Origin of the sequence: Methanolobus sp., from assembly GCF_016278385.1 — an archaeon.
GTDB lineage: Archaea > Halobacteriota > Methanosarcinia > Methanosarcinales > Methanosarcinaceae > Methanolobus.
In genome coordinates this window covers 1-57,671 of record NZ_JADQBY010000014.1, presented here as the reverse complement: position 1 = coordinate 57,671, position 57,671 = coordinate 1, and the positions used below count along the sequence as shown (strand labels likewise).

Sequence of the window (57,671 nt, the reverse complement as noted above, 5' to 3'; positions counted from 1 at the left end):
CTGGTTTCTCAGATCGTCTTCTGATCTATAGGTCAGCCCCCGTTCGGTAAGCCATTCTGCAAGAATAGATTCTCCCATTTCACCTTTTTCAGCATGTATTTCATGTGCTTTCGGGGAAAAGAAATAATCGGACTCCATGGCTTCCATAACTTCTTTTTTAAGACGACCGTCAGGTTGCTCATCCAGATTTCTGATGAACCCTTTCTTTGGAATACCCATCTCCTTGAGTAGCATCGAAACCATGAGAGTTGCCGGTATATCATTTCTCCTTGATATCTCAACTATGCTTTTGCCTTTCTTCCATTGCCTTAAGTGCCTCAGGCTTTTATTCTTGATCTTTGAGAAATTTCTCTTGACCTTTGTAACAGTTTTCTGGTTAAGTATGGAATGAATAGTACCAATGGGTTGTGAGAACTGCATTGCCAAACTTTTAACGTCATCAATACTTTCCAGGTTACTATATATCTGGTTATAGGTTTCAATATCCATTCTCACTCAATTCCTTTTAGAATGCATTCATTGCATCGGTTCCTGCCACAATAGGCTTTTGAATACTCAACTATGAGGGCATGGTATTCCTTATAGATACCCACATCTTTGGGAAGTTCTGCTTCAAACATTCTTTGTAATTGCATATAATTGCCCTCAATACCGATACATTTCATCATACGGGTAGTATAAGCATCAATTACAAATTTTGGTTTTTCGGCAGCATATAGCACAATACTATCTGCTGTTTCATTCCCAATACCTTTAAGAGATAACATAGTCTTGCGAAGATCTTCCACTGGCATTGAGAAAACAGTCTCCATACCTTGCTCTGCAAAAAAACCTGCCACTTCTTTCAGGCGGGAAGCTTTCTGCCGGTAGAAACCACAGCATTTTACAAGATTCTCAAGCAACTCAATATCGGCTTCTGCGAGAACCGGGACCTCAATCAAACCGTGTTCTTTCAAGCCATTAATAGCCTTTTCCACATTTGCCCACTTTGTCTGCTGTGTAAGCATAGCCCCGACAATAACTTCAAAAGCCGTTTCTGCAGGCCACCAGCATTGCGGTCCAAGCTCATCAAACAGCAAATCATATACTCTGCAAAGTATTTTGTATTTCATATATCATAAAAGAGAACTATTTCCAGAATTCTTCCTCATATCCCTCAGGAAGATCCAGATCCATCACTTCATCGAGTGACTTTCTTTTCCTGTCCTCTTTACCCTTGTCTCCGTCATTTTGTCTTGACTCGATAACTGTAGTATCCTTATTGCTTACCACGACCTCTTCATGCCGCACAGAAGTTACAGACTCATCTGTGAGCCCCTGTGATGGTGCCTCAACCTTAGCCTCAACGTAAGTTTCAACGACTTCAACATCAGGTACTGCCCTTTTTAGATGCTCTCGTTTGAGTCCCTCACTAACGGCTTTTGGCCATGAGGTCTTTTCAGCCATATTAGTCTCGATCCTTGTGCGAGTCTTTTCAGCATAGGTATCCTCCATTGGTGTGGATTTAGAAAGCTGTTTATGGGTGGAGCTGTACCCGATCACACATTGTTCGTCCTCTGTACGCCATTCAACTACGTAAAGATGACAGGCTTTCTTCTTACAGTGGGAAACTCCGTCCCTGGGACAAACATCGGGTAAAGTCATGATAAAACCTCAATATATTAATGATTATATACTTCTTAAAGCATTGGATATGAGAGGTGCCACACTGACACAACTCTGTGCCTTTTCTATTGTATCGGTGGCAATGATATCTTTTACCCCTGCATTGAACAGGCGTAACACTGCATTTCTTGCCAGTACTGGATGAACACATGCAAGATAAACATCTTTTGCACCCTGTGATTTGAGCAGTTTAATAGATTCTGCCATGGTACCGCCTGTAGCTATCATGTCATCGATGATGATTATATCTCTGTTCATTACATCTACATTCTTTGCCTTAATAGAAACGGTGTCGCCGGAATGACGGGTCTTTTCCAGATAATCAAACTCCAGCCCCACATCAGTTGCAGTGTTTTCTGCAAGAGTTATTGCACCTTTATCAGGAGACACAATTAAAGGATCACTCAGGTTCAAAGATCTTATATGGTATCCAATAAGGCGAGATGCGTCCAGGTCAAAGGCATCTGCGTTAAAATAATTCAGCACACTGGACTCGTGGATATTCACAGTAAATATCCTGTCAGCATTAATCGTCCTTGCAATTGCCCTTGCGCTTATAGGTTCACCTGTTTTGAACTTTTTGTCCTGCCTTGCATATCCCATGTAGGGTATGACTACATTTATGACAGGTGAGTCCTCACAAGCATCTATTAACTGCAGTAGTGCAATAAGATCAGAGTCTGTAGTCGTACTCTGTATAATGGTAACTTCATCCACGTCTTCATCAAGTATGCGCGAGTACATTTCCCCGTCAGGGAATCTTGTAAAGTCACATACAGTAGGCTCGATATTCATCTCTCTTGCAACTCTTGATGAAAGAGCCTGGGATGCTGGTCCTCCTATGATTTTCAAATGATGTACCTCTTTAAGATTTAATTAATGGATAATTTGAATGCTTCCTAATGTATCCCTATAATACATCAGTTTTGGTTCATTTTTACTTTCTCAAGAACCTTGATATTTTGTATACCAGTAGCGGGATAATTGCCGGTTTCATCCTTTTCTGCAGACTTTACCATGTCCCATACCGTAAGCAAGGCAACTGAGACACCAGTAAGTGCTTCCATCTCAACACCGGTTTTTCCGACAGATCGCACCTCTACCTTTGCACAAACGACGTTATCATAAATTGAAAAGTCCACATCCACCGAAGTGATTGGTATCTGATGGCACATAGGAATGAGTTCAGGGGTTTTTTTAACCGCAAGAATTGAAGCTATGCGCGCAGTAGAAAGTACATTGCCTTTCTCAACAGTCCCGGTTCGTATCTTCTCTATGGTTGCGTCACTAAGAACTATCTCTCCAGAAGCTATTGCTTTCCTTACAATGATATCTTTACTGCTGATGTCCACCATGACAGCGCGGTCGTTTTCGATGTGTGTGAATGTAGCTTCCAATTTATCACCGTTTTTCAGTCAATTCTGATGTTCTGTCTTTGAAGGTAATCCTCAATAGTACTATTTAGTTGTTCTTTCAGATTAGTGGCCTCATTGAGACTGAGTTTTAGAATTTCTTCGTCCTTTCCATGGTTTATAATTATACGTACCCACTTTCTTTCTATGTCTACGTTTATTTTTCTATTCTCCTGCCCCATATCAAAACACCTCTGACATAACATCTGCTATCCGTTCAATTATATCTGTCGCAAGCAAACCAAATCCTTTTTCTTCAAATGCAAGATCTCCGGCAACCCCGCCTATAAATGCTGCACATGATGCTGCATCTATTGCATCATTAACTGCAAACAAAGCTCCAATGATGCCAGCTAGTACATCACCTGTACCCCCAACAGTCATTCCGGCATTTCCGGTTCTGTTAAGCCGGGTAATCAATCCATCCGAAATTATATCAACTTCACCTTTCAAAACTACTGTAATACCTTTTTCTCCTGCAAATCTGGCGACAATCGTTTTCTTTTCATCAAGTGCCTGAGAAATTTGCTCCCTGCAGAGTCGTGAGAACTCAGCAGAATGTGGTGTTAAAATGAATTTCGCCTCACTTTTTGCAGGCAAACTTAGATTATAAAGGGCATCTGCATCGATAATTACTTTTTTGCATAAAGGAAGAAGTTGTTCCACTGTTTCAAGGGTAGCTGTGTCCCTGCCAATTCCCGGACCTATGACAGCAACATCATGAGATTCTATCAGACTTTTTAGAACAGGAACATTTGAAAGGTTCAGCCTGTCGCCTTTAAGCGGCATAACTATAAGATTAGAAGAAAAAGAAGCAACCGTATCTGCAACATTCTCAGGTACTGCCACTGTCACAATATCAGCACCTGTGCGAAGCGCTGCCATGGCTGCAAGGGCAGGAGCACCGTAGTAGGCACCACCACCTATCACAAGAACACGTCCGGAGTTGCCTTTATGAGCATCTCGTTTTCTACAGGCGAGATTTATAAGATCGCCACGACCCACATATTCCTCTGCATCCCTGCACACACCGATGGGAACCACTTTTACTGCCCCTGTGTACTTGTCACAACCCGGCAGCTCAAGACCGGTCTTCATCCTGTGGAATGTAATCGTCATATCGGCAAGGACACTTTTTACAACCTCACCACCATCAATATCATATCCAGATGGAGAATCTATTGAAATGATATATGAACCGGAAGAATTGATCATATCTATGGCTGTTGATTCAGGCTCCCTTGGTACTCCTTTCATCCCGGAACCCAGTACACCGTCAACAATAATGTTTGTATTGTGCCATTCGGAATATGCCTCCAACTGCTTAGAGTCAGATATCTCTTTTATTTCCTGGATACCACTATATTTTAGCAGATTAAAATTGTGTTTTGACTCTTCCGTTCTTATACGGGAGGAATGATCCAGAAGTAATACCCTCACATCGTATGAATCGTATAGTGCAAGATGCCTTGCAGCAACAAACGAATCACCACCGTTATTACCTCTGCCTGCAACAAAAAGCACCCTTCCTGAACTGAGCCGGACCATAATTTCCCGGGCTATTGCAGCACCCGCGTTTTCCATTAGCTGAAGAGGACTGAGGCCAAGATATGCACAATTGGTATCGACAGAGCGCATTTTTGAAGACGTTATGGAGAACATAGTTACCTATTTATTCCTTAGTTTGCATTCTATTTAGCAGTTGATGTATTTATTTCTGTTATTTTATTCAAAATCATTTTATGCTAATATAACTCTTATACAAAATGGAGGTCGTTTCTATTAACACCGTTGCAAAGGAGATTAACGCAACTGACAAATCAAAAATCAAGCCCACATATCTCATACTTGGAAGTGGGAGTTTTGGTTTTGCTTTAGCCAAGGAACTAAGAGAACTTGACAAAGAGCTTATTATTGTAGACAAGGACTCTCAGAAAGTGGAAACACTTCGTGAGGAAGCCTATGAAGCCATGGTTGGTGATGTCAGTGATCCCAACCTTTTTGACATGATCAACACCAAGAACCTTGCAGGAATACTTATTCTTAGCTCTGACTCAAAAGCAAATAAGGCTGCTCTTAAGAATGTCAGGAATAAGGTATCCCAAGAGATTTATTGTGTTGTGAGAGCTCCCGATGTTATAACCATGCAGGAAATGGAAACAATGGGTGCAGACCTTGTTATAATGCCACCCAGAATGGTAGCTAAGTCGCTTTCCAGATCACTTGAGCGTGCTGAAGCGATGCGCAGGGGAAATAAACTGACCCAATGGTTCGAGGCCAACCGAGGAAAGAAACTTGCTATTGTGGTTCATGATAACCCGGACCCTGATGCTATATCCAGTGCCCTTGCACTACAAAGGATCGCAACGACTTTCAATGTCATTTCAGACATAATATATCACGGAGAAATAGGACATCAGGAAAACAAGGCTTTTGTTAATCTGCTTGGAATAGATCTTTACAGATCAGAAGATGTAGGTTTCACAGGATATGAAAACTTTGCACTGGTAGATTGTGCGACGCCCGGTGCAAACAATTCCCTACCACCTGAAACACGCGTGAACATAATCGTTGACCATCATCCGCTACCGGATGCCGAGATAGATGCAGACTTTATAGATATCCGACCAAATGTAGGCGCTGCTGCCACCATACTGACAAAATACCTTCAAGAACTAAATGTAGATATTGACAGTGGACTGGCAACTGCACTGTTGTATGGCATCAGGACTGATACACTTGACTTCAAGAGGAATACGGATTCTGCTGATCTTTCTGCAGCTTCATATCTGTACCCTCTCTCAGACCATGACATCCTTGAACAACTGGAACGTCCTTCTATGTCAATAGAAACGCTGGACGTACTTGGTGAGGCTATAAACAGCCGCCAGGTAATTGGAAGTTACCTTCTCTCGAATGTGGGAAGCATACGCAACAGGGATACATTACCACAAGCTGCAGACTATCTCCTTAACCTTGAAGGCATCTCAACTTCTATAGTGTTCGGAGTTACAGATGAAAAGATATACATTTCCGGACGCAGTAGTGATATCAGAGTCAATCTGGGCGACATTATGAAACGTGCATTTGGAGAAGATGCAGGCGGAGGACATGCAACTGCAGCAGCTGCACAGGTACCACTGGGAGTATTTAGCGCTGCAAAGGACCGCCAGACCCTCCTGAGACTTGTTAATGAGGCAGTCGTAAAAAGATTCCTTGGAGCGGTCGGTGTCGAAGATACAGACGAATAAGTCTGTAGAATACTTTTTTTAACACACGTATACTGAAATGCATGTTACTAAATATGCATATGTGATTATAGTTGTTAAAGGATATATACACAAACTATACAAATCCGACTACAATGTAACCCGCAGCCATAGCTTTGCATATGCCAGAAAACGATTAGCGATAGCAACCAATTATAAAACATGCAGCATCCAAAACAAGATAGGCAAATTAATCTCGATAGGGTGTAAACTAACAAATATAGGATTATAATTGTGTTATGAAAAGAGAAGCTGCACAATTGAAAACGAACCGCCACATAAAACAAAGTTCATACATTACATGAAATATAAGCCCATAAATTGTATGTGATATGCACCTCCCTTACACAATCATACAACACCAATCATACATTTACATATAAATATTATATCATACTGCGCATGCAAATAGTGTACCACACCACACACATATGATGCATACCTTGCCACCAACACAAGAAACTAACAGGAAAACAGACTACGAAATCTACTTCCCTATTACCCCTTTAACTAAACTACTACATTACAAAAACTAGCTTTTACCTTATATACAACCCATGCACCTACACTGCTTTAAATCCATAATGTCATGCCAGCATTCTATGACTACGTAATGCAAACATGCAGTTACAAATACATATTAAATAATCGATAAAATATAATGTATATTACCCTACCAGTATTGAACCCATGCACTATCTGAATTTATATATGGTATTACATCAAACAGAAAAAAAACAAATTCAAATCATATCAGAAAAATGAACGCCAAATTCAGAGAAATACTTATCAAGCGAATTGAGGAAGAGCGAGAAGCTGCAAAGCATATCAGTCAGGATGAACTTGCGGAGGAAATATGTAACATCGGGTTTAAGTGCCTTATGTGCGGGAAATGTTGCCGACGTGAATTTGGAGATAACCGGGTTGCTGTTGTTCCCGATGAAATCCGCAGGATACAGAAAGGTAGTGACCTTACGTGGAAAGCTATAGTAGAACCACTGAACATAGAAGCAAATTCTCTGCAGGATGAGTGTTACCTTCAAGGGGAATCCGGCATGATAGACGAAGATGGCAATATCCATACTTTTGGCTGGATGCTTCAAAGGAAAAATAACGGGGACTGCGTATTTATTCCTGAAGAAAAAAAGGACAGCAAATGCAGCATTTATGAGCTGCGGCCACTTTTATGCAGCACATACCCTTTTTACATGGAAGAACTCGAACTTAGGGCGTCCGAATGTGAAGGAATTGGCGGAGAAATAACAAAACAGGACAGCAAGGAAATTGCAGGTATGCTGCTTAAGAGATATCTTGGTGAACTGCAGGACACCATCCTTACATATAAGAACTATGACGGATTCATACCAGCTAAAATAGGGAATATTATCGCAAAATCTAACTTGAAACAAGGCTACTTAAATTACGTCGTCCATAATAGCGAGGGAACTTGTAAAGTTACGAAGAATATTTGAATACTTTCATTTATCAATTGATTTATAATAAATAAACATTATGCAGGAATAAACATGTCCACTAATAAACAACCAATGACAATCTCTGAGAAGATATTTTCAAAGGCTGCCGGTAAGACGGTTAAAGCCGGAGAATTCGTACTGGCAAATATAGACAGGGCAATGACCCATGATATCACCGGACCCCTCGCAGTAGAAGGATTCTACGAGATAATGAGGGACAAGGAAGAGAAGAAAGTATGGGACCCAAGCAAGATAGTAATTCTTTTCGACCATCAGGTTCCTGCAGACTCACTGAACGCTGCAGCCAACCACACCATGCTCAGGAAATTTGCTAAAGAGCAGGGAATTATTAATTATGACGTTTACGAGGGTGTCTGCCATCAGGTAATGCCTGAGAAGGGACACGTAAAGCCAGGAGACCTTGTAGTAGGTTCTGACTCCCATACCTGTGCCTATGGCTCACTTGGCGCATTCTCAACAGGCATCGGCTCAACTGATATGGCAGCAGTATTTGCATCAGGAAAGCTCTGGTTTAAGGTACCTGAGACTATCAGGTTTGAGGTCGAAGGAAAACTTCCAAAGCACGTATATTCAAAGGATGTAATTCTCCACCTCATTGGAGATGTAGGTGCAGAAGGAGCAAGATACATGGCAGCAGAGTATGCAGGCTCAACCATCGATGCAATGTCAATGTCTGAACGCATGACCATCTCTAACATGGCAATCGAGATGGGAGGGAAGGCAGGCATAATTGAAGCTGATAAAGTTACCGAGAACTACCTCAAAGAACGCATACCGGACTATGAGTTTGATCCATACTGGGCATCCGATGAAGACGCAGAATGCGAACTCCACAAGTATGATGTAAGCAATCTTGAACCACAGGTTGCATGTCCACACAACGTAGACAACGTTAAACCGGTAACAGAAGTAGAAGGAATAAAAGTAGATCAGGTGTTTGTAGGTTCCTGTACCAACGGAAGATTTGAGGATATCGAGGTTGTTGCAAAGATGATGGGTGACGAGCCTGTTGCAAAAGGTGTAAGACTTCTTATTATTCCTGCATCCAGAACAGAATACATGAAAGTGCTCAGGGCAGGTTATGTAGAACAGTTCATGGAAGCTGGGGCAATGGTGGAATCACCATGTTGTGGCCCATGTATGGGCGGTTCTTTCGGACTTCTTGGTGACGGAGAAGTAGGACTGGCAACATCCAACCGTAACTTCAAGGGACGTGAAGGAAGTCCACAGTCATTTGTATATCTAAGTTCACCTGCAACCGCAGCAGCTTCCGCACTGACCGGAGAGATAACAGATCCAAGAAAGATCTGATCTCTTTTCCTTTTATATAGCAAGACCACAAAAGATATATTACAGAAATTAATATGATAGTTTCAGACGTTGGTACAACCAACACCATTCCGTCATATTGTGTGTGGATTACAACCAACGTCACTACGACTGCTTTTCTGTTGTTTTGATTGGCTATGACTTAAGGACACCTTTAGTCATAAAAGGGAAATATTATTACCATATAAGTGGGAAGGATAAATCATGACTGATACAGACCTTTCAATATTTGACGAATTATATGCAATTATAAAAGACAGGAAAGATAATCCTGTTGAAGAGTCCTATGTGTGCTCCTTACTCGACCACAGAAAAGGTATTGACAAAATACTGGAAAAAGTAGGAGAAGAATCTATTGAAACAATCCTTGCTGTGAAAAGTGATAATCGAGAAGAGATGATATATGAATCATCTGATCTGCTTTTCCACCTTATGGTAATGTTTGTGGCCAAGGGAATTACCCTTGAAGAGATTGCCACTGAACTTAAGAAAAGAAGAAAATAGTTTTAATAACCTATCAGTTCATGGAAAACATCCTTTTTGGATAGGATCCCTTTTGGTACGCCATCATAAGCAACCAGCAAAAACCCAATGTTGTGTTCGTCAAATACCTTCACAGCATCATAAAGGGATGTTTCTGAATCCACTGTTATGAGGTCACGACTCATTATATCCTTGACCTTAGCAGTCATTTTACCACTTGCAACAGCATCGCCTATATCTGTAAATGTAACAACACCAAGTAACTCATCATTATCAATCACCGGGGCACCATGTATACCATGTTCCACAAGCATACGTGCTGTTTCCTGAATAGAGGCATTTCCACTTATTGATATCATATTTGTGCGGGCATAATTCTTCACAGGTTTCTTTGGCAGAGATATCATCTCATTTATAGAGAAAACAAGAGTGTTCTTAGTATCATCCCTTCCTACTATCTCGCCGCGAACTACCAATTTATTCACAGGAGTGGGACCCATCTGGACAAGATCACCCTGCTCAAAACCCTTAATGTTGCCAAGAACCCGTATCATACCATGACAGAGATCCGGGTGTCTTACCGTAGTGAAACTTATCTCGGCTACTGTTGCGCCATCCACAAGGATGTCATTTCTATATATTGGTACTTTTGCTTCGTGATCCATTGCAGTAATGCTTAAAGCTTCATAAGCATCACCTGTTGCTTTATAGCCACCTTTGGGACCGGGAACACCTTCAACAAGGCCAAGGACTTTCAAGGATTGCATCTGATTCCGAACAGTGCCAGGGTTACGACTAATAAGCTCTGCAATTTCTTCACCTTTGACAGCACGATCTTTTTCTCTCTGTAAATTGATTAGTGCTATGAGAATATCTTTCTGTATGGGAGTCAGTTCCATAAAATCACCGGTCCATCAACTCAAATATAGTTTATACATACTCAAAGGAGCTATATAAAATATAGTATTTCACCCGACGGATATTAGAAACGATTATATTTATAGGAATAGGGACTTATACCTTAAAGTGATTTTGAAGCGCAACAGGAAGAAACATGATTTTTGAAAAAATAAATACAGTCCCTACATCGGAAGAATTACTGAACAAGTCGTTCAGAAGAGCTACCAGGGCAATGTCAGGAAAAACCATTTCCGGAAGAAAAACAGCTCTAGAAGCTAATGAATCCATGGTATTGACAGCTGCCAACATACTTACAGATAATCTTAAGAACATAGTCAGAAGATTCCCTACTTTTGAGAATCTACCACCTTTCTATTATGAACTGGCAGACGTCATGGTAGGCGTTGACGAAATGAGAAAATCCCTTAGCAGGCTTGACTGGGCCAGTGCAAAGATACATGAAGTTGCAAGAGATCATGTGGGAAAAATGAGAAAAAGCAGGGACCCCATGCCTGTGAGAAAACAGTGTTTTGGGCGTCTTTCATCTATAGTAGACTCCATCAGCAAAGATTTGCTTTTCCTTAACGAAGCCCGTAACAAACTTCGAAAGCTTCCGTCAGTTCATGATGAACCAACCATTGTGGTTGCAGGGTACCCTAACATAGGGAAGTCCAGTTACGTTACAAAGGTAACAGGAGCAACACCTGAAATAGCACCATACCCATTTACCACAAAAGGTGTTTCTATCGGACACTTTTTCGTTGACAATGACAGATATCAAGTAATGGATACCCCGGGACTCCTTGACAGACCGATGTCAGAACGCAATGAAATAGAATTGCAGGCAATAACAGCACTAAAGAACCTGGATGCTGTGGTCCTTTTTATAATCGATGCAACTGAAACATGTGGATATGAGATTGAAGACCAGAAACGTATGCTTGAGGAAGTTCGCAGTGAGTTTAAATTGCCAGTACTTGTTGTTGCAAACAAGGCAGATCTGCCACAGTTCAGGGAACTTGATTTTGTAGATATGAAAATGTCCACTGCAACAGATGAAGGTGTCAGTGAAGTCACTTCAACTCTTATTGATATGGTAAAAATAGCTATTCAGGAAAAAGAGAAAACTGAAGGCGAAAAGATAACGATGGATGACCAGTAAGACCATCATCACAATACTTTTTTCATAATGTCAAGTGCACTTTTCAGATTGTCCATGGATGAAGCATAGGAAAGTCGTATGTGCCCCTCACCACGGTCACCAAAAGCAGTTCCCGGCACAACTATAACACCGTTGGAAACTAATTTTGATGCAATTTCCCCGGAAGTCGTACCTTCCGGTACCTCAGGAAAAGCATAGAATGCACCTTTTGGAGAAGCACAATTCAAGCCAATTGAATTCAGACCTTCTACAAGCATATCCCTGCGGGATTTGAACTCATCACGCATTGCAAATACAGAATCCATTGGACCCGCAACAGCTGCAAATGCAGCCTTCTGCGCAATCGAATTAGCACATGCCTGCACATACTGGTGAACCTTGATCATCTGCTCAGTGTACTCTTTTCTGGCAGCAACATATCCTATTCTCCACCCGGTCATGGAAAAAGTCTTAGATACTGCATTTACCGTTATAACATTATCAGAAAACTGAGCAGGACTTACATGCTCCCCTTCATAAATGAAATGCTCGTACACCTCGTCGGATATGATAGTTATCCCATGATCATCAGCAATCTCCGCAAATGCTTTCATATCATTTCTGCTTTGCACCGCACCTGTGGGATTTGCAGGAGAATTAATAATAATTGCCTTTGTCTTTGGAGATATTTTATCAAGGACACACTCGGGACTTATTGTAAGATCATCTGCAAGTGGAAGTGAAGTCGTGCGACCACCCATAATGTTCACCAGAGAATTATAGGATACAAAACCAGGATTTGCAATCATCACTTCATCCCCAGGATCTACCAAGGAAGCAATTGCAAGTTCGAGTGCTTCTGATGCACCGGAGGTGACAATAATCTCATCCTGTGAAACATCAAAGTTGTTCTCACTTTTAAATTTAAAGCTTAAAGCCTGGCGAAGTTCAGGAATACCCGGACCGGCCGTATAACCAGTGAAACCTTCATTAATAGCATCTATTGCAGCCTGCTTAATATGCTGCGGAGTATCAAAGTCAGGTTGCCCAATACCAAGATTTATGGAATTGGGACCTGCCCCTTCAAACATCTTTCTGATTCCGGAAACATCCATATCCAGAACCCTTTGTGCGAACTTCGAACCAGGCATAGTATCACTTTATTCAATATTTGTGTGTCTTGATTTAAGATCTTCTTCCGAAGCACCTGTAATAAAAATAAGCTCTGCAATTAGAGCATCAAGGAATACGCTCGCAGATGTTTCAAAGGAAGTACCAAGAGGCGTAAGATAAGTATATTCACCACGCATATGACGCTCAACATATCCACCCGCATCATCCTTTGTTCTTCCGGGGAGAACTATCACAGTATCGGATAATTCACCTAATGTTGATTCTTTATTGGAAGTGATCGTGACAAGCTTAGCACCTATCTCCTTGGCAACGCGTCCAAGATTTGAAACTGAACGTGTCTGCCCCGAGCCGGAAATAGCAATAACCACATCGTCCTTACTTACAGCAGGAGTCGTTGTCTCACCTACAACATGGGACGAAAGTCCAAGATGCATCAGCCTCATGGCAAATGCCCTTCCGACAAGTCCGGAGCGACCGGCACCCATCACAAAGATTCTTTTTGCGCCCATTATATCTTCAAGCATCTGCTTGACAGAGTCCTTGTCAAGCTTGGCAGCTACATTTTCAAGATGTTCAGCCATTAATAAAATAGAAGAGGTTAAGTAGTTACATTCTGTTGAGTGGATGTCTTTCATCGGATTTCCTCAATTGGATCAATCAAAATTTATAGAATCACTATGTTTTTCTCTTGCATCATCTTTGTAATTGATGCTTTTTAACTTCCAGCCTTCAATGTTACTCAATTCTTCATACAGACGCATGATATCAGAGTCATCTCCAGTCCAATAGCAGTCTAAGACAGTGTCCTTGTCTTTAAGTTCTTCGGTTATGGAGCCAGCAAGATAGAAAAGAGCTTTTTTGCTTGAAAAAGGAACATTGAAAGTCGTCCTGTATCCCTTTTTTGATTTTGCATAGGATACAAGGACATAACCATGACCCTCATATTCCATTATCTCTTCAAAATCACACATCAGCTCTAGTTCATGGACAGCGGAGTTATCAATATTGGAAATACCCAAGAGTATCCGGCCAACTACAATATCCGGCACCTGCCTTCCAAACCATATGGATATTTTGCCGTACGTACAAACTACATTCACATCATCCCTCCCCATCTCAAAAGAGGATAGAGAGAGATCAGGCGATATGAGATTTTGTCGATTTTCTTTTAGACCCATTTGCTTCACGCAAATTATTTGTTTGTGGAAATTAGAGCACTGATCATATTGCGATCTCTTCTCAGAGTCTTCAGCTGATCAGCTGGCCCAATTACAGTGAGCCTTGATTTTAGAGCATTCTTTTTAAGAATCTTCCCTATAAAAGAAGTGTCCACTTCTGTCGGATAACTCTCCATTTCTATACCTGAGAAGCCATCCGGTTCGATGAGAGTCATTGTCATCTCTATAAGACTTGCTTCCTCTTCAGGACTCAGGCCTTTTTCCAGGACCAGTATTTTCCCGCCCTTGACCTCATCAATAATAAACCTGACTTTTTCCACAGGAGTCATTTCGGACAACCTGTGTTCTGATACAAGATCCATCTGGAAGCCCTGCACAGACATCACCCGAACCTCCTTGCAAGTTCTTCATAGAAGGTATCTATGTTTTTTCCCTCCAGGGCTGAAATAGACACCATTGGATGCTGCGGAAAAGCGTCCCTTATAGTTGAAGGAGAAGACTCGGCAAGATCAACCTTGTTGGCAACTATCAGAAGAGGAAGACTTCGTGCTTCCATATTACCAATTACAGTTACATTGACCTGGGTGAAAGGATCTTCTGTGGCATCCATAACCAAAATAACACCATCGAGGTTCTCAAGCCACTTAACAGCCTCAATTACACCTTCAGTAGCTTCCTTTGCACGCCTCTTAGATTCAGCTTCATCCATTCCCTGCTCCATGAATTCATGGAAATCTATCTTTGTAGCAAGCCCCGGGGTGTCGATAATATCAAGGGTGATGGAATTGCCATTCGTATTGATAGTAACACCCTCTCTACGCCTTGCTCTTCTTGTTTCGTGGGCAATATGTGAAACAGAACCCATTGCATCTCCAGTCCAATCTCTTAATATCCGGTTGGCAAGAGTAGTCTTACCCGCATTTGGCGGTCCATATATCCCTATGCGAGCATTTTGTTTTTTAAACAATTTCTTAAATATTCCTGAAAAATTTCTCTTGAACTTTTTAATTACGCCCATTCATTCCCTCCGTGAAATAGCATTATATTTAATGATGGATAATTTTAGTAGTATAAACACGCATTAGCATATAATTTTTATTATCTGATTACACAAACAACTTCACTTATCCGATTACACAATCCTTGCCATTGCAGAATTTATTGCGATCTCTGCGATATTGGAACCATAATCAGCTGTTCTGTCAATACTGTCTACTACCGTGCCAAGGGCAACGACTGACTCGTAAGAGTTCATTTTCAGGATTGCACCATTGAGCTTGTTGATCATAGGAGACAGCTTGGTAACCCTGTCAATGACCTGATTGGCCAGATCTACATCGAAATTATAAAGAGCATCTATTGAGTCTTCAACTATTTTTCTTGAGATCTCAGATGCCTTGTCTATCATCTCCATGACATCATCAGGAATAGGACCATCCAGATAAGTGGTGATCTTTGCAATCTTGCGTGCATGATCCGCTATGCGCTCAATAGGACCTGCTGCCATTCGCAGGTCATGATACTCATCTATAGATGTTTCAGCTGCATCCGGCAACCTTGCTCCGCGCAATATGGAACGGAACTGCTTTGCAATCAAAAGGAATAAACGATCCACATCATCATCCCTCTGATCAACATCAAGAGCAAGATCTGCATCAAGTGTTTTAATAGCCTTTATTGCATCTATATGCATAGAATTGGAGATGAGATACATCCTCCTTACACTTTTTTTGATCGAAATTTCATCAGGATTCAAAAGATCTTGTATTACCACTTTTTTTGCTGTTTCCTCTATAATCTCAGGGCCAATCAGCTTATAACACATTCCACGGATGACATTCTTCTGCTCGGCAAGTATCCTGTCTGCTTTAACCTCTATAATGTCAGAACCTACAAGGTATGCTGCAATCATATCCCTTATAAGGGCATCACCCATTCTTCCTGAAACATCGATCTGTATCTTCCTCACCGGAGGAGCATCATGAACTGGATCAATCACTAATTTACCATCGGGTTGGGGTTGTAAACTCACCCTACTACCAGTTTTGATTCCAACCTTGTCTGCCCAGGTTTTTGGAAGAGATATTATATAAGTAGAACCACCTGTTTGCTGAACTTTTCTGGTTTCTATTAAAATCCCTCATTTGTGCTTTTAAACTAATTGGATATATAGAACACCACGTAATATATAGATAATTCCCCTCTAATGCAAATATATATATCTGTTGATATATAATACCACTGTATGAAAACGGTGGAGCTGAAACCTGGCGAACTAGATATTATGAAAAAAATAATGCCACTTATATGCCTGATAATACCATGGGAAGTCTATTTCTATTCAAACTATTCGAGCGGATGGGGAATCAAATTATCAGTGTTCTATGTTAACTTTGATGATATATATGGAACCATTTTCGTAAACCTGTTCCAACAGATGTCCTTACTTTCCAACGGAGGTTTCCTGCCATCAGTAAGGACCCTTGGATGGATATTTGCGGCAATTCTATGTATAGCACTGGCAATCTATGAACTTTTAAGAGAGAATATTGAAATTGAGCTGGAAACAAAGACAACAGCTCAGATCATCATAGCGTGTGGAATACTTACAACCCTCAGTTCAATTGCAATCTGGAACAACTCTTTTAAAACACTGCCTATAGCCCCTGTTTTCTTTTTTTCTTTTGGATACCTCCTACTTCATTCAGATAGAAAAACAAACTGAAAATGAACAGATGTAAGTTATCATAATCACGCCATTTTTCAGTTTACAGATTTAATGAGGTTCATCAAATTAGAATGGAGGAAATGATGAACGAATTTAGTAATCTCGAAACCTGAAATTTGAAACGATGACTATAATTATATGTACAGTAATATTAATACATGAATGTGTAAATAATATCAGAGTAAATATATTAATTATACAACGTCGAAGATAATTACAATATAATATGCAGCCACAATAAGCTCTTTTTTGAATAAGTACTTGTGAGCTCGAAATTAGATGTATCTTTGTAATTAGTTCATTAGTATAACAGTATACTAGGAAAATAATATTACATAGTGCGAATCCTTTTAGCATATGAGTTTGAATTGTAACATCAGTCTTCCTAGTCTATTGGTAAAGAAATACGAATACAAATATTACGAGATTAGTAACAGTCTCATTCCGACACTTAACCTGCTAAAGAGTTCTATTCTCGTTTCATTTTCAGGAGCACTAAGAATACACATAGCTTTCCTCCTGATGCACATTCATTCTGTTTTTATCAACTGTCTTGCCGGAGGATTGATCATTTATGCGGTCTACACTCTGGATAGGGCTATGGATGCAGAAGAGGATATGGCTAACCGACCTGAATTAAAAGGAGCATCGAACAAGACTGCATTAATAGTATCTCTTGTTTGTTTTTTAATAGGAGCTTCCATCCTTACGACAAACGGACTAATTATTATAGCGTTTCTACCGCTTATAACCGGTTACCTTTACAGCAAAGGTATTAAAGTAGGAAAATTCAACCTGAAACTCAAAGGCGGACTTGGCATGAAGAATCTTGTAGTAGGAACCACCTGGGGAGCTTTTATTGCAGGAATAGCAGGAATCCATGCTACAACTCTAATTGCTCCAATCATCGTTTTCCTGTATTTTGGAATGAAATTAGTTATCAATACCACAATCTATGATTTCAAAGACATTAAAGGAGACACAATGGCAGGAATAAAGACCTTGCCCGTTGTCCTTGGAGAAAAAAGAGCAAAAATCATGCTATTCAGTATTCACCTGTTGTCCCACTCAATACTCCTGGCGTCCATACTAACAGGATTAATTGCTTTTGAACCAATAATACTGGCTTACAGTTTTATCATTGGACTGCTGTATATCAGAAACTTTGCAGAAGAGGTTGAAATGGAAACAAAAAGCAGGCTGACAAAAAGACTGTTTATGATAGATGGTGAATCAACATCTATTGTAGGACTTAGAACCATTATTAACGGACTAATAGCCTGACAATTTATCAAATTGAAGTGATTTGGCGCGATCTTTCTTTATAATAATCAAACAGATCACTTCCCCACTTTATTGCAGATGGATTATAACCTACCAGATCATCTCTGGGATCATATGCACCCGATGTGAAAAAAAGAGACATTGAAAAGAAAATATCAGTTACTACAAACGCAATTTTGACGTCATCTATGACAAATAACTCAGTATGAGGAGACTCTAAGTAATATTGTAATTTTTCACTATGCTCATCTCTCACTTTAGAAAATACATTTTCAGTCAGAATCAAAGAAGTAGGCACGTTTTTTTCAGCCATCCCTACAACAAAATCCGGATAAGTAGGAATAAATATAGAAGATATTCCTTTGATATAGGAGGATTTGGAAATATTCTCAGTGAATGTTTTATGAGATTCATAAATATTTTCTATACTATCCGACACTACTTCGCAATCTTTCAAGTCCCTGAGTTTGTCCAACATACTTTGAGGAATGTCACCAAGATAGTGCTCCTCCCAAAATGATTCATTGTTCTCTATGCTCTCAATCATTTCCAGAAATGGTCTGAAAGATGTGATGATGGCCCTACCAATTGGAGTTATCTTATAAATTTTGTCGGTTTTCCCGATGAGATTAGAGGATAACATTTCTTTGATTCGGGGAGATATCTCAGGAGAGGATACATTAAAGTAGTCTTTGATATCAGACAACGTACATGGTTTTTCTTCAAGTAAAAATAATATGTCTTTCCGTTTTTCGGAAAAGGTCAATATACTTAAAAGCCCTTTTGATTTCACGATAACCACATCAACTGTTATTGAGTTATGTATCCAACTAACCGAGGAATAAAACCTGATTAATTACATAAAAGTTGATTAATAGCTTATAAGTGTTTTCTAACCAGACGTATTATATTGCAAAAAATATAAATATAGTCTAAAAATTCAACTTGAGTCAACTGCATATTATATAAAAATGTTAAAATAAAATAAGAAGTTGATTCCCAAAATGAAAGCACTTCAATGTAAGAAGTGCCGCATTCCAGTGAACACAAGGGACACACACAACCTGTTGGCTGTGGCAATAACTTCCTGATCCCTAATGGAACCTCCTGGTGACAGAATATATTTAATACCATTTTCAGAAGCATGCACGACGCTATCATCAAATGGGAAGAACGCATCCGATGCCATCACACATTTTGATAATATAGCATTGACATAGTCTTCAAAAGCCATATCAGGATTCTCACGTTCATACATAACCTGAAGGTTCTCACGGGCTTTTGTTACCGCAAGCTTTCTTATGGAATCAACCCTGTTTGGCTGTCCGGCTCCCATTGAAAGCATCATGTAGCAACCATCTTCATACTCATATGCAAGGGTTACTGCATTAGATTTTACACATTTGCATGCATGCATAGAAAATTCAGAGACAGCACGCAGATCATCAGGATATGCAAGATCAGTTACGCATTCCCATTTATCGTAGATACCAACATTCATGGACTGTTTAAGGATTCCACCTATGACATATTTGTAAGTAGTATCTACATTGAAAGGTTCATTCAAGTCCGGAAGCTCAAGCAAACGAAGATTTACACTTTTATTCTTCAGGTATTCAAGCGCATCATGTTCAAAACCAGGAGCAAGAATGATCTCAACAAATTTTCCATTCAAGAATTCTGCTGCCTGAAGGTCAAAAACAGTGTTTGAACAAATAATACTGCCATAAGCAGAGATAGGATCCCCGTCCCATGCCGCCTGAAGTGCTTGTAAAAGCGTGTTGCCTGTTGCAAGACCACATGGATTATTGTGTTTTACAATTGTTACAGCAGGTTTAGAAAAAGACAGTTCTTTAACTGTCTGTAAAGCATTATCTGCATCAATAAAATTATTGTATGAAAGTTCCTTTCCATGAAGTTGCTTAGCATTTGCAAGGGATGGACCAGTAATACCATCCAGTGTATAGAATTTAGCTTCCTGATGCCAGTTTTCTCCATATCTGAGTGTTACACCATCTTTAAAACTCATTCTCAGGACATCCTGTCCAAGAAGTTCCTTACTAAGATATGTGTCAATTGTGGCATCGTAATCAGCAGTGTGCCTGAAGGCTTTCACTGCAAGCAATTCCCTCATTTGCAGGGAAACAACTCCAGTGGAACGTATTTCCTTCAGTATATGGCCATAATCTCCCGAATCACATACTACGCTTACAGAGCGATAGTTCTTTGCTGCAGATCGAAGCATTGCAGGTCCGCCAATGTCAATATTCTCTATAGCTTCTTCTAACAATACGCCTTCTTTTGAAACTGTAATTTCAAATGGATAAAGGTTGACAACTACAAGGTCTATCATTTCTACTTCTGCTTTTTGGGCCTCTCCCATATGATCATGGTCATCCCTTATGCAAAGGATACCTCCATGTATCTTAGGATGAAGAGTTTTAACCCTGCCGCCCATCATTTCCGGGAAACCGGTAACATCCGCTACATCCATGACCTCAATACCTGATTCACGAAGCAAACGGGCAGTTCCGCCAGTAGATAGAATCTGTATATCCAGTTTTTCGAGTCCACGAGCAAAATCTACAATACCAGTCTTATCAGAAACGCTGAGCAGTGCTCTCTTTACCAAAAAATCACCGTACGAAATTGGAGGATATATACTAAAAGGCTTCTGGTCAGAATCATGAATTGAATTTGACAACCGGACACACCTCAATACATTTTCCACAATGAGTACAACCTTCATTGATAATTGCAAGACCTTTCTTCATTTTAATAAGACCCTGAGGGCATTTTCCCACACACACACCACATCCACTGCAAAACAGTGCCCTTCTCACAGAAAGTTCTATTCTTTTCATGAGTTTTCGTGCATCCCTGTCAGAATCACTTCTTGCAGTAACACTGCCGGAAGCAAATATCTGGGCACGGTTTTCCCCACTTATTACCATTGCCACACCTTCCATGTAGGTAGCTTTGCCCACTGCTTCCAACGTGCCGGTCTGCTCGAGTCTTCCAAGGTCTACAGGACTATCGAATCCACCATCTGCAGATATACCTCCCTGCTTACATGGCCGATAACCGGAAGTTACAGTAAAGTTCAGGCTATTTTCATTACTTCCTGTTGGAATGAGATTTATTCCTTTTTTCTTTGCAATTTCCTTCAACTGAGGAGGCAAATCCTTCCATCTCCAGAAACCGTGCTTAACCCATTCCTCTGAAAGGCCCATACGCTGCGCATATGAAAGCAGATAGTCATTGAGTTTCTTCTCCATTTCAGGATGTGTTTCCTTAAGCCTTACAAGATCAGCCAGTGAACAGGAAGGACATAGCCAGCAGCCTATCCTGTCAAAGCCATTCTCATACATCGGATTGAACAGAAGATCATTCTTGAATATATACAGCCAGACATGCATGGCAGTCCAGTTCTGGATAGGAGCAGCAGCCACTTGGTTCCCAACCCACGGGTTCTTCCAGACACTCTCGCTTTTTGCCCTTGTACCGGATTCATACTTTCTCTGACCTATGAAAGTGAGACATCCATTCTCGTAATTATCGTCAATTATCTGTGTTATCGGACCAAGTTTACATACTTTGCAGCACCAACGGACCTCAACACTAGGAGGACCGAAGCTGTCCACAGAATCCCAGAAAGCATCCCCGGAACTTATAATGTTCAGAGGCTTACCATAGAATTTCACAACATCGTGGACATTCTGTACGGTTTCGGGGAATTCTATCCCCGTATCAGCAAAAAGAAGATCATAATCATCAAGACATTCGCTTACAAGATGAAGAACAGCAAGACTATCTTTCCCTCCTGAATATGATACCGTTGCTGGCCTGCTCACTGAAGAGGAAACATTCTTGATGAATTTATGGGAACGTTCAACAAAATCATTCATGTAATTATCATTTGCGTTTACAACATCGTCCCATGTCTGTCCCCCATCAGGAATTGAAAGTTCTGCAGGTTCTTCCTTAGACCTTACCTTGACACCAACACCTTTCCCCCTCTCAAGCATTTTCTCCCCGTTCATACGTGCACGCCCCACACCAAGTACCTTGCCTTCATGGGTCAGGACAACTACCTCATTCATTTCCTTGATAGACGGATCAGCATCCTTTACACCAGGAGCAAGTACGCTTGCACCATCAAGAATGAACTTTTCAGCACCTGCATCTATGCAAACCCAGCTTTTGAGTTTTTTATGATTAGTATTAGCAAATATACGGCGTGCACCGTTTAGCCTCAGAAGAAGGACCCACTTTAGTTGTTCCAGTTCAAAACGGATACTACCTATGACCTCACCGTCAAATATTATCTCATCCATTCGATCATCATAAGGAGATTTATTCAAAACCACCACACGCTCATCAGTTAGCAGTGGCGCATTGAACTGTTCGATCGAAAGTTTATTAATAAGATCGATCTCATACTGAAAAGCAGGACGGATATCTCCCGGAGGAGTGATTGTCACCTGACTGGTAGAAGCACCGCAGGAACATTCTTTCCCAAGAACAGGAACATTACATGAAGGGCACCAGTAAAGGAGCAGTTCACCAAGATAAAGCGGTTTGGACATTCTGTCAACCTAGATATTGAAGTTTTAAATGCTTTTTGGCAAAGCAAATACTAAAAGAATTTAGATATCAGAGATGGTTTAACGTGACACATTTCTGAGTAAATACAAGTGTCACACAGAGCACTCTCTTTTTTATCAGGCATTTTCCCTTCTTTTATCTTCCTAACACGACCTATTGCCTGCAACACATACCTGCGATCAGTTGAACGTATAATTACATTCCTGAAAAGCCCTGACCTTGCATACAGAACATAGCCGGAATTGACCGGACGTCCATTCATATCCTCTGCAAGCATTGCAAAAGATGTAATATGCAACCTGTCATTAAGCCAAACACCATTTTCAGGAGGATTGCCTGTTTTAATAATGACCGGTGAAAGGGAAACTCCGTTCTCTGCTAACCTATAAGGCATACCGATCATATTGAGCTTTTCAGAGCTAAGAAAGGGTTCAGAATCATGAAGGCAGAGTGTCTCGCTTAAACGCAATATTTCCGTATCTTTTGCGTGCGCAGAAAGGCCCTGTTGCATCCCGGGGAAGTATGTCCTTAGATCATCTGCTACCTTGTCAAGAATTTCTGCCGTAACATACTCCATTTCAACAGGATATATCATTTTTATGTTGTCCAGCACTTGTAAAAGCAAATTATCTAAATCCTCAAAGGTGACATCGTCTTTTGACGAAGAATCCTTCAATACATAAGGATATGACATGGCCATTTCCTTTAATATGAGGTGTCCTATGTAAGAAAAGGATGAATGAGATACTGGTTCGTAGCCGCGGCATGAGTAATATAATTTCCTTGCACAGGAAAAGTATAGAGACAATTCAGAAACTTGAATTTGTCCTTTTTCTTTGGTGAGAAACATATTTTAATAGTAGATATATACCATACTATAAATAAATAAAAGTTCCAGATAAAATTGAATCGACAATAAACGAACTTGTATTCGTTAAATATATATGTTAATCTACCCTTAGGAATATAAAGCATGAATGAAGACGAATCGCATGGAATAGTTCGCCAGCGTCTTGCAGAAAAGATGGCAGGCGAGATTACACTGTCTGAAAAGCCTGGTGAGGCATTAAAAAAATGGCGATTGAACTTCGAGATCGCGCAGACTGACCTATCAGGTTATCTGAGCGTTTCTCCTTCTGTTATCAGCGACTATGAAAGTGGTAGGAGGAAATCTCCAGGCACGCTTATTGTGAGCAGAATAGTCGCAGCTCTCCTTGAAATAGATTCACAGAGAGGTGGACAGAAAATTCATGCTTATGAGGGGATACTTTTCGCAGATAAAACGTCAAAGGCCATTTACGCCACATATGAATACACATTTCCCATGCAGGTTGCAAAACTTGCGAATATCATTCAGGCAGATATCGTTAACAAGGGGGTAGAAAAACCACTTTACGGTTTTACCGTTGTTGACAGTAAAAAAGCTATTCTCGAACTTTCATCCCATGAGTTCCAGAAACTCTATGGATGGAGTACCGAGCGCGCAATGATATTTACTAAGGTCACAACAGGTAAATCACCAATGGTTGCTATAAGGGTCACAAACCTGAAACCCGGGGCTGTTGTGATGCATGGACTACGTGGAAGTGAGGTTCATTTAATGGCTAAAAAAATGGCTGAGATTGACAGGATTCCCCTTCTTGCAACGACAATGGACATTGACGAGATGGTAGAAGCGCTGAAGAAATACAGCGAATACCATGTTATCGAGTAAATATCACATTAAATGCACGTTTGAACGGTGTTAAGATGAGTGTAGGGATAGTCTCATATGGTGCCTATGTACCACAATATAGAATTAAGATCGAAGAAATCGCCCGCGTATGGGGAGACGATGCAGAGATACTCAAATCAGGACTGATGGTCTTTGAAAAATCAGTTCCCGATGTTGATGAAGATGCAGCTACTATTGCAGTGGAGGCTGCAAGAGCCGCAGTTTTAAGATCAGGCATAGATGCGCAGAGGATTGGTGCGGTGTACACTGGTTCTGAAAGCCATCCTTATGCTGTCAAACCCACTAGTACTATAGTTGCAGAAGCAACTGGTGCAACTCCAGTGCTTACTGCTGCTGATTTTGAATTCGCATGTAAGGCGGGAACAGCTGCTGTCCAGGCATGTATGGGACTTGTTTCCTCAGGCATGATAGACCTCGGACTTGCTATAGGTGCTGATGTTGCCCAGGGTGCTCCCGGAGATGCCCTTGAATATACTGCCGCAGCAGGCGGTGTTGCCTATATCATCGGTAACAAGGAATCAGAACTGACAGCTATTATCGAAGATACATACTCTTTTACAACCGACACTCCTGACTTCTGGAGACGTGAAGGTATGCCATACCCTGAGCATGGAGGCAGGTTTACAGGAGAACCAGGCTACTTCAAACATGTTACAAACGCTGCAAAAGGACTTATGGCTAAAATGGACACAAAACCAACTGATTATGATTATGCAGTTTTCCACCAGCCAAACGGAAAATTCCCGACCCGTGCAGCTTCAATGCTTGGGTTTACTAAAGAACAGATAAAGCCAGGACTTGTAGTTCCAAGACTTGGAAATACATACTCCGGCTCATGCATGATGGGAATTGCAGCAACACTTGACCAGGCCAAACCCGGTGACCGTATATTCGCAACAGCATTTGGATCAGGAGCTGGCGGAGATGCTTTCAGCATAACTGTAACAGACAAAATAGAAGAGATACGTGACAAAGCACCAAAGGTAGAGGAACTACTTGAAAATCCAATCTACATGGACTATGCCCAGTATGCCAGACATAAGGGTAAGATAAAGATAGCATGAGGTGTGAAAAATGAGAGATGTAGCAATCATAGGTGTTAAGAACACAAAATTTGGCGAATTGTGGGACCGCTCTTTTAGAGACGTGGTAGTTGAAGCCGGTGTGGGTGCTGTCAGTGATGCTGGCGTTGTGGGAGATAAAATCGATGCAATGTTTGTCGGTAACATGAGCGGGGGACAGTTTGTCGAACAGGAACACATCGGTGCACTTATAGCTGATTATTCAGGTCTGGCAAAGGATATTCATGTACCTTCAACACGTGTTGAGGCTGCATGTGCTTCAGGCGGACTGGCACTCAGACAGGGAATATATTCTGTGGCTTCAGGCATGGATGATATTGTGATTGCAGCCGGAGCCGAGAAGATGACAGACGTACCTTCTGCAAAAGCATCATCAGCCCTCGCAGCAGCTGCTGACAGGGAATGGGAAGGTATCATGGGTGCAACTTTCCCGGGACTCTACGCAATGATAGCCAAGATGCACATGCACAAATATGGAACCACAAGTGAACAGCTTGCAGAGGTTGCTGTGAAGAACCACTTCAACGGTCAACATAATCCAATAGCTCAGTATAAGAGTCAAATAACAGTCGAATCGGTTCTTAAATCAATAATGGTTGCAGATCCACTGCACATATTCGATTGTTCCCCCATAACAGATGGTGCATCTGCGGTGGTGCTTGCACCTGCAGATGTGGCCCATGAGTACACTGACACACCTATCTACATAAAAGCAACCGCACAAGCCTCAGATACTATCGCACTGCACGACCGCAGGGACATAACAACCCTGGATGCAAGTGTAGTAGCCGGAAGAAGAGCATATGAAATGGCAAAGATGGGACCAAAGGACATACAGCTTGTAGAGGTCCATGACTGCTTCACGATTGCCGAAATATGTGCTATTGAAGACCTTGGCTTTGCAAAGAAGGGAGAAGGTGGAATCGTAACCCAGAATGGAGAGACAGCAATTGGAGGAAGGATACCTGTAAACACTTCAGGCGGACTCAAATCCTGCGGACACCCTGTGGGAGCAACTGGTGTAAAACAAGCCATTGAGATAGTCGAGCAGCTTCGTGGAGAGGCCGGGAAGCGGCAGGTCGATGGAGCTGAGATTGGAATGACTCACAATGTGGGAGGTTCTGGAGCAACTGCTGTTGTACACATATTATCGAGGAACAGGTGATCATCATGTCAGTACCACGATTTTGGAGAAAACAGGTAGCAAGGTACAACCTTGTAGGCACACACTGTAAGAAATGTGATGAATACTTCTATCCCCCACGTAACATGTGTCCTGCATGCAGGCGTGAAGGCGAGATAGAGGATTACAAGTTCTCCGGAAAAGGAGAAGTTGTGACATACACTGTGATTCACGCTGCTGCTGAAGGTTTTGAGAACCAGACACCCTATGTTCTCGGAATTATAAAACTGGAAGAGGGTCCAAGCCTTACAAGCCAGATAATATGCAAGCCTGAGACTGTGCAGATGGGTATGAAAGTAAAGCCTGTGTTCAGAAAACTGGGACAGGACGGCGAACAGGGTATGATTTACTACGGTACCAAATTTGTCCCTGAATAATGTTAGATGAACAATATGTTAGAAATTGAAGTTAAAGCCCGTGCTGACCATGAGCAGGTAAAAGAACTGCTCACTAACATGGGTGCCGAGGTAATAGGTGTACAGAGGCATTGTGACACCTATTTTAATGCCCCTCATCGGGATTTTGCTAAAACCGACGAAGCATTGAGGATACGCTCTGTTGACGGAAGGTCTGTTATGACCTACAAGGGGAAAAAACTGGACTCGGTATCCAAGACACGTGAAGAGTTTGAGACTGAAGTAGACAGTAGCAATGCTCGAAGTATCCTTTTTGCCCTTGGTTTCTATGAATCAGGAGTGGTCAGGAAGAAAAGAGAGATCTTCAAATATGAGAACATGACGATCTGTCTTGACAAAGTAGGGACCTTCGGGGAATTCATTGAGGTTGAAATTACTGCCGAATCAGATGTTGAAACCCATAGTAAGACTATATTCTCATTTCTTGAGAAGCTGGGAATCAGTGAAAATGATTCCATCAGGACATCATATCTTGAGATAGTGCTTGATCATCCTGAAGAAAAGATGAATAAATGCCAATAAAAGATAAATGATGTGAATTTGCCCATTATTCTATAATATATTTTTTTGGACTGGCCTGATTCAGAATCTTGCATCCATATCTTTATCTATTCAAATGATTCTATCAGGACACCATATCTTGAGATGGCTGCAAAAATAGAGAAATTATCAATTACATTCTGCCATAGTGATTTTATATTTTTTATATTTTCATTTATCGTTGACAGGAATTTCAAAATAGAACGAAGAACCTTTTCCCAATTCACTTTCCACCCAGACTTTCCCCCCGTGCATTTCCACAAACTTCTTTACCAGGGCAAGTCCAAGACCAGTTCCCTCATACTTACGATTCTGGGCAGAATCTATCTGTGTGAATTCGTGAAATAGAAACTCCTGATCATTCTTAGATATTCCTATTCCTGTATCCTTTACTGCAAACCTTATGTTTTCAACATCTAATTCTACCTCGATTGTCACCTTGCCATTTTCCGGCGTGAACTTTATGGCATTGCTCAAAAGGTTTAAAAGAACCTGATTGAGCTTTTTCCTGTCAGCTTTGATTGAAACCAATTGTGGATCAATGTTAGATATCAAAATTATTTCTTTCTTTGATGCAAGTGGAGAAGTAATTCTCACAGCTTCACTCAGCAGACTGGCAGTTCTTATATCTTCAACACATAATTCCATCTTTCCTGCCTCAACTTTTGACAGATCAAGAATATCATTTATAAGAGTCAATAGATGTTTACCACTATTTGACACGTTCCTTACATGTCGTTTCTGCTTTTCGTTCAGTTTCCCAAATGTTTCCAAAAGCAGCATATCTGAAAAACCTATTACAGAGTTAAGAGGAGTACGTAGTTCATGGCTCATATTAGCCAGAAACTCACTCTTTGTACGATTGGCTGCTTCAGCTTCCATCTTTGCATACAACAAAGTTTCTTCTGAACGCTTCTTTTCAGTTATGTCCCTTACAATTGCCTGAACTGTGCCTTCTTCTTTATTAATGACCGAAGAACTGATATCTGCATCAATCACTCTGTCATCGAAAAGCTTTATTTTGATCTCGGACTTGACAGAACCTTTATGGAGTGTTTCCTCAAAAATATCCACTGCAGTAGGAGAATATCCCACGGGCGATAAAGAGGAAACATATAGTTCAAATAACATTGATTTTTCATATCCGAGCAATTCAGAAGTTCGACTATTTGCATCAAGAATTAAGCCATCTGAGTCAAAGACAATAATGGCATCGTTGGATTGCTCAAAAAGAGAATGATATTTTCCTTCTTTTTCCTGAAGTGATACCAACATACCATTTACGTTGTCAGCGATCCAGTTTACCTCATCGTTCCCATCTACCATTATTCTGGAAGAGAGATTACCGCTCTTCTGCAAATGCCTGATTTCATCAATGAGATGTTTGAATCTTGAATATGTAATTTTATTTGTTATGGTTATATGAGTGATGAAACCAACAGCTCCTAAAATCAATAATGCAAAAGCTAACCGGAACATCATCCTCAGCATCTCTGTGCTGTTTTGTCCAATTGTGCTGACCTTAAGCAGTTTTCCAGGATCCCCCATGATATCATATAACTGCACTGAGCCTGCTGGATCCCCATTATCGAAAGAACTAAGAAAAACATTGCCTGCAAACTGACCAGTTACCGGGCTGTCGCTAACATCTGGAGTATTTACATTTTCCAGAAGGACAGAAAATCTGGATCCTTCCAGCATGGTACCCGTTCCTTTTAAATCCAGCATCCTGGAAACAACGATGACAGATATATCCTGTTCAGATTCGTTCCCTGACGCTAAAGAGTTCATGGCAACTACCATGGCTCTGTCAGGAAGAAAGATCAGACCGGAAAGTGAACCGGCCTTCTGACATTTGGATAGAATCTCCGGATGGGAAGCGATGTATGCTTCAAGTTCATCAAATGAGGAACTATCATTTCCCCCCTCAGATACTCCGGCATTGATAAAAAGGAGTTCATTGGACGGGGCATAAATGAGAAGATGGTCAATATCATGATTCTTAAGTAGTGTTTCATTTCGGAGTATTTGGTCGTACCCTACCCTGCTATTTAGGTCTATATTGTCAAGTTGTGCATATAATGTAAGATATAATGCGCTTGAACTGAGAGAACTTATATCATTATGAATTGTATCGGTCAACATGTTTGTGTTGTGAATAGCATACTGCTCTTCAAGATTAGTAAAACTCGATGAAAAGATAATGGAGCCTGAAAATAACATCAAAAGTGTTATCGCGATAAAAGTACTTCCGTGTAGAAGAATACCTTTTTTTTCCATATCCATTTTCGATCACTTAATCCCTTATATTTCCGATATAATGGAGGGAAAAAAGCAGTTTTCATTTGCCCCTCATTTGTTTCTTGTTTACTAAACGGTTAGCCATATTTAAATAAATATATTACGCCTGCTATTTAATAGTTAAAAAATTTACTAATACATACACCGTTTTTATTGATTCATAGCAGCAATTTTTCTGTTGCGATCAGAGGGATTTCAAAATGGAAATTTGAACCTTTCCCCGCTTCACTCTCCACCCAGACATTGCCCCCATGCATTTCCACGAACCTTCTTATCAGGGCAAGTCCCAGCCCAGTTCCTTCATACTCACGATTCTGGGCAGAATAAATCTGAGTGAATTCATGAAATAGAAGAGCCTGATCTTTCTTAGAGATTCCAATTCCTGTGTCTTTTACTTCAAACTGGACAGTTTCAACATGCTTTTTTGCCTCGATTGTCACCTTGCCATGTTCTTGAGTGAACTTTATAGCATTGCTCAAAAGGTTTAAAAGAACCTGCTTGAGCTTTTTTCTATCGGCTTTGATTGAAACCAATTGTAAATCAATGTTGGATATCAGAATTATATTCTTTTTTGATGCAAGTGGAGAAGCTATTTTCATGACATCATTCAGAAGGTCAGCTATTATTATATTTTCAACATAAAATTCCATCTTCCCTGCTTCAACCTTGGACAGGTCAAGAATATCATTTATAAGAGTTAATAGATGTTTACCACTATTTGATACGTTACTGACATGACGTTTCTGCTTTGCGTTCAGTGCTCCAAATGTTTCCAAAAGCAACATGTCTGAAAAACCAATTATAGAGTTAAGAGGTGTACGTAGTTCATGACTCATATTGGTCAGGAACTCACTTTTTGCACGATTGGCAGATTCAGCTTCGAGCTTTGCATTCAACAACATTTCTTCATAACGTTTTTTTTCAGTTATATCACGTATAATCGCCTGAACTATACCTTTTTTTCTATCAATTATCGATGAACTGATATCCGCATGAATTATACTTCCTCCATAAAGTTTAACTTTCACCTCTGCCTGACATGAACCTTTTTCGAGGCTCTCCTGGTAAATATAAGCCATGTTAGAAGAAGAACCATCAGGTGATAAAGAAGTAAGATCCAGCTCAGATAACATACATTGTTCATATCCAAGCAATTCAGAAGTACCTTCGTTAGCTTCAAGTATCAAGCCATTTGAGTCTAGGATCATAATGGCATCATTGGATTGTTCGAAAAGAGAATGGTATTTTCCTTCTTTTTCCTGAAGGGAGTCCAGCATCTTATTTACGTTATCGGTAATCCAGTTTACCTCATCGCTTCCGGCAATCATTATTCTGGAAGATAAGTCACCACTTTTCTGTACATACCCGAGTCCATCTATGAGAGCTCTGAATTTTGTATATGTCGTTTTATTTGCTACGGCCAGATGAGCAGCGAAACTGGTCGCACCCAAAATTAAAAATGCCAGAGTCAGACTGGTTATTACTGTAAGCCTCTCTTGACCTTCAAAGTTAGTAATATTCAATGAAAAGATCAAGTAGCTTGAAAGTACCATCAAAAGTACCATTAAGATATAGATAATGCCATGTAGAATAGTGTCTTTTTTTCGCAGATCCATATTTCACGCACATACCTGATACTTCAGATAAGAAAGAGAACCAAAGAAAACGGCTTCATGTTCACTTTTGTTATCTATACCAATGTTTTTTGTACATCAATAATAGTATTATTAATGAACATATATTATTCTTTTTATTTAAACCATGGCAGTCTACATAAATAGAATACTTGAGCTTCAGCGACCTTAAATATGAAAAATGAAGTAATGCAAGTACTACAAACTCAGCACCTGCATCGCGAAAAAAAATTACATTATACAGGAACCAGGTCCCATATCTTTGTCTGTTGTCAGCAGGGAAACTCTTTCTCCTGCATCTGCTGCAAGGAGCATTCCCTGGGATTCGACACCACATAGCTTCACAGGCTTGAGATTCACAAGCACGTTCACTGTTTTACCTATCATCTCTTCAGGCTTGTAGTGTTCTGCAAGGCCTGCAACTACCTGCCTTGGTTCCTCATCACCGATATCTACCTGAAGACGCAGGAGTTTCTTTGATTTCTTGATCTTCTCGGCAGAAATGATTTTTCCAACCCTGATATCAAGCTTTGCAAAATCATCATATTCTATTTCGTCTTTGAATTCCACTTTTTCTACTTCCTTGATTCCTGCTTCCTTTGCCATTGCTGCCTTTATACGCTTTGAAGATATCGCTTCCATTTCATCGATCTTATCATCCTCAAGCTTGGTGAACAGGATCTCAGGCTTTGCCAGTTTTGTTCCGCTTATCACAGGAACAGTTGCTTCTTCATAGGTAGCTGTGTGGATATCGGATTCCATACCGATCTGTTTCCAGGCTACCTCCATACTACCAGGAGTCATTGGTTCGAACAGCAGTACAAGTGCCTTAGCCAGCTGAATACAGTTCTTGATAACCTTTCCACATGCATCCTTATCTTCTTTAATAAGCTTCCATGGTTCATTTGACTGGAAATATGAATTTCCGTATGATGCAAGAGCCATTGCAGTATCAGCCGCTTTCTTGAACTCATATTCAGAATTTGCTCTCTTGACCTCTTCAATGGTGGAATTGATCTTTTCCACTACCTCCATGTCAATCTCCCCCTCAGGTATCTCACCGAAGTTCTTGAAAGCAAAAAGCAGGTTTCTGTACAGGAAATTACCGAATACGCCTACAAGCTCAGTGTTTATCTTATCCTGGAATATCTTCCATGAGAAATTGACCTCTTTGGTGTGGGAGGTATAGCTTACTAGATAGTATCTGAGAAGGTCAGCATGGAAACCATGGTCAAGGTAATCCTCTTCTACCCAGACAACATAACCACGGCTCTTTGAGAAAGTCTTGTCCTCGATCTTCAGCATACCCGATGCAACAACTGCAGATGCCTGGCTGTAGTCTGCGGCTTTGAGCATTGCAGGCCAGAAAATGCAGTGGTGATAGATAATATCCCCGCCAATGAAATGAACGATCGGACAGTCACCTTTCCAGAACTTTTCCCAGTCACCGCCGGTTGCCTCTGCCCACTCTTCAGTGAAAGACATGTACCCGATAGGTGCATCCACCCAGACATAAACAACAAGGTCATCATGGCCAGGGAATTTTATGCCCCATTCAAGGTTCCTGGTGATACACCAGTCCGTAAGCTCCTGTTTTATCCAGCCCATTGCATAGTTACGTGCGTTAAGTGTGCCTCCAAGACCCTCAAGGTGCTCCATCAGGAAATCCTTGAACTCAGAAAGCTTGAAGAAAAAGTGTTCCTGCTCCTTATATACAGCAGAACCCTTGCATATGGTACATGTGGGTTCCTTGAGTTCACCTGGTTCCAGATGTTTGCCACATCCCTGATCACATTCGTCACCACGTGCCTGTTCACCACAGTGAGGACATGTACCTGCAACATACCTGTCAGGAAGGAAACGGTCACATTGAGAACAATATGCGATCTCTATCACTTTAGGATAGACATAGCCTTTTTCTATCAGCTTATTAACAATCTCAAGTGTACGGTTGTGGTTTGTCTCATCATCAGTGGTCCCGTAAGCATCAAACCTCACGCCCATTTTCCTGAACACCTCATCGAAGTGAACATGATATTTCTGCATGAGTTCTTTAGGTGTGATACCAAGCTCCTCGGCATTTACCACGATCGGAGTACCATGAGTATCTGATCCACAAACAAATGTGGTCTCCTGTGAGTTCTTCTTCAGTGACCTCACAAAGACATCTGCGGGGATATATGTTCTAAGGTGCCCTACATGGGCTTTCCCGTTAGCATAGGGAAGACCGCATGTTACAAGCACAGCTTTATCAGAAGGAATGTTTGACATTTATTATCTCCAGGGAAAATTGATTATTAGCTCTGATGTTGCATTGCGTGCAATTATAAAATATATTTCGCTCGTATTTAGCTTGCTGATCAATAAGGCAAAGTTTTTGAATGTTCAAATACATTTTATATCCGGGATGGATTCTATAGATGAACGGAGATAATTCAAATCAAAAACAAGAGGATGATATTGATTATCATCTTTACCCATATAGCTATGATGAAAACGAAAACGACGAAATCCAGACCAGCGTCGAATTTGACAACATAGAAACAAAAGCACCTGATGATATAGCTTCTGCTAAAAACAAACCTGAAGAAAACTCTTCCTTTGAAAGTCCGGCCAAACGGGAGACAATAAACGACACTACGAATGATGAAACTGTAAATACCACTCCTGAAACTTCTAACGACAAAACGATAACAGAACCAAAAAAGGAAGCAATGGCAGGTTATAATGAACCGCGCCGTGAACCTCCTGTTATTAAAAAGAAAAGCCGTAAATGGCAATACATTGGCATTGTTGCAGTTCTCCTGTTCATTATAGGCGCAACCTTCGCAGTCATTTACGGGAGCTTTAATGGGGATATTTATTCTTCAAATAACAAAGTAGCTGTGATCTATGTCCAGGGAACTCTTATCACCAGCAGTATTCCTGGCGGACTTGGTTATGTAAGTTCTGAAGAAGTATCAGATAACATCAGAAAAGCCCTCAGGGATGAAGATGTAAAAGCCATTGTCCTGCGAGTGAATAGCGGAGGAGGGTCTTCAACTGCCGGAGAAGAGATCTATAGTGAGGTAAAGAAAGCAAGTGACAGTGGAGTACCGGTAATAATTTCCATGGGAGACGTGGCAGCAAGTGCAGCCTATCACCTGTCATCTCCTGCAGATCTTATAGTCGCCAACCCTTCAACAATGACCGGAAGCATAGGGACCATATGGACGTTCCAGAATCTTTCTGGCTACTATGAGAATGAGGGAATTGACTACTATATAGTAAAATCCGGGGAATTCAAGGACATGGGCGGTGCGTGGAGAGGACTTTCCGATGATGAAAAAGAATATGCCAATAAAGTTGTTGCGGAAGTTTTTGGGAACTTTGTGAGAGATGTTGCAGAAGGCAGGGAAATGAGTGTCAGTGAAGTAAAAAGCCTTGCAGATGGAAGGATATACACCGGAAGGGAAGCAAAAGAACTCGGTCTTGTAGATGAATTCGGCAACCTCTACGATGCAATTGACATGGCAGCAGAAATGGGTGAAATAGAAGGAGAACCAACTATTGTTTACATGAACAAACCATCCCTTTCAAGCCTCCTCTTTGGATCGGAGGCAGAAGCAACGGTATCTGCAGAAGAATTCCTTCGCTACTACGAAGAAAGCCCCTACGGCCAGATAATCTGATGTGAACTATTTCACATCATTTAATCCACATTCAATCCTTTGTGTTTCAGGCGATGTTTTACGCTTTTGTGGCAATGGTAATTGGATATAGCCTGATGCAGTTCGTTTTCACACCTTATACACAATCACACCCTATCAGCGCACCAATTGGCAAGGTTAGCCTGGACCTCAGTAATTCTGAAGCTATTGTCCGTGCAATGATGCTGTTCATGGCAGCGATCATTGGATCTTTGATCCCAGCCTACAGAATGACAAAAAGAAGCCTGCTTGATCTTATATGGGGTGCCAACTGATGATAGAGGCAAAGGATGTCAGAAGAACCTTTCTCATGGGCAAGGTGGAAGTGAAAGCCCTGAAGGGTATCAGCCTCAATATAGGCAAAGGAGAGTTCGTTGCTATAGTCGGCTCAAGCGGCAGTGGAAAAACCACCCTGCTCAACCAGCTTGGACTGTTGGATACCCCCACCACAGGAGAGGTTTTTATTGACTCAACCAATGTATCAGAACTTACCGATAAACAGAAAATAAGATTCCGGCTTAATAACCTCGGTTATGTTTTCCAGGATTACGCCCTTATCCCAACCCTGACAGGTCTTGAGAATGTGTACCTCCCTTTGATGATGCAGGGACTAAAACAGGATGATGTTATGGAAAAAGCGACTGGTATACTTGAAGCTGTAGGACTTGCTGACAGGATGCATCACCTGCCTTCTTAAATGAGCGGAGGACAGCAACAGAGAGTCTCTATCGCCAGGGCACTGGTGCATGAACCAAAGATACTCTTTGCCGATGAACCCTGCGCCAATCTTGACAGTGAAGCCTCCAGACAGATCCTGGAACTGTTCGGCAGGTTCAATAAAGAAAAACAGCAGACCATAGTAATGGTCACTCATGAGCAGTGGCACTTGGATTATGTTGACAGGGTCATTACATTAAAGGATGGACTGATGGCTGATTGAATCCAGACTCCTATGTCATTTCAATGACGTTTTCTGCATTCTTCATGCCTGAAACATCCGGTCACATGGTCATTGACCATTCCCACAGCCTGCATGAAGGCATAGATTATCGTGGCGCCCACGAAATTGAAGCCTCTTTTCTTCATGTCCTTGCTTATCTTTTCAGACAACTCCGTTTTTGCAGGTAGCTCGTCCATTGATTTCCATGAATTCTGAATTGTTTTTCCATCTACCAAAAATCCCCGAAGGTAATTGTCGAATGAGCCAAAATCATCCCTTATCTCAATGAACGCCTTTGCATTGCTCACTGCGGAACGCACCTTCAATTTGTTCCTTATGATGCCGCTGTCCTGTAAGAGTTTCTCTATTTTCTCTTCGCCATAGCTGGCAACTACATTGTAATCAAAATCATCAAAGGCTTTCCTGTAGTTCTCCCTTCTTTTAAGGATCGTGTCCCAGCTAAGCCCTGCCTGTGCCCCTTCAAGTATCAGGAACTCGAACAGCTTTTGGTCATCATGCTCAGGTACACCCCACTCGGTGTCATGATACTCAATTTCAAGTTCGTTCATTTCAGCCCATTGGCATCGGGTATTCATATTTGAAAGAGAGCTTACAAACGCTTTATATTTTATTCTGTCAAATTAACTCAAATAACTTACAAAGGAAAAAATAGTGTTGTCTATGAAAGAAAGCCTCTTCGAGATCTATGCACAAAAATATGACAGCTGGTATGAGAAACACCTTGCCGTCTACGAATCAGAACTGGAAGCCATGAAAGAGCTGATTCCTCCGGAGATGCCCGAAAAAAGCCTTGAGATAGGAGTGGGTACAGGCAGGTTCGCATCTGCCCTGGGTATAAGTTATGGGCTTGATCCTTCGAGAAAGATGCTGGAAATTGCGGAAAAACATGGTGTTGGGGTAATAAAAGGAATTGCAGAGGATTTACCCCTGAAAAGTTCATCTTTCGAACTTATACTGATGGTCACATCAATTTGTTTTGTAGATGTGGAAAGGACGCTCTTGGAAATATCTCGCGTACTTGTGTCAGGAGGAAAACTTATTATCGCATTCATTGAACGTAATAGTCCTCTTGGGAAAGAATATCAGAAGAAAGCACAAGAGAGTCATTTTTATGGGAATGCCACTTTTCATTCGGCCAAGGAACTCATAAACAGACTTGAAGAATATGGCTTCTATGAACCTGTTATCAGGCAAACCATATTCAAACCCCTGTCTGAGATCAAAGTTATGGAAATACCGGAGGAAGGTTTCTCAAGAGGTTCTTTTGTTGTTGTAGGGACAAGAAGTATAAAGAACAAATGAAGATTCTCTTTTAAGGAAATAGCAGGGTTATCATCATGAGTGGAACAGGTAAAGAGTTCATGGAAAAGACACAGTACAGGTATCTTGACATATCAGACCAGTCAATGGGTTATCCACAGCCAGCTCTGGAACTGGGGGATAAAGATACCGGAAATATAATAGACCTACCTTTACCAAAGGATATACAGGTAAAGGATATTGACCTGAGGCAGGCTATCGAGAAGAGAACGAGCATCAGGAACTATAGTTCAGAGCCGCTTTCTATTGAAGAACTCTCATACCTGCTCTGGTGCACACAGGGAGTAAAAGAGGTTGTCAGGAATGTTGTTACTTTCAGGACAGTACCCTCGGCAGGAGCCAGGCACGCACTTGAGACATATATACTTGCAAACAATGTGAAAGAACTCGAAAAAGGCCTGTACAGGTTCCTTCCCATTGAGCACAAACTTGTAGAGATAGATATGGAAAAGGACATCGCAGATAAAATTAAACATGGATGTCTTGACCAGGCATTTGTAAAAACCAGTGCTGCGACATTCATCTGGACAGCAGTGCCCTACCGGATGGAATGGAGATACGGGCAGAGAGGCTACAGGTATCTGCATCTGGACGCAGGACACGCATGCCAGAATCTCTACCTGAATGGGGAGGCGGTGGGTTGCGGAGTGTGTGCCATTGCAGCATTTCTTGATGAGGAAATAAATCCTGCAATTGGGGTTGATGGGGAAAATGAGTTTGTCATATATGTTGCAACGGTAGGTAAAAAATGAGAGATGAAATGTCTTCAACGTTTGCAAATTATAAAACAGTGACAAAGGAACTTATGCAAATCCCCGGAGTGGGAAAAATGATTGCAGAAGACTTCTGGAACCTTGGTATCCGTAATGTTGGAGACCTAAAGGACAGAGACCCTGAAGAACTCTATCAACAATTATGTGACTTCCAGGGCATGCATGTGGACAGATGCATGTTATATGTGTTCAGATGTGCAGTCTATTTTGCATCTAACGATGAACATGATCCGCATCTGCTAAAATGGTGGAACTGGAAAGATTGATGCTCAGGGATTTGCTCAAATTCCTAAAAATTATGAAAAACAGAGGAATTTCATAATATATACTTTTTTAACGATGCTGAATAATCATACATAACTGTCATACCAAGAATATTGGCGCAAATGGTACATAACTATTGTATATACAGTTATTCTTAAATAATTTGAGTACATCTCGACAAAACAATACTATAATATTCAAAATATTGGTGAGAAACATGAAAATAAGAGTTGTAAGTTCAAAAGATGAGATTGATAGCCTCAGTGATAAAGAGGAAATGATTCATCTTGCATTCAGACCATCGAATACAGATATCTTATCCCTTGTAACAAAATCCCCTAATGTGAAAGCCCTCCACATCCCTCCATCTTACATGAAAAGCATCTCCACTTCTACAAGGATGTTCATGGAAATGAAAGGTATAGCCCTTCTTGAAGGTGATGTATGGGGACACAGAAAAGACATCAATGAGTATTCAGAGGTCTCACAAAGCATTTATGACCGCATAGACCAGTATCGTGCAGATAGCCTTTCGGATGATGAAATTATAGCAAAGATGAGCAGAGAACTGCATATGAGTTCAGACCTACTTCGGTTCCTTCTCAAAAGCCGAAAGTAGCTGATATTCGCGGGGTTTTCGAATACCTTCACTCCTTTTCTTTTCTATTCGTAAACCTTCAGCTTAAACTGCCAGCTCAAGTCCCAGATAATCCTTTATTACTGTGAAAGCCATAGCTGGCGGGAAAGCTCCGACTTCAGTGATTATAAGGTCGATGTATTCTGCCGGAGTTACATCAAATGCAGGATTTTTGACTTTGACATTTGGAAGCTCCCTGAGAGTCTCAGCATCTATTACTTCATCACTGGAACGGTCCTCTATCTCAACCATCTCTCCAAGGAGAGTGCGGGGGCTGAATTTGTATGTTTCTGCAGCAACAATAACATTTCTGCGGGCTTCCCGTGCTGCCATTGCAAGCTGGGAAGTGCCGATCTTATTTATGAGAGCACCGTTCACAGATATGGAATCTGCGCCTACTACCACAAGATCAACTTCTTTCATGGTGAGCCTCACAGCAGAATCTACAATAAGAGTTGTAGGAATACCATAGTCGTTCAATTCCCTGATGGTAATCAAACCCTGCCTTCTTGGTCTGGATTCCGTGGCAATAACGGAGATATTCTTTCCCTGGTCAAAGGCTGTTTTGATAATAGAAAGTGCTGCGTGGGAATTGCAGTGGGTCATGATGACATCGCCATCGTGAATACGCTGCGCACCTATCTTGCCAATCTTCCCCAGTGCTTCTCCTGCATTTGTGATGAATTTCTCTGCATTTTCTGAAATTTCATCAATGGCGTCATAGACATTTGTAGCATTGTGTTTCTTTGTAAGAGCAACAGCATTGGGTAGAGACACGGCAGTTGGTCTTGTGTCAACAAGCGTTTGTGCAGCCTCTTCGAACTTAGCGTTGAACTCAATTAAGGACAGGGATTTTAATGATATTGCATAATCCCTTAGTGCGGCTGATGCTGCAACTGCAATCCTTCCTGCGCCCCTGATCTCCATCGTCCTTATCTTCTGTGCTGTAGTATCCAGATTATCCATAATTATAAGTCGTATTTAAAGAATTTATATTTAGCCAGTCAACTTATATCAAAAAGGCTGACAGGAATAGGCAAATAACAAATACCAGATGAACGAGACATCAACTCCTTTAGGATAACATACACATGTACCAGCCAAATTTCCAGTATACTGACAGAATTGTACGCCTGATTGCAAGAATACAGGCAGCAAGAGAGATAATTCTCAATACTCATGTACCTCCCGCATGGGAAAGAAGGCTGCAGATCAATAACCTTTTCAGGCTTGCATACCATGCCACGAGTCTTGAAGAAAACGGGCTTTCTGTCAGGCAGGTTACAAAGCTTGTTAACGGACAGGATATATTCGGTGATGAGACTGACAAAAAACAGGTGCTTAATTTTCTGGAACTTAACGAATATATACTGAAGATCGAAAACGAGGATATTTCGGAGGACATGATACTCGCACTTCACAAGTTGACCATGAAGGACATAATTCCTGAAGAGGAGCTTGGAAAGTACCGAACAACTATTGCAGATGGTTTCATGGAGCCTGAGAGGGTAAGATACAGTGTAAGAGACCTAATAGACTGGGTCTATAGTGAGGAGGCTGCAGAAATGATACCGGTATTGTTGGCAGGGATTGTACACTATGAACTATATCGTATGCATCCTTTTGAAAACGCCAGTGGCACTATTGCTATGAGCATATCCTCTTACATGCTTGGAAGGAATTTCGGGGAAGCAAAGAAACTATTTACCCTTGAGGAGTTTTTCAATCAGAGAAAAAAGGACTATTTTGAGAAACTTGAAGGCAGCAACGGAAAAGAACCTGATATTAATGAATGGCTGGAATATTATCTCTATGGCCTTGCCTTAAAGGTCTCAAGAGTTGAAAATGCTGTTTTGAATATAAGCCGTGACTACGGAACCGTTGGACAATATATCCAGACCGGGCTAAAAGACCGGCAAATAAAAGCCATTCGTTTTGCCCGTGAAATGGGAAAAATAACAAATAAAGAATACCAGAAGCTGTGTGATCTGGGAGTTTCAACAGCAAAAAGGGATCTTCAGGAACTTGTGAAAAAAAAGATTTTCGTGCAGGTAGGAAGAACAGGAAGAGGGACTTATTACAAACTCAGATACGACCATCTGGATGAATTGATATGAAACAATAGTTCAGGATTTAATGGACTCAGTCAAGTCCTGAGTCCATTATGATATTCACGTAGATTTTGTTCATAAGAAGGTAGTATCCCGACAGTTCTTTGTATATCTCTTCTGCAACATCCTCATGATAAGTGTGAGTTGTCATATTCCTGTCGTCTGTCATATACAGAGTCTGCATGCTCTCTGCCTCGTTTACCAAACCCATCTTAAAAGCTTCACGAAAACATGATTTTGGGGAGTTGCACATGACACCTTGCATTTCAAAGAGGTACTCTTTGATGAGCTTCCATATGGCTTCGAAGGTGTATTCGAACCTCTGTATTGCAGCATCCCTGATTATAACGGAGTATGGCTCGTCCATGATCTCCTGTAGGGTTCCAAGAGCCCTTTTTGCAACCCTTGCCTTCATTTGCAGTTTGTATTCTCTTTCCATACTTCACCCTCATCAAGCACTTTTTGTCTGAAATCTTCAGAAACAGCAGACAGGTCAACCAGATCCACTGTATATGGAATATTCATTTCCTCTAGCTCTGCTCTCAATGCAGCTATCTTTTTTCTGTCACAACTGCTATGTGGCAGAATACCGATATCAATATCCGATGTGCAGTGGGCATTTCCCCTTGCCCTTGAACCAAAAAGGATAACCCTGACATCTTCATCTTTAAAAGCCTGAAGGACTGCAGCCTTCACTTTTTGAATGGATTTTTCGAAGATTTGCGAATTATTAGGCATTTTCCGGTTCCTTTCATGCTAATTATAAAATCTCTATCTACTTTATCATATTACAGCTTTAAATTATTTACCAGATGTTCAACCTCTCAAAATTGATTTCAAATAAAACAACATATGCTAATTGACAAATATGTCAGGAAGACATCCAATGACCGATTATTCTATCCTCACGCGCTGGATGAGACTGGAAATGGGGAAGCTGAACGACGGCATCGTTTCCCAGCGCAAAAGTCTTGCTCAACTCCTTACAGAAAAAAGACCGGTTTCAAGGACAAAAGCAGGAAAAGAATATGTTTTTGATATTGATGTACTCCAGAATCTTAGCGAAAAACTTCCTTTGAACCTACATGATAAACTAAAATTACCTGTGATATTCTTTTCAGCCACAAAGGTTCCCGACAGTTGTTACCTGAATGACCCTCATGCCCTTTCTGCGTTACAGATACTTGGAGAACTAAGCGAGATGAGACAGATGCATCAGGGAAATATGTGGGTTGGCAAATCAATAGCCTATTCCATAATGAGGAAGTATCCCACTGTTGTGCAGATAGCTATGCGGTAAGAGTTCGGAATACTCTAACTTTTAATCCAATCAATAATACCAAATATGGGACATTGTAATTATATCAAATATCGAGGAACCATCATGACCATCATCCCATCCATCAACCCGGCAACAGGCACAGTCATCGGCGAAGTTGAAATGCACACTGACGAGCAGGTTAGCAAGATGCTCAAAAAGTCTGCTGAAACCTTTAGGGAATGGAAAAGAACCGATGTTTCAGATCGTAACGAACTCCTCAGAAACTTTGCCGAGCTGTTGAGGAAGAACAAGCATCATTATGGCGAGCTCATCACCACTGAGATGGGAAAGGTCATCAAACAGGCTGTTCCAGAGGTTGTGAAATGTGCCACCATGTTCGATCATTTTGCTGACAACGCAGAGAAAATGCTTGAACCTGAGCCTGCGGAAGAGAACTCATGCGATTCCATGATACACTACGAACCTATGGGAACGGTGCTCGCAATCAAACCATGGAACTTCCCCTTCTGGCAGGTACTCAGCGCTGCAGCACATGTGCTGGCAGGCGGGAATATCATGCTCCTGAAGCACTCCAGCTATGTGCCGATGTGTGCACTTGAGATCGAGAACATCTTCCTTGAGGCCGGATTTCCTGAAGGTGTTTTCCAGACATTGCTCATAAACGGAAAAACAGCATCCTCACTTATTCCAAGGGATGAAGTGAAAGCTGTATCCTTTACAGGAGGGTACGATGCCGGGCAGAAGGTTGCGGAGCTTGCCGCCCATAACATGAAGAAGTTCGTGCTGGAACTCGGTGGCAGTGATCCTTTCATAATTCTTGATGATGCCGATGTTAAAATGGCGGCAAAAGTTGGAGTTCCAAGCCGTTTCATCAACACCGGACAGACATGCATAGCAGCAAAGCGTTTCATTGTCATGGAAGAAGTAGCCGAAGAATTCACGGAAAATTTCGTGGAAGGAACTGCGAACCTGAAGGTCGGCGACCCAATGAACCCTGACACGGATATCGGTCCAATGGTCAGGGAAGAACAAATACGGATACTGGAAAGCCAGGTCAATGATGCTATATCCAAAGGTGCTAAAATCCTCATTCCAGGAGGAAGGATGGAAAGTGAGGGTTACATGTATTCACCGACAGTCCTCGGTGATGTGAGCATGGATATGAGGGTCATGAGAGAAGAGACATTCGGACCTGTGGCACCGATAATTACCGTTAAGGGTGAAAACGAGGCTATTGAATTTGCAAATGATTCCGAGTTCGGACTGGGTGCCAGTGTATGGAGTCAGGACCGTGACAGGGCTATGAAAATCGCTTCTGAACTTGAAACCGGAATGGTTGGGATTAACTCATTCTGCACGCCACAAGCCTGCCTGCCATTTGGCGGAGTGAAGAAAAGCGGAATGGGTAGAGAACTATCAAAACATGGGTTCTACGAATTCATGAATATCAAGTCAATTAAGATGATGTAAAAATGCACTCCGTTCAGGGTTTCAAATTCTTCTTTTTTTGTTCTCTTTGTTTTTTATGATGCTTTTTGTAAGTAAATTAAAATAAATTATATATCATATCAACTATTAAATAAAAGAAGGGAGTGCAAATTCCCTTATTGCGTACTAAGGTATAAAGGGGAATTTCAATTGGTGAAAATAAGTTCTGTAAATCCCGCAACCGGGGAATTGAATGGAGAGTTCGATCTCTATTCTCAGCAAGTGGTCAATCAGAAGATAGAAGACTCAAGAAAGGCATTTGGTGAATGGAAAAAAGAACTTATTGTTGAAAGAACGTTTTCCATTGAATGTGTGGCTGAAGTTCTGAGGGACAGGGAACAGGAACTTGCAGAGATAATCACAAAGGAAATGGGTAAACCGATCAAAGAGTCCCTTGCAGAGATCCAGAAATGTGCATGGACCTGTGATTATTTTGCAGAGAATGCAGATAAGTTCCTTGCTGCAGAATTTGTAGAAACTGATGCTGAAACATCCGGTTTTGTCTATGAACCCGTTGGTACTGTCCTGAGTATCATGCCGTGGAATTTTCCTTTCTGGCAGGCACTGAGATTTGGAATACCTGCTATTGCAGGTGGAAATACAGTATTGTTGAAACATGCAAGCAATGTTCCCATGTGCGCCCTTGAACTTGAGAAAATATTTATCGAGGCAGGATTCCCTGAAGGTGTTTACCAGACACTTCTTGTGGATGGACCCACAGCATCCTCACTAATATCCAGAGATGAAATAAATGCTGTTTCTTTCACCGGCAGCCGACCCGCGGGAGAAAAGGTCGCAGAAGCCGCAGGAAGGAATATCAAAAAATTCGTTCTTGAGCTTGGAGGCAGCGATCCCTTAATTGTGCTGGAAGATGCAGATATCGAAAAAGTGGCAAAAGCAGCAGTATCAGGTCGGTTCCAGAACTGTGGACAAAGCTGTATTGCAGCCAAACGTTTACTGATTGACGAAAATATCGTAGAAAATTTCACAGACCTGTTCGTAGAGAATACAAACAACCTCAACGTAGACGACCCAATGGACCTCAAGACCGATATGGGACCCATGGCAAATGAAAAACAGAGAGAACACCTGAGCCAGCAGGTAGCTCAAACCCTGAAAATGGGAGCAAACATACTGCTTGAAGGTGGTTATAAAGATGAAGAAGGCTCATTTTACATGCCAACGATTCTCAACGATATAAACAAAGATGCTCCTGTTGTCCGGGACGAGACTTTCGGACCGGTAGCGCCTATAATTAGCTTCAAAAATGAGGAAGAAGCTATCCAAATAGCTAACAGCACGGAATTCGGGCTGGGTGCCAGTATCTGGAGCCGGGAAACTGAGAAAGCCATGAGAATGACAAGACATATTGAATGCGGTATGATCGCCATTAATAATATTATAGGCTCTGACCCGCGACTTCCGTTTGGAGGTATGAAGAAAAGTGGTGTTGGAAGAGAGCTATATCGTGTCGGAATGTTGGAGTTTATGACTGTCAAATCCATGAAGGTGTATTGAGATGAAAGGCAGTGACCTCTTTGTAAAGTGTCTTGAAAATGAAGGAGTTGAATATATATTCGGTGTACCGGGAGAAGAGACCATCGACCTTACAGATTCTCTCCTGAGGTCCAAAATCAAATTCATCCCTACAAGACATGAACAGAGTGCCGCTTTTATGGCAGATGTCTATGGAAGGATAACACACAGACCTGGAGTATGCCTTGCAACACTGGGACCAGGAGCCACGAACCTCATCACAGGCGTTGCCGATGCACAACTTGACAGGGCACCTCTTGTAGCCATTACAGGCCAGTCTGGACTTGAAAAGACGCACAAGGAGTCGCACCAGTATATCGATATTGTGACCGCCTTCAAGCAGTTCACAACCTGGAATTCAAAAGTAATGAAACCTGATTTTATTCCTGAGATCGTTCACAAGGCCTTTGAAATTGCCACGGACCGACCGGGAGCTACACACATAGAACTTCCTGAAGATGTGGCAAGGGAAGAAACTACAAAAGAACCTATTTTCAAAAAGACCTATCCACACATCAGCCTCCTTGATGAGAGAGAACTCAAAAAAGCTGCGGATATGATAAAAGAGAGTTCAATGCCTGTTATTCTTGCAGGAAATGGGATATTCAGGGGAGAGGCTACAACTGAGTTGAGAAAACTTGTCGATTTCACAGGTGTTCCGGTGGTAACAACATTCATGGGCAAAGGTGCGGTAGCTGCCGATGATGAACACTATCTTGGTTCAATGGGTATCAAAGACCATGACCATATCATGTGCGGTTTTGAAATGGCTGACCTCGTTATCTGTATAGGATACGATTATGTTGAATACAGCCCCAGATTCTGGAACCCTGACAGGTCGAAGAAGATAATACATATCCATACCGACCACCCGGAAATAGATGAGAGTTATATGCCGGATATCCTGCTTATCGGTAGTATCAGACAGGCACTTTTCAGCCTGAGACAACTATGTGATTTCAAAATTGAGATGCCTGCAAGATTCTCTAAAGTCCGCTCAAGAATGAAAGCAGAAATTGAGGACTACGGAGATGATCTGTCATTCCCCATGAAGCCACAGAAGATAATCTATGATGTCAGGGAATCTATCGACAGGGGAGACCTGCTGATAAGCGATGTAGGTGCTCATAAATTATGGGTTGGACGGCTTTTCCCTGCATATGAACCAAATACTGTTTTCATGTCCAATGGACTTGCCACCATGGGATTTGCACTCCCCGGTGCCATTGCAGCAAGTTTGATAAAACCTGAAAAGAAAATTGTTGTAATCGCAGGAGACGGTGGTTTCTTAATGAACCTTCAGGACCTTGAAACTGCTGTTAGACTTGAGTGTAATTTTGTTGTCATAATTTTCAATGATTCAAAATATGGTCTTATCGAATGGCATGAGAAGAAGACTTTCAACGAGACCATAGGTATTGATTTTACAAATCCCGACTTTGTGATGCTGGCCCAGAGCTTCGGTGCAAAAGGCGTGAAAATCGAAAGGGCAGAAGAACTGAAGCCTAAGCTTTCTGAAGCATTGAATGCTGGCGGAGTCTGGTTGCTGGATGTGCAGGTTGATTATTCAGAGAACATCAAACTGACTGAAAAATTGAAGAATGATTTCTGTGAAATCTGAAAATGAAGATTAATCCATTACATCCACGTCTTTCCAGAAGGCAATATAGTTGCTGAAATCTTTGCCGACCTTTTTGGATGAACCCTCTTTTGGTTCAGGGTAGTACCATGCAGCATCCGTATTGACCTTTCCGTCTACAACGACGTCATAATAACTTGCAACTCCTTTCCACGGACAGGTCGTATGATACTCACTTTTTTTGAAGTATTCCAGATTCACTGAATTTGGTGGAAAGTAATGATTTCCTTCGATTATTATCGTTTCATTGCTCTGTGCAATAATAACTCCATTCCATGTAGCTTTTGTCATTTTGACCACTCCTGTAGTATATTGGTTCTGCAGGGATAAAAAGATTAATGTTTCCAACTCGTCCTCCGACTGCCTGCAAAATAGATACATTTATAAAATGTGCACTTAATCTATATTACAGGGAAGCCGTTACGGAAACACGGCTAGCTTTATAAGCGATTTTCGGGGTGTTGAATAATGAAAAGGACAATACTAATAACGTTAGTTATAATTATGGCTCTTTTTGCCAGCGGATGTACTGAAACACCTGCTGACACAAATGTAGAAAAAGGAACTGTTGTGATAGGATCTAAACTCTTCCAGGAATCATACATCCTTGCACATATGACAGCTCTTGTGCTTGAGGACGTTGGATATGAAACTGATGTCAAACAGGGACTTGGTGGCACATTTGTCAATTATGAAGCTTTGAAGGCCGGCCAGATAGACACATATGCAGAATATACCGGGACTGCGTACAGCCAGATACTCAACCTGAGCCAGCTTGATGACTGGGACAGGCAGGTCGTTTTCGATGAAACTGAAGCGGGTCTTCTGGAACAGGATGGTGTAATGATAGTAAGCAACCTTGGATTTGAGGATGCATACGCCATTGCAGTAAAAGAGGATTGGGCTGCAGAGAATAATATCACGAAGATAAGCGATCTTGAACCATACGCTGCAGAAATGATAATTGGAACTGATCCTGAATTTGCAACCCGTGAGGATGGTCTCCCACGAATAAAGGATGTTTACGGCTTTGAATTCAAGGATTATAAGCAGGCAGTAGCCACCGTAATGTACGAAGCCATCGAGAGTTACCAGGTCGATGCTATTTCCGCCTACACGACTGATACAAGGAATGAAGTCTTCGAGCTCAGGGTCCTTCAGGATGACAAGAACGCACTGCCACCTTACGATGCTATCCTGATAGTGACAAAGCAGTTCGCAGAGGAAAATCCTGATGCTATTGCTGCAATGAAGAAACTTGACGGTGCAATTGACACCGACACCATGAGACAGTTGAACTACCAGTTCGATATTGAGCAGAAGGAACCAAGAGACATTGCATATCAGTTCCTTGTTGATGAAGGACTCATAGAGGGATAAGAAACAGGATATCCATCTCCTCTTTTTTTAAAAAACGATCTCATTCAGGGTGCAGATATGCAAACCGAAAGACTATTTGACCGAATCGATTCGATCCAGTTCAAAGGTATCACTAAAAAATATGGTACCGGTTTTGCAGTAAAAGACCTGGATCTTGAAATTCAGGGTGGAGAGCTGCTTATTCTCATCGGACCCAGTGGTTCGGGAAAGACCACCACGCTGAGAATGATGAACCGTATGATAGAGCAGGATTCCGGAAGCGTTACCATAAACGGGCTTGACACCCGTGAAGTAGACCCGGTTCGACTGCGCCGTAATATGGGCTATGTTATCCAGAATATTGGTCTTTTTCCCCATATGACGATCGGGGAAAATATAGGTCTTGTTCCAAAACTTGAACGCTGGGATAAGAACCGAATAGAAGAGCGGGTACGAGAGCTGCTGAATTTCGTCTCCCTTCCACCTGAAATGTTCATGGACAGATATCCGAGACAATTGAGTGGCGGACAACAGCAAAGGGTAGGACTTGCAAGGGCCATGGCAATGGACCCACCCCTGTTTTTGATGGATGAACCTTTTGGTGCACTGGACCCGATATTGCGCAAACAGCTCCAGAAAGAATTCCTTAAAATCAAAAATGAGATCAACAGGACAATCGTATTCGTAACCCATGACATTGAGGAAGCACTCATACTTGGGGACAGAATAGCCATAATGGACCAGGCAAAACTTGTACAGGTCGGTCCGCCTGAGGAACTCATTTTCAATCCTGTAAATGAACTTGTGGCTGATATCGTTGATACTAAACGCAAATTCAAGCATATGGATACCCTTAACGTCAAAGACCTGATGTCCCCGTTTGATGAAAAGTATGTATTTGATGGAAAAATAAATTCCTGTGATGCTGTTGAAGAGATGACAACGAGGGATATTGAAACTGCTTTTGTATTTGATGATGATGAACTTCTTGGACAGGTCACGATGATGGACCTTATGAAATGCAGGGTCAAGATTCAGAAACTGGCCGATGTGGCAAGGCCTGTTAAAACATTCCAGCCGCTGGATTCAGTCGCGTTTGCACTCTCGGAACTGAAGAACAGCGGTGAATACCTTGCAATTGTGATGAATTCAAAACATCCGATTGGTATCCTTGTATCCGATGAAGTATTGCTGAAACTTATCTGAAGGAGAACGTATGCTAACATTACAGGTCATAGCGAATGTATGGGACAAGCACCTGATGACAATGCGTACCATTGAGCATTTGCAGATGTTCAGTATAGCTCTTCTGCTGTCTATCATTATTGGCGTCACTGTTGGTGTTTTCATATATATGAGACCAAAGACCGCAAACGCGGTGCTGAATTTCCTGAATATAGTTGAGACGATACCTGATCTTGCACTCATTGTACTGCTCCTTCCCATCCTTAAACTTGGTGCAGGTCCGACCATTGCAGCATGTGTGCTCTATTCCATACTTCCAGTGGCAAGGAACACCTATACAGGCCTGAAAGGAGTAGACGAGCAATACACTTACGTTGCCCATGCCATTGGGCTTTCCCCACAGGAAGCATTGTTCAAAGTGAGGATCCCCATGTCATTACCGCTGATAGCAGGCGGCATCAGGATAGCACTTGTATTCTGTATGGGTGTTGTGACACTGGGAGGACTGGTTGCTGCAGGAGGACTTGGAACCGTACTTCAGAACGGTATCCAGCTCTATGAGAAAGATGCGATCCTTGTTGCCGGACTGTGGACAGGTCTGCTTGCTGTTTTCCTTGACGGCTTTGCGGGAATCGTTGAGAAAAAACTCCATGAGAGGTACGGTACATGGTAATACTTGAAACTGTGCTTGATGCCACATGGGAACACATCGTCCTTGTATACACTACATTGTTTGTGAGCATAATTGTGTCCATACCTCTTGCTTTTGCATCACTCTACAGTAAGAAACTGGAGTTTGTTGTGATGAAGTTTGCGAATATGGTGCAGGCAGTTCCAAGCTTTGCTGTTGTGGCCATCATGGTCCCGTTCCTTGGAATTGGCTTCACTCCGGCAGTGGTTGCTATCATGTTACGTGCGCTGCTCCCGATCATCAAGAACACATACATCGGCCTGAGCAATGTGGACCCTGCACTGATAGATTACGCAGAAGGTGTGGGCTTAAGCCAATGGCAGATCAACAGGCACATAAGACTGCCAAATGCATATCCCGCAATGTTCGCAGGAATTAAGTTTGCAGGCATACTGGCTAACAGCATTGCAGTACTGACAGCTTATATCGGAAGCGGTGGACTTGGGGAAATAATCTTTCAGGGACTTATAGGCTACAACACCCGGACTCTCCTGGCAGGTGCCATACCTGCAATTATACTTGCGATACTGATAGATATCTCTTTCACACTTCTTGAAAAGAAAGTCACACCCGGATATATGAAATAATTAAAATGGATTGGTATGATTATGCTTCAAAACTCTGGAAAAGACTGTAATGGCTCATCACTTCGTCTATAAGCTTGAAATATTCCAGACACAATGGAAGTTTTAGGGCAGCTTTTACAGCTTTTGTGGCTGCATCCATATTTTCCCAGTGCAGTAAATCCATCCAGCTGCCATCATCTTTTTTCAAGAGCTCACGATCAATAAAACCATCAAGTGACCCAAGTTCCTTCATCATGATATTTGATGCTGCAAGAAATTCATTCTCACTTACTCCTTCAAGAAGTCTGAAAATAACGATCTCAACAGCGATTTCCAGCATATTTTATCTCCAGAACAGATTATTATGGACCAATGCTTTTAAGACTTTGTAGCGTAAGCAAAAAACAGACAGAAAAATGAGCCTTAAAGAAGAACTGGAAGGAAGAATCCCTGAAAAGGAACTCGACAAACTACCCAATCGTTTTGATGTTATCGGAGATATTGCAATCGTGGCCGTTCCTGAAACTATGGAAAGATACAATGCAGATATAGCCCGGGCCATAATGGAAAGGATGCAGAGTATTAAGGCTGTGCTAAACAAGGTCTCAAAACTTGATGGTGACAGGAGAGTTGCTGATCTTGAAATAATTGCCGGTGACAGGACAGAAACTATTCACAGGGAATTCGGTTTTGCTTACATGATAGACCTGAAGCAGGCTTTTTTCAACGGGAGGCTCTCCTTTGAAAGGAAAAGAGTATCATCACTGGTGAAACCCGGAGAGGATGTGCTAATACCATTCTCCGGGGTCGGACCTTTTGCAATTCCCGCGGCAGCAAATGGTGCAAAGGTAGTTGCAGTGGAAATGAACAGTGACGCCTGCAAAGCTTTTGTACAGAACTGCAGGCTCAATAAAATTCAAGAAAACATCCACATAATCAATGCTGATGCCAGCAGCATACCCAGGATGTTAAAGATGGAGTTTGACAGGGCAATAATACCAACACCCTACGGCATGGACCATTTCCTTCAAAGCATTTCCTCACTTGTAAAATCAGGAGGATATGTCCATTTCTATACTTTCAAACCCAAAGAGCAGATTCCTGAACTGATAGAAGAATATGAAAACATGGGATTTGAAGTTCAGTTTCACCGAAGGTGCGGTAATGTGGCACCTGGAATCAGCAGATGGGTGTTTGATCTTAAAAAGTGAGACTCAACCTGGTACCCAACTTTATTTAAAAAATATGCCGGCGAGTTCGCCTACTACGTCAACCAGTTCTACGAAATAGACAACGGCACCGCCATCAGCTACTTCTACCGCGACGGCGAGCGCATAGCCAAGCAGACACCCGGAGATATGGAATGGTACCTGTCCAATCACCTCGGCAGCACCACACTCCTCATAAAAACAGAAAAATTGCTTAACCTACAACGATGCGAACCAGCTAAGCGAGGTCCGACATTCATCCAACAGCTCCTGTGGAAAAAAGAAAATAGATGAGAAAGGATCAATTTCTCACATTGATTCAGGTGCACCGATACCGAGTGTATCGAGAACACTTGCAAGAACTATCTTTGCACAGTTCACAAGAGCCAGTCTGCTTGCCCTTATATCATCCTCTTCAGCACTTACCACAGGTACGAACCTGTAGAACTGGTTGAAGGAATCTGCAAGCTCCCTTGCGTAGATCGCCATTGTATGTGGTTTCAGGTCCCTTGCACAGAGGTCGATGATACTGTCAAATGATGCCATTTTCTTGATGAGATCAATTTCCGTATCCTCGGTCAGAAGTGAAGGATCTATCTTCTGGGTTGGGTCCCATTTACCTTCTTCCTCTGCTTTTTTCAGTATATTGCAGGCACGTGCATAAGAATACTGTATGAAAGGAGCACCCTGTTTCTCAAAGTCAAGCGCCTCTTCCCAGTTGAAAACTGTGGATTTTTCAGGGGAGACTTTCACAATATCGTACCTGACAGCACCGATTCCCACCATTCTGGAAACTTCTTTCTTGAACTCATCTGTCATTTCCGGTCTGCGTTTCTCAACTTCCACATATGCCTGCTGCTCGATCTGGTCAAGCAGGTCATCGGCAGAGATGAACTTACCACGACGTGTGCTCATGGAACCTTCAGGAAGTGAGACAAACTCGAATATTACAATTTCGGGTTCAGGTTTTCCGATAGCATTGAGAGTTGCCTTGAGCTGGCCGGATATGAGTTTATGGTCTGCTCCAAGCACGTCGATCATCCTGTCTGCACGCTCTCCTTTCCACTCATGGTAGGCGAGGTCACGTGTTGTATAAAGGGAGGTGCCATCAGTGCGCTGTATGACAAGTGTCTTTTCAAAACCATAATCTGAAAGGTCAACTACCAAAGCACCATTATCATCTTTGGTTCTTCCAGTTGCCTTTATTTCCTCAACTATCTTGGAGACAGCACCTGAGCGAATAAAACCGGATTCATGAGGGAAACTGTCATGGCTTACGTTCATACGCAAAAGGGTTTCCTTGATACCTGAAACTGCAAACTCCACAGCTTCATCAAAGCTCTTTATCGTCTCTTCATCACCGCTTTCCACAAGCTGCATGCGTTTGTCGATCTCAGCTACCTTTTCCGGGTTTTCATTGAGCAAAGCGTTTGCCTTGATGTAAACATCTGCTATCGCATGATCCGGTTTTCTTGATGTATCAAACTCAAAAAGTGAGAGCGCCCATGAGACAATGGCTATCTGACGACCCATGTCATTAACATAGTACTGGGTCTCAACTTCATATCCTGCCTTTTTGAGTATACGCACGAGTGTGTCGCCAATTATGGAATTGCGTATGTGGCCAACATGCAGAGGACCATTGGGGTTGGCAGAAGTGTGTTCCAGTAGTATTTTACCCTGACAGAAATTGCCGCCAAAAGCTTCTTTTTCTTCAAGTATGCTGTTGACCGTGTTGTCAACATAATTGCGTCCTGCAGTTATGTTGATGTAAGGACCTGTGGTTTTGATATCACCTATAAGGGAACCTTCAGGTAATTCAATGGCAGCAACTATTTTTTCAGCAAGCTCTTTTGGATTGCTCTTTGCCTTTGCAGCCAGCCTGAAAGCAACCTTTGAAGCAATATCTGCGTGCTGGGATGGTTCAAGTCCCAGATCATCCGTCTGGAAACCAAGGGATGCAAGGGCATTTTCAAGAGCCGTAATAACCTGTTTTTTAAATTCGAGGAACAAAGATAACACCTACACTATTATAATAAGATCAGACACCGGTATTGAATCGCAATATTGCCACTATACCACCAAATGCATTCATGAGCTGGGAACCTTCATCAAAGTCCGTGGATACAAATTCTACTTCTGTTGCCATCTGATCGGCCAATTCTGAGAGTTCATCAACAATATCGACCTTTTCAATGACCTCAACATTGCTGCCACAAACAGGACAGAGTCCGCCATAACTATCCTGCTCTCCAGGTTTGAAATTACGAGTGACTTTACCCTCATAATCTCCATTTGGACATTTCAAAGTAAGTCTTTCTGCTCTTAAACCTTCGGATATCATCAATATTTCCACTGCACCAATATCCAGATTATTGCGGACCTGGGTCTCGCCATAGGCTGCCTTTCCTGAATCTGAAACCAGCTCTACAAAGAATCGCTGCATTAGCTTTTTCTCAACCATCAAGTCTATGTCTGCAAGCCTTTCACTGGCAGCATTGACAAGTTCTGAAAGTCCTGATTCATCAGTGTATGCAACATCGAAAAGTCCGAGCTGTTTTTTCAATAACTCGTGGTGAAGGAAATCTCCTGATTCGAATTCTTCTTTTGTGGGAGATGGACCGCCGATTAGAACACCCTGGAAGTCTTTGTGATCTACCGCCATGAAAACCTCACTGGCAGCATCACCAATACGTTTGTAGAACTCATGAATAGCAATGAGCCTCAATTGCTGGAACCTGTGAGCACTCTGACCTCCTTTTCTCTGTTTTCCTGGAACAGTTGAAGTAAGAGTTCTGAAATGCTCTATATGCTTACCTACAAGGAGACCTACTGCTGCCTCTCTCCTGTCAAGGACCAGGAGACCGTATGTTTTAGCATCTCTTAGCATCTCCTCAAGTGGTTCAAGGAAAAATGAGGAGTCACAGTGATACCTGTATGTAACAATAGGCTGTGGTGGCTCGATTATGGTAGTTTCCATGCTGGTCTTGTTGGCACCTATATCCACAGCACCTGTGAAAAAAACGATACCATTCTCAGGAACTTCCACATATCTCAATCTTGAAAGCAGGGATTCCAATGCACCCTGTACATTATCCCGTGTTATCTTGGATTTGATGTTAGCAGCCTGGCCGTGTTCGCCTTTGAGCTGGGATGTAACATCGGATATTTGCTTTGTGGGGGGGATATACAAAGAGATCAGTTCGGTACCACGTCCTTTTTTGACACGCAATTCCTCTAATTTCTTTTTAAATTCATATTTTGAATGAGCGGATTGTTCTGACATTGTGTGAATACTCCGGTTTAAATAATGAGATTGTCTATATCTTCGATTATTTTTGTTGCTTATGTATGCGTTGATATAAATATAGATTGTGACAGAATTTATTACAGGCTGGTATCGTAGCCCTTCCATTGGTGCACAATGGAAATTGTGGAAGCATATTATATTACAGTCTATTATATTGTTATGTACTATATTATATCAGATGGGAAACAGAACCATCTTTAGAAAGCAGGACAACCCTGCTGACCTCGACATCCTCTGCAACTTTATAACCAAGATGTTCTGCCAACTCCTCTGAGAAGGACATTACCTCATCATGAGAAGGCATAGCTTCACGGGGAAGTCTCTTTCTTGAAAAACCAAGATGCATGTAGGCTTTAACTTCTATATAATCAGGTTCCGCTATCTTTATCAATTCTGCATAACCTTCGGAATCAAACATATTGACACCTTTGATGAGTGTTATACGTATGACAGTTCTTGTTTCCTTTGTTTTGAGTACTTCAAGGGATTTAAGAATGTTATCCCACAATGAAGATGACTTTGGGAGACAGACTTTTTCATATGTTTCTCTATCAGGGGCATCAAGGCTCATGTATAACTGGGAAGGATTAATTTTTGCCATCATCTCGGGAACTGTACCGTTACTTACAACAAAAGTAGTTAAACCCTGTTTTTTGAACTCATCTACGAGTTCTGGAAGATGCGGAAAAAGGGTGGGCTCTCCTGAGAGAGAGATGGCAACATGCCGGGGATTTTTACCTTCGTTCCAGCGTTCAAGAGGAGCTGAGTCTCCAAAACCTGATACAAGTTTTCTCTGGGACGCTATTGAAGACCCCACTATTTCCACTGGAGAGTCCCATCCAACAGGCATGGGTACGTCTACTTCCGTGGGCCTCCAGCAGTGCAGACACTTCTGATTGCACATGAGTGTGGGGGTCATCTGAAGACAGCGATGTGAATGAATACCGTAGAATACGGATTTGTAACACTCACCTTCATCCTTGATGGACCTTCGAAGCCACAAGCAGGTCTTGACAGCACTATGTCTGCCTGCAAGACTATACCCTTGTTTTTTCAACAGACTTTTAAAATCAGTTATATCCTCGGTTTTCACTTTTCTTCTGGCCATTTAATTTGTAGTTCATTTTCATATATATATAATGAATGGGAAGGCTTTGAGTGGAATTAACAGAAAAATGAAGGCGTGCTATTTAACAAAAATATATATGCATACGGAACGACTTTTAGGTATGAGTTTACTGCGTAAAATATATTCAGATTCCCTCGATAAGAAAATAATAAGGGACACTAAAAAAAAAGCTGTCGAAGCTTACAGCAAAGGACATGTCCATCTCAAGTTAGGATACTGTGAAGAAGCCATGGACTCTTACATTAAGGCCGAAGAGCTGTGGAATTCACTGGGAGATATATTTTCTTCGCAGGGTATGGACGAAGAAGCCTCAAGGTCATATATGCAGGCAGTTGATACATGGTTTGACAGAAGTTTTGTGCTTTACAAAATGGGGAAAAATGAAGAAGCATTAGAACTTATAGACAGAACCCTTGAACAACAATCTGATAATCCTAAAATTTTTTGCAGTAAAGCACTGATACTTTTTGAAAATGAGAACTATGAAGATGCTCTTAAGTGCCTTGATAATGCATTGGACTTGAATATTGAAGACCCGGGTGCCTGGTGCTACAAGGGTAACACTTTATGCAAAATTGGCAGATACGATGAGGCATTGAAGGCATATGATAGATCCATAGAATTGTCAAATCCTCAGGCTTTTCAATTCCCCCGTTTTGCCTGGATATCAAAGAGTTCCTCCTCACAGATTCTGCCAGATTCGGCACAGGCATGGTATTGCAAGGGTATCGCCCTCTTCGAACTTGAAAGATACGACGAAGCCCAGAAAGAACTTGAAAATCTACTGGAAATAGAACCGGATTTTGAGAAGGCAATAGAACTCAGGATACTTTGTTCCAAAAAAGCAAAAAGTAGAATCGGATAAAAATAGAAAATAGTAATAAAAAATGAAAGGGAAAATTAGCTTTATTCCCTTTCCATCATATTTCTATCTGTGATATCAATATTTGTGACTCTTTGCCATCTCTACCATTGCCTGGAGGTTCTCGGTTGGAGTCTTGCTCA

The 57,671-nt window shown here is 41.6% G+C and carries 59 protein-coding genes and 1 pseudogene (1 of these 60 running past the window's edge); 30 read left to right on the top strand and 30 right to left on the bottom strand.

Annotation, left to right across the window (positions count from 1 at the left end; all coding sequences use genetic code 11):
- From QZZ23_RS06355 to QZZ23_RS06325, 7 genes are all read right to left on the bottom strand, one after another.
- Window positions 1–489, bottom strand: the 5' portion of a protein-coding gene (locus QZZ23_RS06355; protein ID WP_292467898.1) for a C15orf41 family protein. It extends 291 nt beyond the left edge of the window; the window shows 489 of its 780 coding nt (coding positions 1–489); the start codon lies at window positions 487–489; its stop codon lies beyond the left edge, outside the window.
- A 2-nt stretch (window positions 490–491) separates the two neighbouring features.
- Window positions 492–1,112 (bottom strand): endonuclease, encoded by a 621-nt coding sequence (locus QZZ23_RS06350; protein ID WP_292467895.1) that lies wholly within the window; start codon window positions 1,110–1,112, stop codon window positions 492–494.
- 16 nt (window positions 1,113–1,128) lie between these two features.
- Entirely contained in the window at window positions 1,129–1,644 is a 516-nt protein-coding gene (locus tag QZZ23_RS06345) for a hypothetical protein (RefSeq protein WP_292467894.1), read from the bottom strand.
- Window positions 1,645–1,668: 24 nt separating this feature from the next.
- Window positions 1,669–2,517: a ribose-phosphate diphosphokinase gene (locus tag QZZ23_RS06340; protein ID WP_292467892.1), complete on the bottom strand. Its 849-nt coding sequence runs from the start codon at window positions 2,515–2,517 to the stop codon at window positions 1,669–1,671.
- Window positions 2,518–2,585: 68 nt separating this feature from the next.
- The gene (gene moaC, locus QZZ23_RS06335) at window positions 2,586–3,062 is read right to left on the bottom strand and encodes a cyclic pyranopterin monophosphate synthase MoaC (protein ID WP_292467889.1); all 477 of its coding nucleotides are present in this window, start codon (window positions 3,060–3,062) and stop codon (window positions 2,586–2,588) included.
- A gap of 14 nt (window positions 3,063–3,076) precedes the next feature.
- On the bottom strand, window positions 3,077–3,259 hold the full coding sequence (locus tag QZZ23_RS06330; RefSeq protein ID WP_292467886.1) for a hypothetical protein: 183 nt from the start codon (window positions 3,257–3,259) through the stop codon (window positions 3,077–3,079).
- Between the two features lies 1 nt (window position 3,260).
- Window positions 3,261–4,739 carry an NAD(P)H-hydrate dehydratase gene (locus QZZ23_RS06325; protein ID WP_292467883.1) on the bottom strand — a complete coding sequence of 493 codons (1,479 nt, stop codon included), beginning with the start codon at window positions 4,737–4,739 and terminating at the stop codon, window positions 3,261–3,263.
- 104 nt (window positions 4,740–4,843) lie between these two features.
- On the opposite strand from QZZ23_RS06325, the gene QZZ23_RS06320 reads away from it, so the two are divergent.
- The 4 genes from QZZ23_RS06320 (at window position 4,844) to hisE (ending at window position 9,675) form a co-directional block, all read left to right on the top strand.
- Entirely contained in the window at window positions 4,844–6,328 is a 1,485-nt protein-coding gene (locus QZZ23_RS06320) for a DHH family phosphoesterase (protein WP_292467880.1), read from the top strand.
- Between the two features lie 779 nt (window positions 6,329–7,107).
- Window positions 7,108–7,818, top strand: a complete 711-nt coding sequence (locus QZZ23_RS06315; protein WP_292467879.1) for a YkgJ family cysteine cluster protein — start codon at window positions 7,108–7,110, stop codon at window positions 7,816–7,818.
- A gap of 54 nt (window positions 7,819–7,872) precedes the next feature.
- Window positions 7,873–9,153: a 3-isopropylmalate dehydratase large subunit gene (locus QZZ23_RS06310; RefSeq protein WP_292467877.1), complete on the top strand. Its 1,281-nt coding sequence runs from the start codon at window positions 7,873–7,875 to the stop codon at window positions 9,151–9,153.
- A gap of 222 nt (window positions 9,154–9,375) precedes the next feature.
- Window positions 9,376–9,675: a phosphoribosyl-ATP diphosphatase gene (gene hisE, locus QZZ23_RS06305; RefSeq protein ID WP_292467875.1), complete on the top strand. Its 300-nt coding sequence runs from the start codon at window positions 9,376–9,378 to the stop codon at window positions 9,673–9,675.
- A gap of 2 nt (window positions 9,676–9,677) precedes the next feature.
- Here the strand turns inward: hisE and QZZ23_RS06300 are convergent, their stop codons facing one another.
- Window positions 9,678–10,553: a CBS domain-containing protein gene (locus QZZ23_RS06300; protein ID WP_292467873.1), complete on the bottom strand. Its 876-nt coding sequence runs from the start codon at window positions 10,551–10,553 to the stop codon at window positions 9,678–9,680.
- A gap of 155 nt (window positions 10,554–10,708) precedes the next feature.
- On the opposite strand from QZZ23_RS06300, the gene QZZ23_RS06295 reads away from it, so the two are divergent.
- A complete protein-coding gene (locus QZZ23_RS06295) occupies window positions 10,709–11,716 on the top strand; it encodes an NOG1 family protein (protein ID WP_292467870.1) in 1,008 nt (335 codons plus the stop codon).
- A gap of 8 nt (window positions 11,717–11,724) precedes the next feature.
- Here the strand turns inward: QZZ23_RS06295 and QZZ23_RS06290 are convergent, their stop codons facing one another.
- The 6 genes from QZZ23_RS06290 to QZZ23_RS06265 form a co-directional block, all read right to left on the bottom strand.
- Window positions 11,725–12,846 carry a pyridoxal phosphate-dependent aminotransferase gene (locus QZZ23_RS06290; protein WP_292467868.1) on the bottom strand — a complete coding sequence of 374 codons (1,122 nt, stop codon included), beginning with the start codon at window positions 12,844–12,846 and terminating at the stop codon, window positions 11,725–11,727.
- A 9-nt stretch (window positions 12,847–12,855) separates the two neighbouring features.
- The gene (hxlB, locus tag QZZ23_RS06285; RefSeq protein WP_292467867.1) at window positions 12,856–13,464 is read right to left on the bottom strand and encodes a 6-phospho-3-hexuloisomerase; all 609 of its coding nucleotides are present in this window, start codon (window positions 13,462–13,464) and stop codon (window positions 12,856–12,858) included.
- 18 nt (window positions 13,465–13,482) lie between these two features.
- Window positions 13,483–14,007: a hypothetical protein gene (locus tag QZZ23_RS06280; protein WP_292467865.1), complete on the bottom strand. Its 525-nt coding sequence runs from the start codon at window positions 14,005–14,007 to the stop codon at window positions 13,483–13,485.
- 14 nt (window positions 14,008–14,021) lie between these two features.
- Complete coding sequence (locus QZZ23_RS06275) at window positions 14,022–14,390, bottom strand: DUF2073 domain-containing protein (RefSeq protein WP_292467863.1); 369 nt, start codon at window positions 14,388–14,390, stop codon at window positions 14,022–14,024.
- Window positions 14,390–15,025 carry an Era-like GTP-binding protein gene (locus tag QZZ23_RS06270; protein WP_292467862.1) on the bottom strand — a complete coding sequence of 212 codons (636 nt, stop codon included), beginning with the start codon at window positions 15,023–15,025 and terminating at the stop codon, window positions 14,390–14,392. Before QZZ23_RS06270 ends, QZZ23_RS06275 begins: the two co-directional genes overlap by 1 nt.
- A 114-nt stretch (window positions 15,026–15,139) precedes the next feature.
- Complete coding sequence (locus QZZ23_RS06265; protein ID WP_292468169.1) at window positions 15,140–16,138, bottom strand: phosphate uptake regulator PhoU; 999 nt, start codon at window positions 16,136–16,138, stop codon at window positions 15,140–15,142.
- 114 nt (window positions 16,139–16,252) lie between these two features.
- Here QZZ23_RS06265 and QZZ23_RS06260 point away from each other — a divergent pair, with 114 nt between their 5' ends.
- Together QZZ23_RS06260 and QZZ23_RS06255 are read left to right on the top strand one after the other, a co-directional pair.
- Entirely contained in the window at window positions 16,253–16,732 is a 480-nt protein-coding gene (locus tag QZZ23_RS06260; RefSeq protein WP_292467860.1) for a hypothetical protein, read from the top strand.
- 360 nt (window positions 16,733–17,092) lie between these two features.
- Window positions 17,093–18,019 (top strand): UbiA family prenyltransferase, encoded by a 927-nt coding sequence (locus tag QZZ23_RS06255; protein WP_292467858.1) that lies wholly within the window; start codon window positions 17,093–17,095, stop codon window positions 18,017–18,019.
- A 7-nt stretch (window positions 18,020–18,026) separates the two neighbouring features.
- Here QZZ23_RS06255 and QZZ23_RS06250 read toward each other — a convergent pair whose 3' ends face one another.
- From QZZ23_RS06250 to QZZ23_RS06235, 4 genes are all read right to left on the bottom strand, one after another.
- Window positions 18,027–18,812 (bottom strand): winged helix-turn-helix domain-containing protein, encoded by a 786-nt coding sequence (locus QZZ23_RS06250; protein WP_292467856.1) that lies wholly within the window; start codon window positions 18,810–18,812, stop codon window positions 18,027–18,029.
- Window positions 18,813–19,034: 222 nt separating this feature from the next.
- A complete protein-coding gene (gene purH / locus QZZ23_RS06245; RefSeq protein WP_292467855.1) occupies window positions 19,035–20,651 on the bottom strand; it encodes a bifunctional phosphoribosylaminoimidazolecarboxamide formyltransferase/IMP cyclohydrolase in 1,617 nt (538 codons plus the stop codon).
- 52 nt (window positions 20,652–20,703) lie between these two features.
- Complete coding sequence (locus tag QZZ23_RS06240; protein WP_292467853.1) at window positions 20,704–22,608, bottom strand: phosphoadenosine phosphosulfate reductase family protein; 1,905 nt, start codon at window positions 22,606–22,608, stop codon at window positions 20,704–20,706.
- A gap of 50 nt (window positions 22,609–22,658) precedes the next feature.
- Entirely contained in the window at window positions 22,659–23,321 is a 663-nt protein-coding gene (locus QZZ23_RS06235; RefSeq protein WP_292467851.1) for a Dna2/Cas4 domain-containing protein, read from the bottom strand.
- A gap of 279 nt (window positions 23,322–23,600) precedes the next feature.
- On the opposite strand from QZZ23_RS06235, the gene QZZ23_RS06230 reads away from it, so the two are divergent.
- Genes QZZ23_RS06230 through cyaB form a run of 5 tightly spaced genes read left to right on the top strand, consistent with a single transcriptional unit; the run spans window position 23,601 to window position 27,565 of the window.
- Window positions 23,601–24,341, top strand: a complete 741-nt coding sequence (locus QZZ23_RS06230; RefSeq protein ID WP_292467849.1) for a helix-turn-helix domain-containing protein — start codon at window positions 23,601–23,603, stop codon at window positions 24,339–24,341.
- Between the two features lie 35 nt (window positions 24,342–24,376).
- Window positions 24,377–25,426 carry a hydroxymethylglutaryl-CoA synthase gene (locus QZZ23_RS06225; RefSeq protein ID WP_292467847.1) on the top strand — a complete coding sequence of 350 codons (1,050 nt, stop codon included), beginning with the start codon at window positions 24,377–24,379 and terminating at the stop codon, window positions 25,424–25,426.
- Window positions 25,427–25,436: 10 nt separating this feature from the next.
- On the top strand, window positions 25,437–26,609 hold the full coding sequence (locus QZZ23_RS06220; protein ID WP_292467845.1) for a thiolase domain-containing protein: 1,173 nt from the start codon (window positions 25,437–25,439) through the stop codon (window positions 26,607–26,609).
- Between the two features lie 5 nt (window positions 26,610–26,614).
- Window positions 26,615–27,004, top strand: coding sequence for a Zn-ribbon domain-containing OB-fold protein (locus QZZ23_RS06215; protein WP_292467843.1), 390 nt, complete (start codon window positions 26,615–26,617; stop codon window positions 27,002–27,004).
- Window positions 27,005–27,019: 15 nt separating this feature from the next.
- A complete protein-coding gene (gene cyaB, locus QZZ23_RS06210; RefSeq protein WP_292467841.1) occupies window positions 27,020–27,565 on the top strand; it encodes a class IV adenylate cyclase in 546 nt (181 codons plus the stop codon).
- A gap of 189 nt (window positions 27,566–27,754) precedes the next feature.
- Here the strand turns inward: cyaB and QZZ23_RS06205 are convergent, their stop codons facing one another.
- The 3 genes from QZZ23_RS06205 to metG all read right to left on the bottom strand — a co-directional run bounded on the left by QZZ23_RS06205 (window position 27,755) and on the right by metG (window position 33,789).
- On the bottom strand, window positions 27,755–29,869 hold the full coding sequence (locus QZZ23_RS06205; RefSeq protein ID WP_292467839.1) for an ATP-binding protein: 2,115 nt from the start codon (window positions 29,867–29,869) through the stop codon (window positions 27,755–27,757).
- Between the two features lie 173 nt (window positions 29,870–30,042).
- A complete protein-coding gene (locus QZZ23_RS06200; RefSeq protein ID WP_292467837.1) occupies window positions 30,043–31,500 on the bottom strand; it encodes an ATP-binding protein in 1,458 nt (485 codons plus the stop codon).
- A gap of 249 nt (window positions 31,501–31,749) precedes the next feature.
- The gene (metG, locus tag QZZ23_RS06195; RefSeq protein ID WP_292467835.1) at window positions 31,750–33,789 is read right to left on the bottom strand and encodes a methionine--tRNA ligase; all 2,040 of its coding nucleotides are present in this window, start codon (window positions 33,787–33,789) and stop codon (window positions 31,750–31,752) included.
- Window positions 33,790–33,938: 149 nt separating this feature from the next.
- On the opposite strand from metG, the gene sppA reads away from it, so the two are divergent.
- From sppA to QZZ23_RS06180, 3 genes and pseudogenes are all read left to right on the top strand, one after another.
- The gene (sppA, locus tag QZZ23_RS06190; RefSeq protein WP_292467833.1) at window positions 33,939–35,189 is read left to right on the top strand and encodes a signal peptide peptidase SppA; all 1,251 of its coding nucleotides are present in this window, start codon (window positions 33,939–33,941) and stop codon (window positions 35,187–35,189) included.
- Window positions 35,190–35,257: 68 nt separating this feature from the next.
- Entirely contained in the window at window positions 35,258–35,482 is a 225-nt protein-coding gene (locus QZZ23_RS06185; RefSeq protein WP_292467831.1) for a hypothetical protein, read from the top strand.
- Window positions 35,467–36,147, top strand: a pseudogene (locus QZZ23_RS06180) (ABC transporter ATP-binding protein). Before QZZ23_RS06185 ends, QZZ23_RS06180 begins: the two are co-directional and overlap by 16 nt.
- Before the next feature lie 20 nt (window positions 36,148–36,167).
- On the opposite strand, the gene QZZ23_RS06175 reads toward QZZ23_RS06180, so the two are convergent.
- The gene (locus QZZ23_RS06175; RefSeq protein WP_292467829.1) at window positions 36,168–36,743 is read right to left on the bottom strand and encodes a DNA-3-methyladenine glycosylase I; all 576 of its coding nucleotides are present in this window, start codon (window positions 36,741–36,743) and stop codon (window positions 36,168–36,170) included.
- Window positions 36,744–36,828: 85 nt separating this feature from the next.
- Here QZZ23_RS06175 and QZZ23_RS06170 point away from each other — a divergent pair, with 85 nt between their 5' ends.
- The 4 genes from QZZ23_RS06170 to QZZ23_RS06155 all read left to right on the top strand — a co-directional run bounded on the left by QZZ23_RS06170 (window position 36,829) and on the right by QZZ23_RS06155 (window position 39,144).
- A complete protein-coding gene (locus QZZ23_RS06170; RefSeq protein ID WP_292467828.1) occupies window positions 36,829–37,470 on the top strand; it encodes a class I SAM-dependent methyltransferase in 642 nt (213 codons plus the stop codon).
- A gap of 35 nt (window positions 37,471–37,505) precedes the next feature.
- Window positions 37,506–38,240 (top strand): SagB/ThcOx family dehydrogenase, encoded by a 735-nt coding sequence (locus QZZ23_RS06165; protein ID WP_292467826.1) that lies wholly within the window; start codon window positions 37,506–37,508, stop codon window positions 38,238–38,240.
- Window positions 38,237–38,527, top strand: a complete 291-nt coding sequence (locus tag QZZ23_RS06160; RefSeq protein WP_292467824.1) for a helix-hairpin-helix domain-containing protein — start codon at window positions 38,237–38,239, stop codon at window positions 38,525–38,527. The genes QZZ23_RS06165 and QZZ23_RS06160 overlap by 4 nt, the downstream gene beginning before the upstream one ends.
- 215 nt (window positions 38,528–38,742) lie before the next feature.
- A complete protein-coding gene (locus QZZ23_RS06155; RefSeq protein ID WP_292467822.1) occupies window positions 38,743–39,144 on the top strand; it encodes a DUF1699 family protein in 402 nt (133 codons plus the stop codon).
- 63 nt (window positions 39,145–39,207) lie between these two features.
- Here the strand turns inward: QZZ23_RS06155 and QZZ23_RS06150 are convergent, their stop codons facing one another.
- Entirely contained in the window at window positions 39,208–40,128 is a 921-nt protein-coding gene (locus QZZ23_RS06150; protein ID WP_292467820.1) for a ribose 1,5-bisphosphate isomerase, read from the bottom strand.
- 125 nt (window positions 40,129–40,253) lie between these two features.
- On the opposite strand from QZZ23_RS06150, the gene QZZ23_RS06145 reads away from it, so the two are divergent.
- A complete protein-coding gene (locus tag QZZ23_RS06145) occupies window positions 40,254–41,279 on the top strand; it encodes a Fic family protein (RefSeq protein ID WP_292467817.1) in 1,026 nt (341 codons plus the stop codon).
- Window positions 41,280–41,304: 25 nt separating this feature from the next.
- On the opposite strand, the gene QZZ23_RS06140 is transcribed toward QZZ23_RS06145, so the two are convergent.
- On the bottom strand, window positions 41,305–41,712 hold the full coding sequence (locus tag QZZ23_RS06140) for an HI0074 family nucleotidyltransferase substrate-binding subunit (RefSeq protein ID WP_292467815.1): 408 nt from the start codon (window positions 41,710–41,712) through the stop codon (window positions 41,305–41,307).
- Window positions 41,685–42,011 (bottom strand): nucleotidyltransferase family protein, encoded by a 327-nt coding sequence (locus QZZ23_RS06135; RefSeq protein WP_292467814.1) that lies wholly within the window; start codon window positions 42,009–42,011, stop codon window positions 41,685–41,687. Before QZZ23_RS06135 ends, QZZ23_RS06140 begins: the two co-directional genes overlap by 28 nt.
- 130 nt (window positions 42,012–42,141) lie before the next feature.
- Between QZZ23_RS06135 and QZZ23_RS06130 the strand changes: the two genes are divergently transcribed.
- The 4 genes from QZZ23_RS06130 (at window position 42,142) to QZZ23_RS06115 (ending at window position 47,200) form a co-directional block, all read left to right on the top strand.
- Window positions 42,142–42,573, top strand: a complete 432-nt coding sequence (locus QZZ23_RS06130; RefSeq protein ID WP_292467812.1) for a DUF61 family protein — start codon at window positions 42,142–42,144, stop codon at window positions 42,571–42,573.
- 84 nt (window positions 42,574–42,657) lie between these two features.
- On the top strand, window positions 42,658–44,025 hold the full coding sequence (locus QZZ23_RS06125; RefSeq protein WP_292467810.1) for an NAD-dependent succinate-semialdehyde dehydrogenase: 1,368 nt from the start codon (window positions 42,658–42,660) through the stop codon (window positions 44,023–44,025).
- A 171-nt stretch (window positions 44,026–44,196) separates the two neighbouring features.
- The gene (locus tag QZZ23_RS06120; RefSeq protein WP_366931325.1) at window positions 44,197–45,561 is read left to right on the top strand and encodes an NAD-dependent succinate-semialdehyde dehydrogenase; all 1,365 of its coding nucleotides are present in this window, start codon (window positions 44,197–44,199) and stop codon (window positions 45,559–45,561) included.
- A gap of 1 nt (window position 45,562) precedes the next feature.
- On the top strand, window positions 45,563–47,200 hold the full coding sequence (locus QZZ23_RS06115; RefSeq protein WP_292467807.1) for an acetolactate synthase large subunit: 1,638 nt from the start codon (window positions 45,563–45,565) through the stop codon (window positions 47,198–47,200).
- Between the two features lie 9 nt (window positions 47,201–47,209).
- On the opposite strand, the gene QZZ23_RS06110 is transcribed toward QZZ23_RS06115, so the two are convergent.
- Window positions 47,210–47,509, bottom strand: a complete 300-nt coding sequence (locus tag QZZ23_RS06110) for a DUF427 domain-containing protein (protein WP_292467805.1) — start codon at window positions 47,507–47,509, stop codon at window positions 47,210–47,212.
- Window positions 47,510–47,686: 177 nt separating this feature from the next.
- On the opposite strand from QZZ23_RS06110, the gene QZZ23_RS06105 reads away from it, so the two are divergent.
- From QZZ23_RS06105 to QZZ23_RS06090, 4 genes are read left to right on the top strand one after another with little or no spacing between them, the layout of a single operon-like run.
- Window positions 47,687–48,598, top strand: coding sequence for a glycine betaine ABC transporter substrate-binding protein (locus QZZ23_RS06105; protein WP_292467803.1), 912 nt, complete (start codon window positions 47,687–47,689; stop codon window positions 48,596–48,598).
- Between the two features lie 57 nt (window positions 48,599–48,655).
- Complete coding sequence (locus QZZ23_RS06100; protein ID WP_292467802.1) at window positions 48,656–49,783, top strand: ABC transporter ATP-binding protein; 1,128 nt, start codon at window positions 48,656–48,658, stop codon at window positions 49,781–49,783.
- A gap of 10 nt (window positions 49,784–49,793) precedes the next feature.
- Window positions 49,794–50,435, top strand: coding sequence for an ABC transporter permease (locus tag QZZ23_RS06095; protein WP_292467800.1), 642 nt, complete (start codon window positions 49,794–49,796; stop codon window positions 50,433–50,435).
- Window positions 50,429–51,040, top strand: a complete 612-nt coding sequence (locus tag QZZ23_RS06090) for an ABC transporter permease (protein ID WP_292467798.1) — start codon at window positions 50,429–50,431, stop codon at window positions 51,038–51,040. Before QZZ23_RS06095 ends, QZZ23_RS06090 begins: the two co-directional genes overlap by 7 nt.
- A gap of 19 nt (window positions 51,041–51,059) precedes the next feature.
- Here QZZ23_RS06090 and QZZ23_RS06085 read toward each other — a convergent pair whose 3' ends face one another.
- Window positions 51,060–51,359, bottom strand: a complete 300-nt coding sequence (locus tag QZZ23_RS06085; RefSeq protein WP_292467797.1) for a hypothetical protein — start codon at window positions 51,357–51,359, stop codon at window positions 51,060–51,062.
- 76 nt (window positions 51,360–51,435) lie between these two features.
- Here QZZ23_RS06085 and QZZ23_RS06080 point away from each other — a divergent pair, with 76 nt between their 5' ends.
- Window positions 51,436–52,230 carry a class I SAM-dependent methyltransferase family protein gene (locus tag QZZ23_RS06080; protein ID WP_292467795.1) on the top strand — a complete coding sequence of 265 codons (795 nt, stop codon included), beginning with the start codon at window positions 51,436–51,438 and terminating at the stop codon, window positions 52,228–52,230.
- Window positions 52,231–52,536: 306 nt separating this feature from the next.
- Here the strand turns inward: QZZ23_RS06080 and argS are convergent, their stop codons facing one another.
- The 3 genes from argS to twy1 form a co-directional block, all read right to left on the bottom strand.
- Window positions 52,537–54,240 carry an arginine--tRNA ligase gene (argS, locus tag QZZ23_RS06075; RefSeq protein ID WP_292467794.1) on the bottom strand — a complete coding sequence of 568 codons (1,704 nt, stop codon included), beginning with the start codon at window positions 54,238–54,240 and terminating at the stop codon, window positions 52,537–52,539.
- 28 nt (window positions 54,241–54,268) lie between these two features.
- On the bottom strand, window positions 54,269–55,513 hold the full coding sequence (gene prf1, locus QZZ23_RS06070; RefSeq protein ID WP_292467793.1) for a peptide chain release factor aRF-1: 1,245 nt from the start codon (window positions 55,511–55,513) through the stop codon (window positions 54,269–54,271).
- A 193-nt stretch (window positions 55,514–55,706) separates the two neighbouring features.
- On the bottom strand, window positions 55,707–56,645 hold the full coding sequence (twy1, locus tag QZZ23_RS06065) for a 4-demethylwyosine synthase TYW1 (protein WP_292467791.1): 939 nt from the start codon (window positions 56,643–56,645) through the stop codon (window positions 55,707–55,709).
- 121 nt (window positions 56,646–56,766) lie between these two features.
- On the opposite strand from twy1, the gene QZZ23_RS06060 reads away from it, so the two are divergent.
- Window positions 56,767–57,531, top strand: coding sequence for a tetratricopeptide repeat protein (locus QZZ23_RS06060; protein WP_292467790.1), 765 nt, complete (start codon window positions 56,767–56,769; stop codon window positions 57,529–57,531).
- Window positions 57,532–57,671 lie beyond the last annotated feature (140 nt).

Excerpts from the sequence above, each read along its gene's own strand:
- QZZ23_RS06350 (WP_292467895.1), bottom strand. The coding sequence starts at position 1,112 with ATGAAATACAAAATACTTTGCAGAGTATATGATTTGCTGTTTGATGAG.
- QZZ23_RS06345 (WP_292467894.1), bottom strand. The coding sequence starts at position 1,644 with ATGACTTTACCCGATGTTTGTCCCAGGGACGGAGTTTCCCACTGTAAG.
- QZZ23_RS06330 (WP_292467886.1), bottom strand. The coding sequence starts at position 3,259 with ATGGGGCAGGAGAATAGAAAAATAAACGTAGACATAGAAAGAAAGTGG.
- QZZ23_RS06325 (WP_292467883.1), bottom strand. The coding sequence starts at position 4,739 with ATGTTCTCCATAACGTCTTCAAAAATGCGCTCTGTCGATACCAATTGT.
- QZZ23_RS06320 (WP_292467880.1), top strand. The coding sequence starts at position 4,844 with ATGGAGGTCGTTTCTATTAACACCGTTGCAAAGGAGATTAACGCAACT.
- QZZ23_RS06315 (WP_292467879.1), top strand. The coding sequence starts at position 7,108 with ATGAACGCCAAATTCAGAGAAATACTTATCAAGCGAATTGAGGAAGAG.
- QZZ23_RS06310 (WP_292467877.1), top strand. The coding sequence starts at position 7,873 with ATGTCCACTAATAAACAACCAATGACAATCTCTGAGAAGATATTTTCA.
- hisE (WP_292467875.1), top strand. The coding sequence starts at position 9,376 with ATGACTGATACAGACCTTTCAATATTTGACGAATTATATGCAATTATA.
- QZZ23_RS06300 (WP_292467873.1), bottom strand. The coding sequence starts at position 10,553 with ATGGAACTGACTCCCATACAGAAAGATATTCTCATAGCACTAATCAAT.
- QZZ23_RS06295 (WP_292467870.1), top strand. The coding sequence starts at position 10,709 with ATGATTTTTGAAAAAATAAATACAGTCCCTACATCGGAAGAATTACTG.
- QZZ23_RS06290 (WP_292467868.1), bottom strand. The coding sequence starts at position 12,846 with ATGCCTGGTTCGAAGTTCGCACAAAGGGTTCTGGATATGGATGTTTCC.
- hxlB (WP_292467867.1), bottom strand. The coding sequence starts at position 13,464 with ATGAAAGACATCCACTCAACAGAATGTAACTACTTAACCTCTTCTATT.
- QZZ23_RS06280 (WP_292467865.1), bottom strand. The coding sequence starts at position 14,007 with ATGGGTCTAAAAGAAAATCGACAAAATCTCATATCGCCTGATCTCTCT.
- QZZ23_RS06275 (WP_292467863.1), bottom strand. The coding sequence starts at position 14,390 with ATGTCTGTGCAGGGCTTCCAGATGGATCTTGTATCAGAACACAGGTTG.
- QZZ23_RS06270 (WP_292467862.1), bottom strand. The coding sequence starts at position 15,025 with ATGGGCGTAATTAAAAAGTTCAAGAGAAATTTTTCAGGAATATTTAAG.
- QZZ23_RS06260 (WP_292467860.1), top strand. The coding sequence starts at position 16,253 with ATGAAAACGGTGGAGCTGAAACCTGGCGAACTAGATATTATGAAAAAA.
- QZZ23_RS06255 (WP_292467858.1), top strand. The coding sequence starts at position 17,093 with ATGAGTTTGAATTGTAACATCAGTCTTCCTAGTCTATTGGTAAAGAAA.
- QZZ23_RS06240 (WP_292467853.1), bottom strand. The coding sequence starts at position 22,608 with ATGTCCAAACCGCTTTATCTTGGTGAACTGCTCCTTTACTGGTGCCCT.
- QZZ23_RS06235 (WP_292467851.1), bottom strand. The coding sequence starts at position 23,321 with ATGTCATATCCTTATGTATTGAAGGATTCTTCGTCAAAAGACGATGTC.
- QZZ23_RS06230 (WP_292467849.1), top strand. The coding sequence starts at position 23,601 with ATGAATGAAGACGAATCGCATGGAATAGTTCGCCAGCGTCTTGCAGAA.
- QZZ23_RS06225 (WP_292467847.1), top strand. The coding sequence starts at position 24,377 with ATGAGTGTAGGGATAGTCTCATATGGTGCCTATGTACCACAATATAGA.
- QZZ23_RS06220 (WP_292467845.1), top strand. The coding sequence starts at position 25,437 with ATGAGAGATGTAGCAATCATAGGTGTTAAGAACACAAAATTTGGCGAA.
- QZZ23_RS06215 (WP_292467843.1), top strand. The coding sequence starts at position 26,615 with ATGTCAGTACCACGATTTTGGAGAAAACAGGTAGCAAGGTACAACCTT.
- cyaB (WP_292467841.1), top strand. The coding sequence starts at position 27,020 with ATGTTAGAAATTGAAGTTAAAGCCCGTGCTGACCATGAGCAGGTAAAA.
- QZZ23_RS06205 (WP_292467839.1), bottom strand. The coding sequence starts at position 29,869 with ATGGATATGGAAAAAAAAGGTATTCTTCTACACGGAAGTACTTTTATC.
- QZZ23_RS06200 (WP_292467837.1), bottom strand. The coding sequence starts at position 31,500 with ATGGATCTGCGAAAAAAAGACACTATTCTACATGGCATTATCTATATC.
- metG (WP_292467835.1), bottom strand. The coding sequence starts at position 33,789 with ATGTCAAACATTCCTTCTGATAAAGCTGTGCTTGTAACATGCGGTCTT.
- sppA (WP_292467833.1), top strand. The coding sequence starts at position 33,939 with ATGAACGGAGATAATTCAAATCAAAAACAAGAGGATGATATTGATTAT.
- QZZ23_RS06175 (WP_292467829.1), bottom strand. The coding sequence starts at position 36,743 with ATGAATACCCGATGCCAATGGGCTGAAATGAACGAACTTGAAATTGAG.
- QZZ23_RS06170 (WP_292467828.1), top strand. The coding sequence starts at position 36,829 with ATGAAAGAAAGCCTCTTCGAGATCTATGCACAAAAATATGACAGCTGG.
- QZZ23_RS06165 (WP_292467826.1), top strand. The coding sequence starts at position 37,506 with ATGAGTGGAACAGGTAAAGAGTTCATGGAAAAGACACAGTACAGGTAT.
- QZZ23_RS06160 (WP_292467824.1), top strand. The coding sequence starts at position 38,237 with ATGAGAGATGAAATGTCTTCAACGTTTGCAAATTATAAAACAGTGACA.
- QZZ23_RS06155 (WP_292467822.1), top strand. The coding sequence starts at position 38,743 with ATGAAAATAAGAGTTGTAAGTTCAAAAGATGAGATTGATAGCCTCAGT.
- QZZ23_RS06150 (WP_292467820.1), bottom strand. The coding sequence starts at position 40,128 with ATGGATAATCTGGATACTACAGCACAGAAGATAAGGACGATGGAGATC.
- QZZ23_RS06145 (WP_292467817.1), top strand. The coding sequence starts at position 40,254 with ATGTACCAGCCAAATTTCCAGTATACTGACAGAATTGTACGCCTGATT.
- QZZ23_RS06140 (WP_292467815.1), bottom strand. The coding sequence starts at position 41,712 with ATGGAAAGAGAATACAAACTGCAAATGAAGGCAAGGGTTGCAAAAAGG.
- QZZ23_RS06135 (WP_292467814.1), bottom strand. The coding sequence starts at position 42,011 with ATGCCTAATAATTCGCAAATCTTCGAAAAATCCATTCAAAAAGTGAAG.
- QZZ23_RS06130 (WP_292467812.1), top strand. The coding sequence starts at position 42,142 with ATGTCAGGAAGACATCCAATGACCGATTATTCTATCCTCACGCGCTGG.
- QZZ23_RS06125 (WP_292467810.1), top strand. The coding sequence starts at position 42,658 with ATGACCATCATCCCATCCATCAACCCGGCAACAGGCACAGTCATCGGC.
- QZZ23_RS06115 (WP_292467807.1), top strand. The coding sequence starts at position 45,563 with ATGAAAGGCAGTGACCTCTTTGTAAAGTGTCTTGAAAATGAAGGAGTT.
- QZZ23_RS06110 (WP_292467805.1), bottom strand. The coding sequence starts at position 47,509 with ATGACAAAAGCTACATGGAATGGAGTTATTATTGCACAGAGCAATGAA.
- QZZ23_RS06105 (WP_292467803.1), top strand. The coding sequence starts at position 47,687 with ATGAAAAGGACAATACTAATAACGTTAGTTATAATTATGGCTCTTTTT.
- QZZ23_RS06100 (WP_292467802.1), top strand. The coding sequence starts at position 48,656 with ATGCAAACCGAAAGACTATTTGACCGAATCGATTCGATCCAGTTCAAA.
- QZZ23_RS06095 (WP_292467800.1), top strand. The coding sequence starts at position 49,794 with ATGCTAACATTACAGGTCATAGCGAATGTATGGGACAAGCACCTGATG.
- QZZ23_RS06090 (WP_292467798.1), top strand. The coding sequence starts at position 50,429 with ATGGTAATACTTGAAACTGTGCTTGATGCCACATGGGAACACATCGTC.
- QZZ23_RS06085 (WP_292467797.1), bottom strand. The coding sequence starts at position 51,359 with ATGCTGGAAATCGCTGTTGAGATCGTTATTTTCAGACTTCTTGAAGGA.
- QZZ23_RS06080 (WP_292467795.1), top strand. The coding sequence starts at position 51,436 with ATGAGCCTTAAAGAAGAACTGGAAGGAAGAATCCCTGAAAAGGAACTC.
- prf1 (WP_292467793.1), bottom strand. The coding sequence starts at position 55,513 with ATGTCAGAACAATCCGCTCATTCAAAATATGAATTTAAAAAGAAATTA.
- twy1 (WP_292467791.1), bottom strand. The coding sequence starts at position 56,645 with ATGGCCAGAAGAAAAGTGAAAACCGAGGATATAACTGATTTTAAAAGT.
- QZZ23_RS06060 (WP_292467790.1), top strand. The coding sequence starts at position 56,767 with ATGAGTTTACTGCGTAAAATATATTCAGATTCCCTCGATAAGAAAATA.